Raw genomic sequence first — 57,671 nt, 5'->3', positions numbered from 1 at the left:
CCCGCCGGCTCGGAAGAGTGGATGGCCTTCATCGAGGACAGTGAGGGCAACACCGTGGGCCTGGTGAGTCGGATACGCGTGTCGGGGGACTGACTAGCAGTGACCGCTCCATCACCACGGCACCTGGTGCCGGGCCAGCAAAAGCCCTTTCCGCCGTCGGGCGTTGTGTGGGCGATCGCACGGTACTAACCTCTGACGGGGGACAGGCTGTTCCCGACGCGTCCCTGGAGGAGCCGCAGATGCAGAAGATTTCCACTTGTTTATGGTTCGACGGGCAAGCGGCTGAAGCTGCCCGGTTTTACACATCGACTTTCGATCATTCATCCATGGGACAAACCATGCAGGGGCCCGATGGAGAGGCGCTCACTGTTGAGTTCGAGATCGAGGGCAGACAGTTCATGGGCCTCAACGGGGGACCGGCATTCTCGTTCAATGAGGCTGTGTCGCTGGTGGTCAATTGCGATTCTCAAGAAGAGGTGGACAAATACTGGGACGCCCTGCTTGTCGGCGGTCAGGAGAGTCAATGCGGATGGCTAAAGGACAAGTTCGGCCTGTCGTGGCAGATCGTTCCCACGGCCATGAACGGACTGTTGGCAGGCCCCGATCCCGAAGGTTCACAGCGTGCCCTCGAGGCCATGATGAAGATGCGAAAGCTTGACATCAATGTTCTGCAAAGGGCGTACGACGGCGACTAAACGCTGTGGGGGACAGGCGCCGCCTGGCGCTGTTAGCATTGCCGCACTATGACGTGTGACTATCACAACAATGAGGAGAACTGACCAATGACGACCCGCCTCAACCCGTACATTTCATTTCGGGATAACGCACGCGATGCAATTACTTTCTACGAGTTCGTCTTTGGCGGCGAACTAAACATCAGCACCTTCGGCGACTACCAGGCCAGCGAGGATCCAGCAGAAGCCAACAAGGTCATGCATGCCATGCTGGAGACTCCAAGCGGATTGACATTGATGGCTGCCGACACGCCCACCGGAATGGAGTACAACCCTGGTGACAACATTTCGGTCTCCTTGAGTGGAGACTCGGCGGATGAAGCGGAGCTCCGCGGGTACTGGGACAAGCTGATCGACGGCGGAACCGTGACAGTCCCGCTGGAGATGGCGCCTTGGGGTGACACCTTCGGAATGTGCGTAGACAAGTTCGGCATCGGCTGGCTGGTCAACATTGCAGGAGCACAGCAGGCCCAATAACGCTGCTCGTGGCCGGCCGGAAGTCCGGCGGCCTAGGACAACAACAGGGATGCCTATCCGGATTGCCGGATGGGCATCCTTTTTGGTTCCCGGCCCGATTGAGCACACGGCTGCAGCTCGCCTGCTTGTCACAGAGTCTGTTGATGTTGTCACAAATACTGTCTGAGAAATGAAGTAAGTGAGATAGTTGTGTCAAGTAAACGGCTGGTTAAGGATTTGTAATCGTTTAATCCTGCCTTGTCGCAGTAGCGTCTGCGTGATAACGTTTCGCTTGCTATTGCATATGGGGGTTCCACAAGTTATTTACGTAGCGGTTAGGCCGTCATTTACGTAGATTTACTAATTGATCTCAAGGGAAACAAATGAAAAAGACCATCACAACTCTTATGGTTGCGGGAACCGTCATGTTCGCTGGTATTGCACCAGCCGTAGCCAGCACCTACCCGGCACCAGGCAATGAGCAAGGAACCGTCTCCGACGGCACGATTGACCGCGGTGAAACCATCACCTTCTCCGCCAGCGGATACATCCCAGGCGAAACAGTCGACATAACTTTCGAGAAGAGGGGCGGACCACAGGGGAGCGCTCCAGCGAACTTCGGCGTTATCGCCAACGGTGATGGCGCCATCACTACGAGCGTCACTTTCGAAGATGCGGGTAGCTACATGATCACAGCGGTTGGTTCAGAGTCCGGAGTTACTCGGTCTGCACGGGTGGCTGTAAACAACGGCAACCACGGACGCGGAAACAACGGCAACGGTAAGGGAGGTGGCAACCATGATTCCGATTTCGTTGCTGTCTCCAGCGTCACAGACGCTCGTGCAGCAGCAGGGCCGGAGAAGTTGGCTACTGATCCCGGCCTCATTGTTTGGGGGCTGGCTGGAGCAGGCGTCCTGGCGGCGGGCGCCGCATCGGTAGTGATTGCACGCCGACGCTCTGGCGCCACGCCGTCCGATTAGACATTATCCATAAAGGCAGGGTGGGTGTCTCTTTGGGGGAACACCCGCCCTGTTTTGCTGCAACCCGCGAATTTTGCTGACTACTCGAAAGCGGCAGGGTAGCCATCGATTTTTGGTTTTGAAAATTTCGTTGAATTACCTGAATAAATCGAGTTGAATTGGTGGTCGTCTACCATAATGCGCGCGTGGACGTTTAGCGCACGCAAATGGCAAGTGCCGTCAACTGCCGTCAACGTCGGTTATGGCCCAGAGTCGCGCCGGGTTCGTTTTGCACTGGGGAGTGCCAATCACAGCTTTACTTTACATAATGTAGATTATCGGCGTTTTGGGAGTGTCCCTGGGAAGCGGGTGGGGCTGGTTGGTGTGGTCGCTATGAATGCCTTCCGAGCGACCACACCAATGGACGCGTTACACCGAGACGTAAGCAGCCAGGTGCTTGCCCGTTAGCGTTGGCTTATCCGCCACGAGCTCAGCCGGCGTTCCTGCGAAAACGATCTTGCCGCCGTCGTGTCCGGCGCCTGGTCCAAGATCAATGATCCAGTCAGCATGTGCCATGACAGCTTGGTGGTGTTCGATGACAATCACCGATTTTCCGGACTCAACAAGACGATCCAGCATGCCCAGCAGGTTTTGGACATCAGCCAGGTGCAGGCCGGTGGTCGGTTCGTCCAGGATGTAAATGTCTCCCTTTTCGGACATCTGCGTTGCCAGCTTGAGCCTCTGGCGCTCACCACCGGACAATGTGGTGAGTGGCTGCCCCAGCGTTAGGTAGCCAAGGCCAACATCGGCAAGGCGATCGAGAACCTTGTGGGCAGCCGGGGTCCGGGCTTCGCCCTCGCTGAAGAACACTTCAGCCTCATCCACAGACATTGCAAGCACCTCTGCAATATTGCGTCCACCCAGCCGGTACTCCAGCACAGACGCCTGAAAGCGCTTTCCTTCACACTCTTCACAGGGTGACTCAACCGTGGCCATCACACCCAGGTCCGTGTAAATCACACCCGCTCCGTTACACGTTGGGCACGCGCCCTCGGAGTTCGAACTAAACAGTGCCGGCTTGACACCGTTGGCCTTCGCAAAAGCCTTACGGATGGGTTCCAGCAGGCCTGTATACGTGGCGGGGTTGCTTCTGCGGGATCCGCGGATGGCGCCCTGATCAATCACCAGGACACCGTCTCGCTTGGCTACGGAGCCGTGAATCAGCGAACTCTTGCCGGACCCAGCCACCCCGGTGAGGACGCAGAGAACGCCAAGGGGGATGTCGACGTCGACGTTCTTAAGGTTGTTTGTTGAGGCGCCCCGGATTTCCAAATGACCTGAGGCGGAACGCACACTGTCCTTAATGGACGCCCGATCATCCAAGTGGCGCCCGGTGATGGTGTCGCTCCCCCGCAATCCCTCAAGGTCGCCCTCGAAGCAAACCGTGCCGCCTCCGGTCCCGGCGCCAGGACCCAGGTCAACCACGTGATCAGCGATCGCGATGGTTTCCGGCTTGTGTTCCACCACCAGCACCGTGTTGCCCTTATCGCGAAGCTGCAGCAGCAACTGGTTCATTCGCTCGATGTCGTGTGGGTGCAGGCCAATGGTTGGTTCGTCAAAGACGTAAGTAATATCCGTGAGGGACGACCCCAAGTGCCGGATCATCTTTGTCCGCTGCGCCTCTCCCCCGGACAACGTTCCCGCGGGCCGGTCAAGGGATAGGTAACCCAATCCGATTCCGGCGAAAGAATCAAGGAGGTGCTGGAGACCCTTGAGCAGAGGAGCTACGGAGGGCTCATCAAGTTCGCGAACCCAGTCTGCGAGGTCGCTGATTTGCATGGTGCACACGTCAGCGATGCTCTTGCCCTTGATTTTGGAGGACCTTGCCTCGGGGCTCAACCTTGTGCCTTCGCATTCGGGACATGTGGTGAAGGTTATGGCTCGCTCCACGAAGGCGCGAATGTGCGGCTGCAAGGCGTCTACATCCTTGCTGAGCATCGACTTCTGGATCTTGGGAATCACGCCTTCGTAGGTGAGGTTTATCCCCTCCACTTTGATTTTGGTGGGCTCACGGTAGAGGAGGTCGTGAAGTTCCTTCTTGGTGAACTTTGCGATGGGCTTGTCCATGTTGAAGAACCCTGAGCCGCTGAAGATGCGTCCATACCAGCCATCCATGGTGTAGCCGGGGATGGTGAGGGCGCCTTCGCTCAAGGATTTGGTGTCGTCGTAGAGAGCCGTGAGATCAAAGTCGTTGACCGACCCCATCCCCTCACAGCGGGAACACATGCCGCCCAAGCGATTGAACGTGGCCTTCTCGGTCTTGGTCTTGCCTTCTCCGCGTTCCACTGTGATGGCGCCGCTGGCCTTTACCGTGGGCACGTTGAATGAGTAGGCGTTGGGCGAACCAATGTGGGGCTGGCCAAGGCGGCTGAACAAAATCCGCAGCATGGCATTGGCGTCCGTGGCGGTACCCACGGTCGAGCGCGGGTTGGAGCCCATTCGCTCCTGGTCCACGATGATCGCCGTCGTCAAGCCTTCAAGTACATCGACATCGGGCCGCGCCAACGACGGCATGAAGCCCTGTACAAAGGCACTGTAGGTTTCGTTGATCATGCGCTGCGACTCTGCGGCGATGGTCGCGAAGACCAGTGAACTCTTCCCGGAGCCGGAGACGCCCGTGAACACCGTGAGCCGGCGCTTCGGGATCTCGATGCTGATGTCTTTCAGGTTGTTTTCACGTGCACCCTGGACCCGGATCAAATCGTGGGTGTCCGCAACATGGGACCCGGGAGATTGCGTGTCCGTGCTCGTGGCAGTAGTCATGATTTCTCCATCTGTTAGGCGGCGCTGCCCAACAGTCCCCCGTCGGCGTCGCCTGGCTCTCACTGACCGGCAACGGTCAGTACGTTTGATTCTGCCATTGTCTTCCTCGGTTTACTCGCTAAGAATGAAGCATGCCGGTATACATGAGGTCCCTTGAAACCGCCGTTCCGCAAACCATCCTCGTCCAGCAGCAAGCCCGTGACGTTTTCGCATCCCAACCCGGTCTTACAAGGCTGGGAACGCGCCTCGTCAGCACCTGTTTCGACTCAGCAGCCATAGACACCCGCTACACCGCTGTAGCTGAGCTCAGCCTTGATGCACATCCTGAGAATCCGCAGTTTTTCGACCCCGAGACCAATCGGGTCCTGAGCCCCAGCACGAAAGTCCGGAACGAGATCTTTGCAACTGAAGCCACCAAGCTGTTCGTGGAGGCAGGCAAAGCCGCAGTGGCTCAAGCGCCCGGGATAGACCTGGATGACATCACGCACGTCATCACCGTGTCCTGCACAGGATTCTTCAATCCCGGTCCGGACTACAAGGTGGTCAGGGCTCTGGGGCTCAACCCTGCCGTCCAGCGCTACCACCTTGGATTCATGGGCTGCTATGCAGCTTTCCCCGCGCTCAAGGCAGCCAAACAGTTTTGCCTTGCCGACCCCACTGCGGTTGTCCTGGTGATTTGTGTTGAACTCTGCTCCTTGCATGTGCGGACCTCAAACGACCCGGACACGATCATGGGGTCCGCGATATTCGGCGACGGCGCGGCGGCCGCCGTCGTAACTGCGCGGGAACTGCAGGGACCCGAGCCGGCCATCCGGCTGGACCACTTTGAGACGGTCCTGACGCCTGTGGGCGAGGAAGCGATGGCCTGGAACATCGGCGACGAAGGATTTGAAATGGTCCTGGGCTCGTACGTCCCCCACATTATCGAGGAACACATCACCGGTGCCCTGGCGCCGTTGCTCGCCAAGGATCCTTCAGTGGCGGGCCTCCCCTACCGCGACATTACCCACTGGGCCATCCATCCCGGCGGCCGCAGCATCCTGGACAAGGTTGAGTCGAAGTTGGAACTCACCCAGGAGCAGTTGGTTCCGGCGCGGGAAACACTGAGGGAATACGGGAATATGAGCAGCGCTACTGTGTTGTTCGTCCTGAAGTACATGCTGGAGCAGCCGGTCAGTGAACGTGAGGAGCGTATCTGTTCAATGGCGTTCGGCCCCGGCCTGACGGTGGAGACGGGACTTTTTACGCTGGTCTCCCCTGCCCTGTGAGGCCTTGGGGATCCCTCCAGGAGAGGGACCTGTACGCCGTCGAGGAGATGGACAAAGCTGATTGCGATCCCAGGCGCCTTAACAGGACTTACGCTCGTTTCCCTGTGGTGAACAGGTTGTTGTCGGGGTGGCACGGGACGTATCGTCGACGACTCCGTCCGCTGTTGGTAGCCAACGGTTCGGCGTCCGTGCTGGACATCGGAGGTGGCAGCGGTGATGTGGCCCGGAGCCTTGCACGGTGGGCCCGGCGGGATGGCTTCAGGCTCACAGTCACAGCGATTGACCCGGATGAGAGAGCCTTTGCCTTCGCCTCCAAAGCGCCTCGCGTGGAAGGTGTCAGCTACCGTAAGGCACACAGCTCCCAGCTGGTCGCTGAAGGGCGGAAATTCGACGTCGTCATCTCCAACCACATCCTTCACCACCTGGATCCGGGGCAGCTTGCGGCGGTCCTCCACGATTCGGAGTTGCTAAGCCGGGGGCTTTGCCTCCATAACGACCTCAATCGCAGCAACATCGCGTACCTGTTGTTCCTGGCCGGCTTTTGGCCGTTGGGCGTCGGCTCCTATATTTGCGGGGATGGTTTGACGTCCATCAGGCGCAGTTACACCGCGGCGGAACTGAAAGCCGTTGTTCCATCCTCATGGTCAGTGGAACGAAACGGGCCGTGGCACCATCTCCTCTTTCTTGAAGGTCCGGTTCGTGAATTTCCCCAAGCTGATGCCGGGCACCCATTGGAGGACCGTGCCTGACGTCGTGATTGTCGGTGCGGGGCCAGTAGGGCTGTTCATGGGCGTTCTGTTGCTCCAGCGGGGGCACCAGGTCCGCATACTGGAGCGCCGGAGCAACAGGAGTAACAGTTCGAGGGCCATCGGAATCCACCCTCCGGCATTGGCGGAGCTGGCACGCGCGGGAGTCGCCGACCCTTTGGTAACTGCCGGGATCCACATTAGGCGGGGTGTGGCGTACAGCCGGCGACGGCGGGTGGCCGAGCTCGCGTTCGACGGCGACGCTGCCTTTCCCTTCATCCTTGCCGTTCCGCAGATGATCACCGAGGAAGTCCTGGAGTTGGCGGTAAAGGAACTGGATGCCGATGCGCTCGTCCGGGGTGCCGACGTCCAGGAGATCGACGCCACCGGGAGTACCTTGCGAGTCCGCGCAGATTCGCCTTCCGGCAGCTTGGAGGTGGGAGCCCGTTTGGTGATAGCCGCCGACGGAGCGCATTCAACCATCCGTCGACGCTACCTGCCGGGTGTGCCCGCCCGCAGCTATCCGGACTGTTACATCATGGGCGACTTCCCGGATGAAACCGGGCATGGCTCCGATGCCGTCTTGTACCTGGAACCCGAAGGAATCGTGGAGTCTTTTCCCCTGCCGGGGGGTGTCCGCAGATGGGTTGTCAGGCTGGGCGCACCGCACAGGAATCCGACGCCGGTGGGGCTCGCTGAGCTGATCACAGCCAGGACCGGTGAGGTGCTGGACATAGCCGGCAACTCGATGCTGAGTGCTTTTGAAGTACGGTCGCGGCTGACTCAGCGCATGGTTCACGGCAGGGTGGTGCTTCTTGGGGATGCGGCGCACGAAATCAGCCCCATCGGAGGGCAGGGAATGAACCTTGGCTGGTTGGATGCTGCAGCTCTGGCCCCCATCATGGATGCATCCCTGCGGGGCGCCAACGTAGGACGCGATGTGGTGAATTTCGAGAAGCTACGCAGGAAAGCGGCGCTTCGCGCTTCACGTCAGGCAGGGCTGAACATGGCACTGGGCAGACCGCTGCCGCCTCCCGCCATGGCAGCAAGGAACATGCTCTTCGCAAGCGCCCTGGCTGTACCGGCAATTTCAGAACTGGTGGAGCGTCGCTTCACCATGCGTTAGGTATTTCCGGGGCGCGGGCTATTCCGGCGTCGTGTAGTAGCAGTCGTACGTGTCCTGGCTGATGATCAGGCCATCCCGCAACTCGAAGACCGCAGTGGTCCTTGCCCGGATGGTATCGCCGCGGTCCCAGTGCGGCAGGTCAAGAAGCAGCGTGGCTGACCAGTTCATCTCCAGCACCACCCGGTTGTCCTGGCTTGTTGTGCGGACCACCTCAAAACGCTGATCGGAGACGATGTCCTTGCTATGGTCGGCGCCAGCCAACGTTTCTGCCAAGTTCCGCGTGGAGCCCGTTTTGGACAGGGCGTGCGGCCACTCCGTGAGCTTGAAATCGTCGGCCAGGAAAGGCCGCAGTTCAGCAGCCCCGCCACCGGCTTCAACCGTTCGAACAAACCCGAGTACACAATCCAAAGGGGTGGAATCGATCATTCGTCGAGCCTAGCCCACACTCGCGAATGCCTTCATCGCGTTAGGCTCACTGTATGACGCACCAACCTCATCCTGAGGCCACGAGCCCCGCCACGGACTACAACCCCACCCGGATACGTGACGCTGTCCGACGGTTGCTTGATGCAGACGGGCTCCCGACCATTGTGCAGGCCGGGCACCCCGTACTGCGGCAGTTGGCGGCCCCGTATGACGGCCAGGTTGATGATGCCGAGTTGGCCGCTTTCATCGAACGAATGAGGGACGTCATGCATGACGCCCCGGGCGTTGGACTGGCCGCCCCACAGCTGGGCATCCCCCTGCAGCTGGCCGTCCTTGAAGACAAATATGAGGTGGACCCGGAGTCTGCGGCAGTGCGTCACAGGGAACAGCTGGAATTTTTCGCGGTCATCAACCCGGAGTACCGTCCACTCGGTACTGAGACGGCCTCGTTTTATGAAGGGTGCCTCTCCGTCGGCGGGTATCAGGCTGTTGTGACACGACACCGGAACGTCGAGTTGCGCTACACAAGTCCCGCGGGCGAACCCGTGGAAGAGTGGTTTTCGGGGTGGCAGGCCCGCATTGTGCAACACGAAACGGACCATCTCCACGGCATCCTGTATCTGGACCGGGCCGAACTGCGCTCCCTGTCCAGCAATGCTGAACACTCGGCCCGGTGGTTCGCGCCGGAGATTGACGAGGCCCGCCGGGCTCTCGGATTCCTTCGCTGACGTAGAACCCGGCCAGTACGGTTACGGCTGGTCCTCCAGTCGATTGGCATCCGTTGGAAGGTACTGCGCCCACCAACGGAGAATGTGGTCAAAGCGCTGCCTCCGGTGATGTGGCGTCCCGGACCGTGATAACTCGTGGTCTTCCCCAGGAAAGATCAGCAGGGAAGTGTCCACGCCCTGGGCCTTCAAATGTGCGTAGTACCGCTGCCCCTGTTCGATGGGGCACCGTAGATCGTTCTCGCTGTGAATCACCAAGGTAGGTGTATCGACACGCGAAACTACGGCCATGGGACTTTGGGCCGTCATCTGTTCCACTGTTCCTCCGGTGTATTCGGCCCCGAAGAACCAACCGATGTCAGCGGAACCCGAAAAGCTGACCGGGTCCAGGAAGCCGCGCTCCACAATCGCACCCTTGAACCTGTGATCGTGGGCGATGGTCCAGGCGGTCAGGTAGCCACCATAGGAACCCCCCATGATCCCCACCCGGTCTTTATCCAAGACGTCAAAGGAGGACAACGCTGAGTCGAGGAACGCAAGCACGTCCTGCATATCCAGCGTCCCCATACGTTCCTTGATGGCGCGCCCATGGGCTTGGCCGTAGCCGGCGGACCCTCGTGGATTGCACATGACAACTGCGTACCCTGCAGCGGCGTAAACCTGCGCTTCATCGAAGAATGCACCTGTGTACTGGGAGAAGGGGCCGCCATGGATGGTGAGTAGGACCGGGTGTGGGCCTGGGCCATCAGGCAGCACGACCCAACCATGAAGGGGGTGTCCGTCGGTGGATTCGGCGTCGAAGTCCAGAGGTTCCGTTACACGGGAGTTGTTGCGCAGGATGGCGGAGAAGTCCGTGAGGAGGCGGATCTCTCCCCGTTCAAGTGACGCGACATCTCCCACGGTTGAGGAATCGGAGAAACTTACGGCAATTTCCCCGTTGGCAGCCACCGTCGCCCCGACAACTACCCGGGCACCGTGGACCAGGGGTGTGATCCCACCTTCCGCCGTGACGTCGAGCAGTTCGACACTTCCCAACGCTGTGTTCAGCACCAGCACACTGGCTGGTCCGCTGGGTTCCAGCGGACCAGACACGTCCAAATGTTCCTCGTCGGTCAGCGCCGCAGCCTCTCCCCCTGCGATGGGCATGACGTACAGGACAGAATTCCGAGCCACAAAGTCCTTGCCGGTGTGTCCTAAGTTCTGGGCCACGTAAAACAGCCAACGGCCGTCCGTGGAGGCACGGACAGCCGTGACAGTCTGCAACGTCTTGTTGGAAGGTTCGACGACGGTCGGCTGGCCGCCGCCGGCGCCGATCCGGTAGACGGAGGTGACCAGGTCGTCGTCGTGCCCTTCATGGAGGGCGGCAACGAAGTACAGGTGGGAGCCGTCAGCTGAAAAGCACGGCGACTCGTGGTCCGAGTCGCCGAACGTGACCTGCTGTGCAGCAGGAACCCCCGTAACCGTCCGCGTTGGCTGTTCATGGGCGGCCCTCCCGCGCGGAACAACCACCGGTTCGCCGCCCAGCTCCGGGACTTCAACCACAAACAGCTGCTGACGCTGGTCTGCCGTATATCCGAGGCCATTCATCCTGTATTGGTTGGTGGTGATCAGGCGGGCATCTTCACCGCCGGATGGGACTCCATCCACCGTTCCGTAACGGCCTTGCTCGGGCACGCGGGCCTCGAACGCGATGCGGTGGGAATCCGGCGCCCACACGAACCCACCCACGCCGGCCTGCTGGTCCGTGATCCGTTGTGGCTCGCCGCCCGCGGCCTCTACGACGAATAGCTGCGGCTTGCCGTCCGGGTCGCTCCTGAGGAACGCCAATACCAGGCCGTCGGGAGAGAAAGCCGGGGAACTGTCCCGGAAGCCGCGCGTGATGCGTCGCGGATACTTGGTGGTGTCCAAAGGAATGCTCCACAGCTGGCCGACATAGCTGTCAGCATCAAAGTCCGGCCTCACGACGGAAACCACCGCCTTGCTGCCGTCGGGGTGGATTGCCGGGGCGGACACGGTGTTCAGCAGGTGCAATTGCTCGGGTTTCACGTTGGTGAGCCTAGCCCGGCGGTTCCACGCCCGGCACCAGACACTCCGTCCGCCGTAGGATTGAAGCCATGTTGTCCCACGCTGTTGCTGCCCTCCGCTGTCCTGTTTGCCAAGGGACGTTCCAGCTCAGGGAAGGCCAGCAGCGGACTCTCGCTTGTGAGGCCGGACACCTGTTCGACGCCGCTAAACAGGGCTACTTCAACCTGCTGACAGGCAAAGGCACGGTCTTCGAAGCCGATTCTGCGGACATGGTGGCAGCCCGTCACAGGTTCCTGGAGGCCGGACACTACTCCGGACTTGCCCGAGCCCTTGCTCAAGCCGCCGCCGGACCACTTCAACGTCCCGACGCGCTGGTTCTGGACGCCGGTACCGGGACCGGGCACTACCTGGCCGCGGTCCTTCAGATGTCAGGGGCGACGGGAATCGGTGTGGACATTTCCAAGTTCGCACTGAGGCGCGCCGCCCGGCTCAATCCGCAGGCTGCCAACCTTGTTTGGGACGTTTGGCGTCCGCTGCCCATGGCGGATAACACTGCGGATGTGGTCACGGTGGTCTTTGCCCCGCGAAACCCCGCCGAGTTTGCCCGTGTGCTGCGCTCCGGGGGCTCGTTGATTGTTGTGACACCCAGGCCGGGCCACCTCGCTGAGATCGCAGCCCGGACAGGGATGCTTGGCATTGAAGAGGGCAAGGATGAGCGGCTGGCAGAATCCATGAAGGGCTATTTTGACGCTGGCACCAGCCAAAGCCTGGACCTTCCCTTGCTGCTGAGTGGCCAGGAGGTAGCTGACCTGGCCTATATGGGTCCGGCCGGGCACCATCTGCAGCGTGGAGAGTTGGCCGAATTGGCAACCTTGGAAGGTTCCGTGGCAACCACAGCGAAGTTCCGGATCAGCGAATTCGTCGTCTCCTGACGTGGGACGGCACGTCGGGCTAGGATGGAGGAACAGTGACTGTGATCCCGCTCGCGGGATCCGGGACCAAGGGGGAAATGATGTTTGAATGGCTCGGCGAGAATTGGTGGGCCCTCTGGCTCACGGTCTTCCTCGCGTTCGCAGTGGTGGAGATGCTTACCCTCGACCTCTTCTTCATCATGCTGGGCGGCGGTGCCCTTGCCGGGCTGATCGCAGACTTCGCGGGGGCCGACTTCTGGCTCCAAATCGTGATCTTCTCAGTGGTCTCCCTCCTGATGATTGTCTTTGTCCGGCCCGTAGCAATGAAGCACCTTCACAAGGGACCGGCGGAACAGCGCAGCAATATCGACCGGCTCATCGGTCAGTCCGCTCTGGTCATTGAAGCCGTGAGCGGAACCAGCGGACTCGTGAAGATCGGCGGAGACGTGTGGAGCGCCCGCAGCACGGCCGGTGTTCTCGACGCCGGTTCGACGGTCCAGGTCACCAGGATCGACGGCGCGACGGCGGTAGTAGCCTCGCCTGCCGAGAACAGCCCGCGCTAGGCGCGCCTTTGAATTTCAGCGGTTGCCGATCCGGGCAGCCTGCCCGGGTCCAGTCGCATCAAACCACGCAATTGGGGAATGAAGGAGATGTATGGACGGCTTAGGAGGAACAGCAGCGGCAATTGTGCTGATTGTTCTCGTCATTTTTGTCATCATCGTGTTGGTCCGTTCGGTAAGGATCATCCCGCAGGCACGTGCCGGCGTCGTTGAACGCCTCGGCAAGTATCAGCGGACGCTCAACCCGGGACTAACCATCCTGATCCCGTTCGTCGACCGGCTGCTGCCGTTGCTTGACCTGCGTGAACAGGTGGTGTCGTTCCCGCCTCAGCCGGTCATTACCGAGGACAACCTGGTGGTCTCGATCGACACCGTTGTCTACTTCCAAGTCACTGATCCCCGGGCGGCAACCTACGAGATCGCCAACTACATCCAGGCCGTGGAGCAGTTGACCACCACCACGCTTCGTAACGTGGTGGGCGGGCTCAACCTCGAAGAAGCCTTGACCTCCCGCGACCAGATCAATGGCCAGCTGCGTGGTGTCTTGGACGAAGCTACGGGCCGCTGGGGAATCCGCGTGTCCCGAGTCGAGCTTAAGGCGATTGATCCGCCCCACTCCATTCAGGACTCGATGGAGAAGCAGATGCGCGCGGAGCGGGACCGCCGTGCTGCGATCCTGACGGCTGAAGGCACCAAGCAGTCGCAGATTCTCACCGCCGAAGGGCAACGGCAGGCAGCCATCCTCGCGGCTGAAGGTGACGCGAAGGCGGCCATCCTCAGGGCAGACGGTGAAGCCCAAGCCATCCAGAAAGTCTTCGACGCCATTCACAAGGGCAACCCGGACCAGAAGCTCCTTGCGTACCAGTACTTGCAGACACTCCCCAAGATCGCCGAGGGAAGCTCGAACAAGCTCTGGATCATCCCGAGTGAAGTCGGTGAGGCGCTCAAGGGTATCGGCGGCGCCCTTGGAGGCAACAACGGTGACTCCCCCGTTGGTCTCTTTGGAAACAATGAACAGTCCGGGACTTCAGACCCGGCAGCAGCAGCTCCGCAGCCCCGGCCAGCTGAATAATCCACTGTCGCAGGGTCAACGAGCGGTCAGCCATTCAGGCTGACCGCTCGTTGTCTGTTGGTTCCTTTTGAGTAGTGGGCGCTCATCCGCGTATAATTGGATATTTGTCCGGCTGGTTCAGCGTGGATGGAACATTAAAGCTTGGCCAGGCGTTGCAATTAGTGATGCAAGGTGTGCAGAAGTAGTCCGTAAGGATCGTGAAAACGGCTTACGGCTAGCGCGGAGTTCCTGCTCCGCGAACAGACAGAGGGAGTAATCATGAGCGATCGCAGCCTGCGGGGTATGCGTCTTGGCGCCCAAAGCATGGAAACAGAATCCGGCGTTGAACCGGCACCGCGCCAGCGGGTCGAGTACCGTTGCGAGGATGGCGAGCAGGTCTTCGTGACCTTCTCCTCCGAAGCCGAAATTCCCCCCGTATGGGTTTCCAAGACCGGCAAGGAAGCGCTGCTGGTTGATGGCGAGCGACCTGTGGACGCCAACGAGAAAGCCGTCCGCACCCACTGGGACATGCTCCTGGAACGCCGCAGCCTTCCCGAGCTCGAGCAGATCCTCGAGGACCGTCTGAACATCCTGCGTGAGCGCCGTGGAGAGCGCCGCTCCGCATAAGATCGGTTGCTGATTTAAAGACAAAGGCCGGGTCCGGTTCCCCTTGGGAACCGGACCCGGCCTTTCTGCTTGGAAAGGTACGAGCTACTTTGCCACTGCGGGCGACTTGCGCGTGAGTTTTTCCCAACGTGCTGCCAGTCCCCATTTGGTGACGTTGATCATGGCTTCCACGACGATGTTGCCGCTCATCTTCGATGCCCCGAGCTCACGTTCGACGAAAGTGATGGGACGCTCCTCGATGCGCAGGCCAAGCTTGGCCACGCGCCATGCGAGGTCAACCTGGAAGCCGTAGCCAACCGACTCCACTTCGTCCAGGTTGAGCGCCTCCAGCGTGCTGCGGCGGAATGCCCGGTAGCCTCCTGTGACGTCCTTGATCTTGACGCCGAGCATGATGCGGGCGTAGGTGCTGCCGATGCGGGAGATTGCCTGGCGGTAGAGCGGCCAGTTAACCACGCTGCCACCGGGAACCCACCGGGACCCCATGGCGAGGTCTGCACCCTCCTTGACGGCGTCGAGCAGAAGCGGCAGTTGTTCCGGCTTATGCGAACCGTCGGCGTCCATTTCAACCAGGACGTCATAGCCTGCAGCCAGTCCCCACTTGAAGCCGGCGATGTAGGCGGCCCCAAGGCCTTCCTTGCCCTTGCGATGCAGGACATGCACCTGGCTGTCCTCTGCCGCGAAGCCGTCGGCAAGCTTTCCCGTGCCGTCAGGGCTGTTGTCGTCGACCACCAGGACATCGGAGTCGGGTACTGCTGCGCGCAGCCGTCCCAATGTCACGGGGAGCGATTCCAGCTCGTTGTAGGTGGGAATGATCGTCAGGACACGCAAGAAGAGGCCTTTCCTTGATGGAGCGGTCAGTGTGCCGGAGCAGCCTGGCGGCTGGCGTTCTGGCGCAACTCTCCATTATAGGACGACGGCAAGGATTCATTTGGCGGTTGTGGTCCCGGACACATGGTCCGGGTACTGGCAGAACATTGATGGGCAGACCTGGCTTCTTTCATTGCCCCAGTTCAGGCACCGCACGGAAGCGGCAAAATACTGCCTCACACCCTCAGCGACTCGTGGGCGAACAACTCTCGACCCTCGCGCACTGTCTGAAGGCAACGGGGGTCGGTGCCGGTGTCCAGGGCCGGCAAAAGGGGCGTCCGTGCCCGTGGATCAGTGCTCCAGGACTGAACGCGGCTATCAGCCACCTGGACCATCAGTTCGTCCACTTCCCACACAGCGAAACTGGCCGGCGCGCCCGGGACCAATTGGCCCATCAGCGGGTTCCGGTGTTTGGTAGCCCGCCACCCCGCCCGTGTATGGCCTAAGAATGCGGCACGAGCCGAGATCCTTTGCTCCGGGTTGCTGTGCTCCAGGCAGGCTCGTACGCTCGACCACGGGCGGAGAGGGGTGACAGGGCTGTCACTGCCGAAAGCGATAGGGACGCCGCTTGCGTAGAAGGAAGCAAAGGGGTTCATCGTTTGGCTGCGGCCACCCAGGCGCTGTTCGTAGAGCCCGCCCGGGTGACCCCACGCAGCATCGAAGCCGGGCTGCACGCTGACCGACACTGAGTACTTGGCCAGCCGGTCGATGGCGGACTGGTCAGCCATCTCCACGTGTTCCAGCCGATGGCCGGCTGCCCGGAGGCGCTGTTCGCCCACCTCGTCAGCCGCTGCGTCCAATGCTTCCAGCACTGCTCCCAGCCCGGCGTCACCTATGACATGAAACCCAGCCTGAACTCCCAGGAGGGACGTGGCCACAAGGTGTTTGGTGGCATCGGCCACTGACAGGTACAAACTGCCGCGCTGGCCCGGTGCATCGGAATAGTCATCCACGAGGGCCGCTGTGCGGGAGCCGATTGAACCGTCAATATTGAGGTCGCCGGCAAGACCCAGGACCCTCGCGCCTAAACCGTCAAGAATAGCTTGGGCGTGCTCCTCCGAGGTAGCCAACTCGCCCCAATAGGCAAGCACCTCCGGCCGGTTCCCGTGTTCGTTCCAGGACATGGCCATCCTGAGGTCCTCGGCCCCGCAAATATGCGGTGCGGACATCTCGGCCAAGGCGACATATCCGTGCGAAGCGGCCTCCTGCAGGGCTGACTCCTGGTATCCGCGCCGTTCGTGTTCCGGGAACTTCCGTGCAGTCAGCCGGGCGGCCGTATGTGCCGCACGAACAACGCGGGCGGTGCCGGAGAAACCATCGAGGCCATCCAGCCCTGCGGCCGCGGCCAATGACGACGAAACCAGGGCGGAGTGGACGTCGATGCGTGACAGGTAGACAGCCCGCCCGGCAGACGCCCTGTCAATTTCCTCCAAGGTGGGGAGCGTGGAGTCGTGCCACGTCGTTTCATCCCAACCGTGGCCCAGGACTGTGCCCGAGCCGCTGGCGGAGGCAACGGCGTCGAGTAGTTCCTTGGCCGAACCTACGCCGGTGAGCTGCAGTCCGGACAGGGCAAGGCCTGACTCCGTCAGATGTGCATGGGAGTCCACGAATCCCGGCGCCAGGAGGGCTCCGCGGAGGTCGATGACCTCCATGGATGAGTCAACTATTGAAGTGGCAGCCTGTTCGGAGCCGACCCAGGCAACGGTGTCCCCGTCCACCACCAGCGCGGTGGCAAAAGGATCTGCGGCGGTATAGATCGAACCGTTGCGGTACATCGTGACCTTGCGGTCCTTCGCGGTGCGGTCCTGGCCGGCGGGCACGCCTGGCTGATTCATGCGTTGTGCTCCTCGAGCGTTGAAAACATTCAATGAGAGTAGGGGCGCTAAGCCACTGTTGAGTAGGCAACGACGCCGCGTCGCACCAAGTCGATGGACTCGCGGCAAATGCGGGCCAAGCGTGGGTCGAGTTGAGGGATCTTGGCCAGCTGGTCGAGGAGGTCTACCACTTGCTTGGCCCAGCGCACAAAGTCGCCGGCGGCGAGGTCGGTTCCGCTGAGCACGTCCTGAAGATGGCGTCCCTTGGCCCATTTGTACATGGGCCACATCAGGCCGAGTTCCGGTTCGCCGGTCAATGGCAGCCTGTTGCGTTCCTCGGTATCCTCCAGCTGGGACCATTCGCGGATGACGATGTCTATGGCTGATTCCAGGGCAACGCTGGGCATCCTGGGCCGAAGGCCGCGGTCTTCTCGTTTGGCTTGGTAAACCAAGGTGCTGGCAAGCGAGGCCAGTTCGGCGGCGTCGAGGTCGTTGATGGCACCGCGCCGCACAGTCTGGGATATGAGCAGGTCCTTCTCACCGTAGATCCGCCGAAGCCGCTGCCCGTCGAGGCTGATGGTGACGTGTCCGGCGTCGTTGGTTTCCAGGTAACCGTAGACAGACAGGACATCGCAGACGCGGTCGAAAGTCTTGGCGATGGTATTCGTCCTGCCTTGGATCTGCCTGACCAACCCATCGGTCTCCCTGCGCAACTTCCACCAACGCTCCGACCACCGTGCATGGTCTTCGCGTTCGCTGCAGCCATGGCACGGATGAGCCCGCAGGGCCCGCCGAAGGTCCGCGATCTTCTTCTCCTGATCCGGCAGGCGCGCCCCGAGGCCAAAGTCTTCGTGCCTGCTGTTGCGACGGCTGTGGGGTGCGTCCTCACTGATGGCATGCCGCATCGACGAAGCGAGGTCCCGGCGGGATTTGGGGACCTTGGCATTGAAGGACTTGGGAATCCGGATACGCGTCACCGGCGATACCGGACCGTCGAGGTCGTGGACACCGATGCGCCGCAGCTGGTTATCAGAGGTAAGAACGGAGGGCCTTGGTTCCCTGGCGTTGCGGTCCACCTCCAGCACAACGGCATGTCCTGCCAGCCGGCCGCTGTAGATGCTGATGACGTCACCGGGGATCAGGCGCGCGAGGGAATCCGCTACATGGGATTTACGGGCCCGCTGATGGTCGCGGGCGGCGAAATTTTCGGCGTCGCTGAGTTCGCGCCGGAGCTTTGAGTACTCGGTGAAGTCACCCAGGTGGCACTGCATGGACTTGGCATAGCCCGCCAGCGATTCTTCGCGCCCCCGCACCTGCCGGGCAAGGCCTACCACGGAGCGGTCAGCTTGGAACTGGGCAAACGAGGATTCCAGGATTTCGCGGGCCCGGACGCGTCCGAACTGGGCAATCAGATTGATGCTCATGTTGTACGTAGGCCTGAAACTGGAGTTCAGGGGGTAGGTGCGTCGGGAGGCAAGGCCGGCTACGGCAGCCGGATCAGTTCCCGGCTGCCACAGCACAACGGCATGGCCTTCGACGTCGATGCCACGACGTCCGGCGCGACCAGTGAGTTGGGTGTACTCCCCCGCCGTAATGTTGACGTGCGCTTCGCCGTTGAACTTTTCCAGTTTTTCAAGCACGACGCAGCGTGCGGGCATATTGACGCCAAGAGCCAGCGTTTCGGTGGCGAAGACTGCCTTGACAAGGCCGTCGGCAAAGAGCTTCTCCACCACTTCCTTGAACGTGGGAAGCATGCCTGCGTGGTGGGCAGCAAAGCCCCTGATGAGACCGTCGCGCCAACCCCAGAATCCGAGGACGTCGAGGTCGTCCGCCGGAATTTCGTGGCTCGCCTCGTCCACCCGCTGGGCAATGATCTGCTGTTCGCGTTCGGTGGTCAGCCAAAGTCCCGATGCTGCGCACTGAGCGACGGCAGCGTCACAGCCGGCCCTGGAGAAGATGAAGGTGATGGCAGGCAGGAGATCCTGACGCCTGAGGCTCTCAATGACTTGGGGACGGCTGGCTTTCCGCACGGGACTGCGCTGCTCGGATTGTTGCCGCTCATCGCGATAACGGTCCTGACGACGCCGACTCCGGCCACCGTGGCCGAACCGGCCGTTCATGTTCATCCGGCTCTCGGAGCGGGCCATGGCCAACAGGTCCGGATTGACCTCGAACTCGGGGCCGGTGACTGCTTGGCGGACTGTGTCTGCAGACGAGCGCTTGGCTGAGGCGCGCCGGTGGTCAGCGGTGACAGGCTCGGCCACCACCTCATGGGCCTCGGAAAGGTCCGGTGCTTCGGTTTCCTGCATTCCCGGGGCTTGGGGCGCAATTTCGTCGAACGTTGTGTCACCGGCAAAGAGATCCACTATTTCACGGCCCACCATGACGTGCTGCCAAAGCGGTACGGGACGGTGTTCGGAGACAATGACGTCGGTATCGCCCCTCACGGTATCCAGCCAGGCGCCGAACTCTTCCGCGTTGGAAACCGTGGCACTCAGCGAGGCAACCTGCACTTCGCTGGGCAAGTGGATGATGACTTCTTCCCACACGGCACCACGGAAGCGGTCGGCCAGGTAATGAACTTCGTCCATCACCACAAACCCAAGATCGCCAAGGGTTTCGGAGTCGGCGTAAAGCATGTTCCTAAGAACTTCGGTGGTCATTACCACTACGGGAGCTTCGCCGTTAATAGTGGTGTCACCCGTCAGCAAGCCGACGTTGGCCGACCCGTATTTTGCCGCCAGTTCAGAGTATTTCTGGTTGCTCAAGGCCTTGATGGGAGTGGTGTAAAAAGCCTTGAGTCCGCGTTCCAAAGCCAGGTAGATGGCGAACTCGCCAACGATCGTCTTGCCAGCACCGGTGGGGGCCGCCACGAGAACGCCGCGACGCTCCTGGAGGGACCTGCACGCCTCACGTTGGAAGTCGTCCAGTTCAAAGTCCAGGGAACGTGCGAAGGCGCCCAGATAAGTTTTCGACTCAGCCGCACGCTGGGCTGCCGCCTGGTAACGGTCTGATGGAGATGAAGACCCGGAAATGGAGGACATGCATCAAGCCTAGTGGCCCAAGGTCTAGAGATTCTCCAGATCCGTGGCCGGGGTTGCGATGTTTGCAGTGGCTTCAGTCTCAGCCGCCCGCTTGATGGCACGGCGCTCACGGCGGCGGTCATTCAGGACGCAGACACCGATCGCCGCGAAGAACAGGAGCAGCATGGGCGCTGCGAGGTAGAACATGCTCATGGCGTCAGCGCCGGGAGCGGCCATCGCAGCGAACAGGCACACCAGGAAAATGGTGATTCGCCAACTCTTGATGAGCTGCTTGCCCTTTATGAGTCCGGCCAGGTTCAATCCCACCAGCACAACGGGGACGAGGAAGGCGATTCCGAAGGCCAAGAGGAGCCGAAGGACGAAGGCCAGATAGATTTCGGCGCTGATGAAGTTTGAGCCGCCCACCGGAGTGAAGTCGGTCAGGACGCGAACAGCGTTGGGCAACACCAGCCAGGCAAGCAGGACACCGCCGATGAAGAGCGGTACGGCTGCTGCCACGAAGGACAATGCCAAGCGCCGTTCCTTCTTGTGGAGGCCCGGAACGATGAAGGCCCACAGCTGGTAAATCCAGACCGGGCTTGACAGGATCACGCCAAGAAAGACCGACACTTGGACCATGAGGTCGAACGAACTGGCGACGCCATCAAAGTTCAGCGTGGCAGCGCGTCCCTCTTTTTCGTTGAGGTCCTTGATCGGCTTGATCAGCGCCTCCAGGAGAGGCTGGTAGACGATGAAGCCCACCACTGTTCCCAGAATGACGCCGATTGCAGCCTTGAAGAGCCGGTTTCGCAGCTCCTTGAGGTGATCCAGGAGCGCCATCCGGGCTTCGGGGTTGGCCTTGCGCCCCTTCGTCTCTACCACTTCTCTTTAGACGCGGTTGGAGGGCGGTACGTCAGTCTCGCCGTTGTTCTTGGCCTTGACGTCCGGGTGGCCCACTACTTTGCCTTCCACGGCGTCGGAAGCGTCCTGGGAGTCCTTGGCTTCGGAAGAACCATCCTTCTTCATTTCGCGGACCTCAGACTTGAAAATGCGCATCGACTGCCCAATGCTGCGCGCCATGGACGGCAGCTTCGGCGCTGCAAAGAGCACCAGAGCCAGGACGATGATGATGATGAGATGCCAGCCTTCGAGCCTCATGTGGGGAGGTCCTTTCCTTTTGGATACATCCTACGTCTATCTGAATTCAATGTCGTGCAGGGATTGGGGTTGACCCCGCTCGGCTTTGCGCTTGACGCGTCGTTGACGACGAACTTCCTGACGGAAGGCTTTGGCCGTCAGGTAATCATGACGCATCTGTTCCGGTGAGGCAAAAATTGCGGACCCCGGCGCGGGCCGTGGTTCGGCGGTTTCAACGTCGGAGGTTTCCTGGGAAGGAGCAAGGTTGCTGAAACGTTTACCCGCGGCACCTAAATCATGAACAGTTGACATGAATTTCTTGTACAGGCGATAGCCCAAAGTCAGGTGAAAGAGCAACGACAGGGCTATAAGCGCGATCCACAACAGGATCCAGAACCACCAAGGCATCTGAGTAGTCTAGCCAGCCTTCGTGGTGGAAGGTGAGTTGTATTGCGCGAGGGCCGCGTCGACCCACGCGCGGCTTTCCTGCTGAAGGTGCCCGGGTTCGAGGATCCGAACGCTGCCTCCATGCTGCGAAACGAACATCGGAAGCCACTCGGCGTTGCCGAACCGAACTTCGGCGACCAGACCGCCGTCGGGCAGTTGAGCGGTGCGTTCGGCGTAGTAGTCGTCAGCCAATCCGGCTCCCTGACGGGTCAGTTGGAGGACCACCAGCACGTCATCGTCGCTGGGCGTGAACAGCCGGGCCGGAAAATCCTGCCCTGCCGTTGCCGGCATGGACACGGCGCGGCCGTTGGCCTCCAACGCTTCTACCCGGTCCAGCCGGAAGTTCCTGATTCCGGCCTTGCTGTGGCAGTACGCCTCGAAGTACCACGTATTGTCCAGCGAGTAGAGCCGCAGCGGGTCCACGTCACGTTCGGTCACTTCGTCGCGTTGCAGTGAGAAGTACCTGAGTCGCAGTTGCTGCCCCTCACGGATTGCGCGGGTTATTGCGGCGAAAGCTTGCGACTGTTCCGGCGCCACCGACTGTCCGGAGACTGAGCCGGCCAATCGTGCGGCCTGCCCGGCAGCGCCTGTCAGCTTGATGGTCACGGATTCCAGGGCGCTCCCCGACTCATCCTCAAGCATTCCTGCCAGTGCCGGCAGATCGCCTAGCATGGCCAGGCCGGTCAGCAACGCAGCCGCTTCGTCTTCACTGAAACGCACTGGACGGTTCAAATCGAGGTGCTCGGAGATGTAGACGTGATCGTTTTCCCATTGGATGTCGAGGAGGTCGTCAGGGTATCCCTCGGGCAGCCCCGAACAGATCAGGATCTTCAGGTCATCGATCAGTGCCTTGCGGCTGATGTCAAAGTGATCGGCCACCTGCTGGATATGCAGGCCTTGGTGGTGAACCAGGAAAGGAACCAGTTGCAGCATCCTGGCGAGTTGGTCTTCAGAGGTGCGTTTGCGCGCCCGCGGAGCACGGCCCGCTTCGGGAAATTCAATGAGTATTGGCGGAGAGTCATCAAAGTCAGCGGCAGCCTTGAGGCGGCGTACGACGGCGGTGCGCAGCTCTGTGGGTCCAGCCACCTTGATATGGGGGCCGTAGGAGGCCAGCTCTTCGGCCAGCTGCTCAGGATCCCGGAAATCCACGGTGATGCGGTCACGACTGCTGGCATCCGGGGCTGCCTCGACGGACACGGCCCTTTTGCGCAAGGCAAGCAGCCTGTCCTTATCGACGTCCAGAATGGCTTGTTGGACGGGCAGTTCATTGAGTGCGTCCAACTCGGCCCGGGCGCTGAAGCCCTCCGGTGGTTGGAAACTGCTCGTGGTTACAACGGTCACTGCGGTAGTCATCCGTGAGAGCCTGAAGAGCCTTTTGGCCCCTCTCCCCCGATCCCAGCCAGCGAGGTACCACTGACCAAAGCGGCTGCCCAACCCCCATGGCTCGACTTCGCGGACTTCTTCCCGGCCGGTACTGACCGTGAGGTAGCCGAAGCGGACAGGATGCTTGCCGTGCATGGCCGCAACGACGTCGTCGAAGGCTTGTCCGGCAGGTTTGATCCTGGGTTGGACGCCGGCAGGCAGGTCAACGTCCGTGAAGCCTCCTGCGGCCTGCAGCTTGCGAACGGCGTTGGCAGCCGCTGTTCCCAGGGCAGCGCGTTCCCACAGCTGAGCCGCCAGCAGAAGCACAGTGCTCTCCGCAGCCGTCAGGCTCACATCAGGAAGCCGGTTGGAGTCCTTGCCGATCCGGTAGCGTGTCGAGGCGGGGTCGTCCGCACCGAAGTTGCGCGGGTCCATCAGGGTCTCGATCTCGAAGCCAAACTGCTTCAGATCCACTTTGTCGCGCTCGAACATCCGTCCAAAAGCGACATCATTGTCCGCTGAATCGTGGTAGACCTTTTCGCGCAGCACGGCACGTGGAAGGCCCACTTTGGTATTGAGCAAAGCCAGGAGAAGGTTCAGGAGACGTTCAGTGCGGGATGCGGACACGGTTGCTACGTTACTAAAAACCAGCGGGAAAGCAGCAAGGCGCGTCACCGACCGGCAAAACCGGAGGGTAACGCGCCTTGCGAACGCCAGAGTCCTAGCGGACAGCCACGAGGTCGACCACGAAGATCAAGGCCTCGTTGGGCTTGATTGCTCCACCAGCGCCACGTGAGCCGTAGGCGAGCTCCGACGGGATCTCCAGGCGACGACGGCCGCCCACCTTCATGCCCAGAAGGCCCTGGTCCCATCCCTGGATGACCTGGCCGACGCCCACACGGAAGTCCAGCGGAGCGCCACGGCCCCAGGAAGCGTCGAATTCTTCGCCGGTGGACCAGGCGACGCCGACGTAGTGGGTGGACACAGTATCGCCGGCCTTGGCCTCGGGGCCGGTGCCCTCAATGAGGTCCGTGATAACGAGGTCCGTGGGGACGTCGCCTTCAGGGAAGTCGATTTCGGGCTTGGTGCGGTCGAAGTCACGCTGACCAAATGACATGGTTGCTCCTAAGTGAAAGGGACGGAGAAGTTTTCAGGAACCAGCTTAGCCAGAACCTGGTTGGGATCTACTTTTTGCCGGTGATCTCTACGACGAAGACCAGCGGGCCGGCAGGTTTGCCCTGGGCAGCGGCGTTCGGACCATACGCGAGATCCGTCGGGATCGTCAGAAGAACCTTGGAACCCACCTTTTGGCCTGTGAGGCCAAGCGTCCAGCCCTTGATGACCTGGTTCAGGCCAAAGGTAGCGGCCTCCCCGCGGTCATAGCTGGAATCGAACTTGGTGCTGTCTTCCCAGCGCCAGCCACTGTAGTTGGCATCGATCGTGTCAGAGCTTGTCAACTCCTCGCCGGTGCCCTCGGACAGGACCTTGACTGAAAGACCGGCAGGCACATCAGTCTTGGGGATGTCCACGGAAGGTACGCCCTTGTCATCAAAGGTCACCTTGGGAAGCTTGCCGTCTTTGTCCAGCTGCTCAGTTTCTTCCTTGCTCAACAGGCCGGGGGCGTCCTTGGCGGAGGCGATCTTGAATACCACCAGTTGCGTGGACGCAGGTGCCGTGGCAGAGGAGTTGCCAGGAGCGGCAATAGCTACATGGCTGCCAACTTTGGCGCCGATGATGGCGTCGAAGATCAGCTCATTGCCGGTTTTCATCTGCTCGGAGAGCTCGATCGGCTGGGGTCCTTTGGTGTAACCGTCCTCCAGCGTCTTGCCATCAGTGCCGTCCACGGCGACGAACACCAGTTCGGCGATTTGACCCATCTTGACGGGCTCTCCGTCACCTTCGCTGACGACCTTGACGGTGGGTCCCGTCACCGCCAGCGGCTTGGAGAAATCAAGGGCGGGCGCTTTGTCATTGCCGTTGTCCGTCACCTTCAGGGAGTCAAGCTTGGAGACGTCCCCAACAGACTTGCTGGTGGGCTCAGCGGCCGGAGTGCTTTCCCCACCGCAGGCGGTAATGAGCAGGAGGGCGGGAAGAAGTATTGCTAGGAGTCGGCGCACAAAAAGACACTTTCGTCGGGGCAAAGGGACACTCGGAAAGGCGCGTAGCGCATCCAAGCAAGGTGTATCTCGGGAAGAGACCACTATCCAGAATAGCCCGTGAAGCTGGGAGCCAGCTTAAAGAGCGCGTCAGCCCATTGAGTCCAGGAGTGCATCCACTCGTTCGTCCACGCTCCGGAAAGGATCCTTGCACAGGATCGTTTGGTGGGCGCGATCGTTGAGTTTCAGGTGTACCCAGTCCACTGTGTAATCGCGGCCAAGCTCCTGCGCCCTCCGCACAAAGTCTCCGCGGAGCTTTGCGCGAGTCGTCTGGGGCGGTGCGTCCACGGCATCCTTGACGTCGGTTTCCGTAACCAGCCTGCGTGCCGCGCCGCGCGCCTGCAGGAGGAAAAAGATGCCGCGTTGCCGCGAAATGTCATGGTACGTGAGGTCCAATTGGGCAATACGGGGTGAATCCAGGCTGAGGTCATGGCGGCGCATGTAGCCGTCCATGAGCTTTTTCTTGATAGCCCAATCCACTTCGGTGTCGATGGTGCTGGTGTCACCGCTCTCGATGGCATTCAAGGTCCGCTCCCACAAGTCCAGGATGAGCGGTACGTGGGCGTTGTGCGCGCCGTTGGTGGCCACGAAGTCTGTCACCTTGTTGAGGTACTCCCGCTGAATATCAAGGGCAGTGAGTTGCCGTCCATTGGCCAACCGAACCAGTGCGCGACCCGTAAGGTCGTGGGAAATTTCGCGGATGCTGCGGATCGGGTTCTCCATGCGCATGTCCCGCATGATGACGCCCGCCTCAATCATGCGGAGGATGAGGTCCACAGTGCCTACCTTGAGCAGCGCGGACGTCTCAGACATGTTGGAGTCGCCCACGATCACGTGGAGGCGGCGGTAGAACTCCGCGTCCGCATGCGGCTCATCGCGTGTGTTGATAATGGGCCTGGACCGGGTGGTGGCCGAAGACACGCCTTCCCAGATGTGGTCAGCGCGCTGGGAAAAAGCGAACGTGGCGCCATGCGGGGTCTTCAATACCTTGCCGGCCCCGGCGATCAACTGCCGGGTAACCAGGAAGGGAATCAGGATCTCGGCCAGGCGGGAGAATTCCCCGCGCCTCGGTATGAGGTAGTTCTCGTGGCTGCCGTAGGAGTTCCCGGCCGAATCAGTGTTGTTCTTGAAGAGGTAGACCGTGCCATTGAAACCCTCTGCCGCGAGCCTGGCCTGGGCCTCATCCACGAGGTCGTCCAGGATAAGTTCGCCCGCCCGGTCATGGGCGATGAGCTGGGCAAGGTCGTCGCACTCGGCCGTGGCGTACTCAGGGTGCGAGCCCACATCAAGGTAAAGACGGGAACCGTTGGTGAGGAATACGTTGGAGGACCTCCCCCAACTGACCACCTTGCGGAACAGGTACCGTGCAACTTCCTCGGGAGCCAGCGGGCGTGAATCCGGGCTGGAATAAGAGATTCCAAATTCCGTTTCGATGCCAAAAATCCGTTTATCCATCTCAGCTCTCCTCTGTGAGCAACCGGGTCATGTCATCCGGCAACAACCGCCGGAACGCCCTGCGGGATCCGCGGTTGCTTTCCGAAGCACGGTAGAGCACGGCGGCTTCGACGGCAGTGGCGGGCAGTTCTTCAACTTCCTTGTTCGTGGCCAAGGCGCGCAGGGCCAATTGCATGGCCCCCGCCAAGCTGAGCTCCGGCTCCCAAGCCCCGTTGACGACGTCGGAAATTTGGTCGGCAAGCCCGCCCATGACAACGAAGCCGTTCTCATCGGCGATTGATCCATCGAAGGTGAGCCGGTACAGGTGGTCCTGTTCCTGGGTAGCGCCAACCTCGGCTACCGCCAACTCCACTTCGAACGGCTTCTGCTCTGCCGTGAACACAGCTCCAAGGCTTTGTGCATAAACGCTGGCAAGGCCGCGCGCGGTAACGTCCTCGCGATCATAGGAATAGCCACGGACATCGGCGTAGCGGACGCCGGCTTGCCTGAGGCTTTCAAATTCGTTGTACTTGCCGACCGCAGCGAAGGCAATTTTGTCGTAAATTTCACCGATTTTGTGCAACGAGGGTGAAGGGTTTTCCGCGATCAGCGCGATGCCGTCGGCGCAGCTGATGACCACTACAGAACGTCCGCGGGCGATGCCCTTCCGTGCGAAGTCAGCACGGTCCTTCATCAGCTGTTCGGGAGAAACATAGAACTGCTGTGTCATGTCAAGCCTCCCTTCCTGCTGCGGCCCGCGATTCGACAATGGCGCCGGCTATCGCGGCCAGGTCCCGTTCAGGGACGCGCCGGTTGCCGGAACGGTCGACGGTGTACACCACCGGCCATAGTTGCCGGACAGGGTCAGGACCGCCGGTGGCGGAGTCGTCATCGGCGGCATCGTAGAGGGCCTCAACAGCCACTGCCACGGCGTTCTCTTCTGACAAGTTAGGTTTCCACAGTTTCTTCAGGGCTCCCCGCGCGAATACGGAACCGGAACCAACGGAGTGATGCTCCTGTTCTTCGTAGCGGCCGCCTGTGACGTCGTAGGAGAACAAGCGGCCCACGCCGGAGACGTGGTCGAAGCCGGCAAACAGTGGAACGACTGCCATGCCCTGCATTGCCATGGGCAGGTTTCCGCGGATCATGGCGCCCAATCGGTTGGCCTTGCCGACGAGGCTGAGGAGCGTGCCCTCGATCTTTTCGTAGTGCTCCAGTTCCACTTGGAAAAGCCGTGTGATGTCGATGGCCAAGCCGGCAGTTCCGGCAATGCCGAGGACTGAATACTGGTCCGCCGGAAATACCTTCTCGATGTGCCGGCTGGCGATGATATTGCCCATGGTGGCGCGGCGATCCCCGGCCATCAGCACACCACCGGCGTACGTCAAGGCCACGATCGTGGTGGCGTGCGGCGAGGCCGGGACCATACCGGCGGGTAACGATTGAGTGAAGGGAAGGAGTTCGGGACGCGAGCGTTGAAGATGCTCCGTGAAAGAAGACGTTGCCTGGGTGGCCAGGGGGCCGGTTGATGGGTCCTGCATTGCTGCACTCCTTCGACTCTGCATTCCGATGCCCGGCGGCCTCACGCAGGCCGGGCAGTACATCCTCTGGCGGGTCCGCCTACTGGCCGCCCTTTTGGACAAACGCCCTCACGAACTCTTCAGCGTTCGACTCGAGAACGCCGTCGATTTCGTCGAGGAGGTCATCCACACCCTGCGTCGCTTCCGAAGCCTGTGCCTCGGGTGCTGCCGGTGGTGCCTCCGGTACGTCGACTTCGGTCTCGGTGTCCCGTGACTGCGGTTGTTGCTGCTCCTGTGCTGCCATTTTCTTTCTCCCTACTGTCAGTCTCCTGAAGACGGAGACTTCCTAATGCAATATTGCCACGCGGACCGGTGCTGCGGACGGCTTTGACCCGGCACGAATAGTCCTGTGGCGTTCATCCGTCAACTCCTCGCTGGCGGTGGTTTTTGACCCAGCAATTCGGCCAGGAATGAAGCAGCATCCGTGTGGCGGTCAAAGAGCGCGCCGGTCAAAGCCTGTGTGCCCCTCAAAGGCTCACGGGTGGGTACCCGTTGCAGTTTTCCCAGCCCTGGAACATCGAAGATCACCGAGTCCCAGCTGGCGCCGACAACGTCCTTGCCGAAGCTGGAAACGCACCGGCCGCGGAAGTAGGCCCGGGTGTCCGACGGCGGTTCGGTGACCGCCCGGGTGATGTCGCCGTCGTCGACAATACGCCTCATCCTGTCCCTGGAAAGCAACCTGTAGTAGAGGCCTTTCTCGGGCCGGATATCGGACCATTGAAGATCCACCAAGCCCAGGCGGGCATCGTCCCACGCCAGTCCGTCTCGGTTTCGGTAACCTTCAAGCAGCGATTTTTTGGCCACCCACTCAACCGACGAGGCAGCAGCATCAGGATCTGTACCGAGAGTTGTCAACGTGGACTCCCAATGGGACAAAACCTGATGCGTATGGCCGTCTCCAGTGACTGAATCCGCTACCCCTGTCTCCTGGGCCAGTTTGGCGGCGGCCTCGAAATACATCCACTGGAGATCGAGAGCTGTCACGCGTCTCCCGTCGAGGAGCCTTACTGTGACAGCCAAGGTGGTGTCGTGGCTGACGGCTTGGAGGGCCTGGACAGGCTCATGAACTTCGATCCTCGGAGCCTGTCCCGCCTCAATGAGGCTCAGGACCATGGCAGTGGTTCCGAACTTCAGGAAATTTGAGGCCTGGCTGAGGTTGGCGTCACCAATGATTACGTGGAGGCGGCGGTACTTGTCCGCAGTGGCGTGTGGCTCGTCCCTCGTGTTGATGATGGGGCGCCGGATGGTGGTCTCCAGCCCCACCTCTGCCTCAAAGAAGTCAGCCCGTTGGCTGATCTGGTAGCCGGGCGTTGAGCTGTCCTGTCCCATCCCCACCCGGCCCGCACCGCAGACGACTTGGCGCGAGACGAAGAAGGGAGTCAATCCACGGATGATGTCCCCGAAGGGCACCGAACGGGGCATGAGGTAGTTCTCATGCGAGCCATAGGACACGGACTTGTTGTCGGTGTTGTTCTTGTAGAGGTTGATCGGAGGAAGCCCTGTATCGGACGCGACCTTCCTGACGGTAGCCAACGCCACCAGGTCACCGGCGGCATCCCAGGCCACGGCATCCCGTGGGTTGGTGACCTCCGGACTGGAGTACTCAGGGTGCGCATGATCGACGTAAAGGCGGGCACCATTGCCGAGGACCATGTTCATCAGGAGGGAACCGGACTCGTCAGCGCCGTCCAGTTCCAACTCCTGTCGGCCATAGGCCAAGGCGACCGCTTCGGCGTCGAGCACTGGCGGCTGGTCCGTCAGCTGGCTGGGATCCGCCGTTGACCTATCCACTGTCCAACCGCGGGCGTCGTGCAGCGGTTCCTCGTCCGTATAGTCCCACCGTGTCTCCGCGCCGCCGGCCGCACGTTGCCGGGTAACAGTTGCATACGCCTGGATGATCCTGGCGGACATCATGGTCGCGTTAGCTCCCGGCGCTGACGGTGCATGGATCCCATATTCAGTTTCCGAGCCCATGACGCGCATGGCGCCGCCTGCGGGAAGCTTCTCTCCGGGTGAACCCTCGGGCCTTGCTGTCACAGGTACTGACCTGTGTTGGCGGTGGTTTCGATGGACTTGCCAGGCTCCTGGCCTGCCTTGCCCTGAACGATGGTCCGGATGTAGGTGATCCTTTCGCCCTTCTTGCCCGAAATCCGTGCCCAGTCATCGGGGTTTGTGGTGTTGGGCATGTCCTCATGCTCACGGAACTCATCCACCACGGCCCGAAGCAGGTGATCGATCCGAAGACCTTTTTGGTGGCTTGTCAGCAAATCCTTGATGGCGTACTTCTTGGCCCGATCCACCACATTCTGGACCACGGCGCCGGAGTTGAAGTCCTTGAAGTACAGCATTTCGGTGTCGCCGTTGGCGTAGGTGACCTCGAGGTACTCGTTGGACTTCTCCGTGGAGTACATGGCCTCCACTGTGCGCTGGACCATGGCGTCCACGGTGGCCTGCACGTCGCCGCCATATTCAGCCAAATCCTGAGGGTGGAAGGGCAGGTCAGTGGTGATGTACTTTGCGAAGATGTCGGCTGCGGCCTCGGCGTCGGGTCGTTGAATCTTGACCTTCACGTCAAGGCGACCGGGACGAAGGATTGCGGGATCGATCATGTCCTCACGGTTTGAGGCTCCAATCACGATCACGTTGTCCAGGCGCTCCACACCGTCGATCTCACTGAGAAGCTGCGGCACGATGGTGGTTTCGACGTCGGACGATACCCCGGTACCGCGGGTGCGGAACAAGGAATCCATTTCGTCGAAGAAGACCACCACAGGGCTGCCATCTGAAGCCTTTTCACGGGCGCGCGAGAAGATCAGCCGGATGTGTCGCTCGGTCTCACCCACGTACTTGTCAAGGAGCTCCGGACCCTTGATGTTCAGGAAGTAGCTCTTGAGATCGGTGTTGCCCGCACGTTCCGCAGCCCGGGCAGCGAGGGAATTCGCTACTGCCTTGGCAATCAGGGTTTTACCGCAGCCCGGAGGGCCGTAGAGCAAGATGCCCTTGGGGGCCTTCAGGCCATGCTCACGGTAGAGGTCCGGATGGAGGAACGGCAGCTCCACGGCGTCGCGGATCTGCTCGATCTGCGGGCCAAGCCCACCGATGTCCTGGTAGGTGATGTCCGGAACTTCTTCGAGGACGAGGTTCTCCACCTCGGCGCGCGGGACCTTCTCCAGCGCGTAGCCGGTCCTTGAATCGAGCGACAACGCGTCGCCCACTTTCAAATGAACACTTTGGAGTGCCCCGGACAGCCTGACTACACGCTCTTCGTCGGCGCGGCCCACCACCAGTGCCCGGTCCTTGCCCAGCATTTCCTTAAGGGTGACCAGTTCGCCGGCACGTTCGTAACCGAGCCCGGCCACTACCAGGAGTGCCTCGTTCAGCAGGACTTCCTGTCCTACAGCGAGCTGGTTGAGGTTGACGAGCGGGCTGACTCCCACGCGCATCTTGCGGCCGGAGTTGAAGATATCCACGGACTCTTCGGTGGCTGCCTGCCCTGAACTGCCGGCTGACGGCTGCTTCCGTGGGTTGATCTGCACCACGGTACCGAAGCTGTAAGGAGGCTGGCCCTCCTGCTCCAGGGCGCCCTTCAAACGAAGAATCTCAGCCTTCGCCGTTTCCAGCATGCTGACCAGTTTGCCGTTGTTCTGGGTCGCGGCTGCCAACTGGCGGTCGATGTGGCGAAGCTTGTCCCGGAGGATGTTGATTTGCCGTTCGGCAACAGTCAGCTCACTCGAGGTCTCCGGCGGTTGAACAACGCCAAGCCCCCGGCTTGCCGTATTCTCCGCTGCGTCGTTTGCTTCTTCCGGCGTCGGCCGTCCAAGGTCGTTGTTTGACGTATCCACGATTCATCAGCCCCTTCCTGCGCTTAACAAGACCTTAGTCCCGAAAAGCTCAGGGTGCTGGGTGACATCCGGAATGCGAACCCTATTGTGACCTTTGTCAGTTTGTGACTGAGGGATCATCCTGAACGTTGGTCCCGGCGATGGCATCACGTGCTGCACGGCGCAGCTTTTTGTCCGAGACGGAACGCTCCCCCACTGCTGCAGGGGTCCAGGCGTTGAGGTCCTCTTCGCTGAATTCGGTCTTGGAAGGGCGGCGCTTCACGGAAATTCCCGTGACGCCCTCAGCAAGACGGCGGGTGACCAGCAGGAATCCGGTGTGGGCGACCATCCGGTGGTCCGGACGGACAGCAAGGCCCTCGAGGTGCCAGCCACGAACCATCGATTCCCAAGCGTCCGGCTCGGTGAAGCGGCCGTCAGCGCGGATGGCTTCGGCAGTGCGGGACAACTGGGTGACTGTTGCTACGTAGTTGATCCAGACACCGCCTGGAGCCAGGACAGTAGCAACCGCGTCCAAGCACTCCCACGGCGCGAGCATGTCCAGCACCACCCGGTCCACGGACCCCGGGGCCTCGGCCTTGACTACCTCTTCCTGGAAATCTCCCAGGGAGATCTGCCACGCGGGGTGCGGTCCACCGAAGATGGTCTCAACGTTTCCCCTGGCGATGTCCGCGAACTCTTCGCGACGCTCGAAGGAGTGGAGGTAGCCGCCGTCGCCGACTGCGCGCAGCAGGGAGATGGAGAGTGCGCCGGAGCCAACGCCGGCTTCCACAACCCGCGCGCCCGGGAAGATATCGGCCATGGTGACGATCTGGCCTGCATCTTTGGGATAAACCACAGCGGCACCACGGGGCATGGACAGAACGAAGTCAGAGAGCAGCGGCCGCAAGGTCTGATACTGCTGGCCGACGTTGTTGCTAACCACCGAGCCATCCACCTTGCCGATGATTTCATCGTGGTTCAAGAAGCCGCGGTGCGTATGGAAGGCGCCGCCCACTTCCAAGGTGATGGTGTTCATGCGCCCACGCTCGTCCGTGAGCTGGACCCGCTCGCCCACACGGAAAGGCCCGCGGCGTCGTGCAGCGCCCGTCGGCTGGACTGTTGAGCCGGTACCGGGCTCGTCAGTGCCTGTGGTTGCTGCGGGGGCGGCGGTTTCGCTGCTCATGTGGTGTTCCTCGCTCCTGTACGGCTGGGCCGCGGTGTGTAACCGGCTGGTGGGCGCCAAAAATTCAATGGGTCTGTTTTGTATAACCGCCGGCATGTAACTCTACCGGCAAGGCAGTCAGGCCCGCCCGCTCTTGCGTGCTTCCTTACCTGTTATGGCCGTCACTACGGCCTGCTGGCGGAGCAGCCCGGTGACGATTCCGTTGTGATCAACCACAGCGTATTCGCCGCCCTCCAGGCGCGCCAAGTACTGGATCAGTTCCTGCCCCTTGGACCATTCGGGGACGTACGCCCCGGCGGCCAGGGCATGCGCCACTGCGGTGACAGGCGTCGTCGTGGCAGCTGCGGCTGGAACAGCGAGCGTTGCGCCGAAATCCACAACTCCCTGCGGTTTGCCGTCGGGACCGCAAATCACGACGGCGGGACTTCCGGCGGGTGAAATGTCCAGGACGTCTGCCACTGAGGCCGAGTTCGGCACGCCCACTGCGGGCTCAGCCAACCCCGCGGCACTTACCAGGTACAGACGACTGCGGAGCTTTGCATGGTGGATGGAGCTCGAGGCGCCCATCCAGAGGAAGCCGCACACCAACACGGTGATCACAATGAAGGTGAGGTCCGGCCAAGCGCCGCTGATCAAGGGCAGGCCAATAAACCAAATGACCAGCACCACAACGATGATGCGCCCGGACCACCCTGCGGCAATGGTGCCCTTGTCCTGGCTACCGGTCGCTTTCCATACAGCAGACTCCACCAAACGCCCGCCATCCAGTGGCATCCCGGGAAGTATGTTGAAGATGCCGATCAAGAGGTTTGCCCTCATCAGGATGTCACCCAGGGTCGCCGACACTCCGCTGAGCAAGTCGGCGGACATTACTGCCCACATGACCCCGGCGACGACGAAGTTGGAAACAGGCCCAGCCAGGGCGACGATGACGGACTTCCCCGGCGAAGCCGTGAAGTTCTCGAATTGAGTGTGTCCACCCCAAAGATTCAGAACGATCTTCTCGGTTGGCCATTTGAAGGCCTTTGCGCTGAGCGCATGTGCAAGTTCATGGATCAGGACGGAAATGGCGAGCAGCAGGGCAATGCACAGCGCCACAAAGTAGGCCCAGTTATTCAGATAGGGCATGTAGTCCATCAACACCGGCCCGTAAACGAACACCGTAAAGGCCGCGATGACAAACCACGAATACGCAAGGTAGACGGGAATGCCGGCGATTCGTCCGAGGGGAATGCCGTCCCTCTTTTTGGTTTGCGGGTGTTGCTGTGTGGAGGGGCTGCTCACCTAGTTGGCCCCTTCAAACAGGTTGGCTGCGGCGAAACGGTCCGCCACGAGCTGCTGTAGATCGATTGCGGTACGGCCCACCAACGTGGGCCACGTGATCATCCGGGGGTCTTCCGGGAGGGGAACCTGATGGGGAATTCCCACTGTGACCACACCCGAAGCGATAGCGGCAGTGGCACCTGGGATGGAATCCTCCAAGGCGACGCAGTGGTCGATGGTCACGGACGGGTCGTTCAACCTGAGGCGTTCCACGGCGGTGAGGTAGGCCTCCGGGTGCGGCTTCCCGTTGGTGACGGTGTCACCTGTCACCATGAACTCGAAGTAGGGCTTGGGAAGGCTCTCCACCACCACTCCGGCCAAAGGACCCTCCGACATGGTCACCAGGGCGCAGCGGATGCCCGCCAAGTGGAGTTCATCCAGCAGTTCGCGTGCCCCGGGCCGCCATGGGACTTCTTTACGGACCTGCTCGATGACTTGTGCGCTCAGCGTGTCCACGATGTCACGGGCTTCGAGCCTGACGCCCGCGGCCTGCAGAACGGCTGCCGAGTGAAGCAGGGACTGTCCCACCAATTGCATTGCCTGCTGGTGGGACCATGTGCCGCCGTGGGATTCCACCAGCGCGCGCTCCGCAGCGATCCAGTAAGGTTCCGTGTCCACGAGTGTGCCATCCATATCCCAGAGCACGGCTTTGAGGAGGGGCTGGCTGGGTAACGAATGCATGGTTTCCAGTCTACGTGGAACCTGGCGGGCGGCCGTTCGTCCGTTGCGCTGTGGGCGAATCCCTGACACGCTTCGGCGTGAAATGCCATGCATCCATGAGGGTCTTGGACGTAGGGTGAGTGGATGAACAGTGTGGACGGGACCCCCGAAGGACAGGACATCACCGCGGAGCCCGAGCGTTTCCTTAAGGAACCCGCGGACGGCCAACGTGTCACGGTAATGCTCGCCGCGTTTGAGGGCTGGAATGACGCCGGAGAGGCCGCTAGCGATGCCCTGCACTACTTGAACAAGCTCTGGGATGGCAAGAAGGTTGCCACTGTGGATGCCGAGGAGTACTACGACTTCCAGTTCACGCGGCCCACCGTGCGTCGCACGTCCTCAGGTGCCCGGAAGGTGAAATGGCCGTCGACCCGGATTTACAAGGCTGAAGTTCCGGACAGCAACGTTGACGTGGTCCTCGTGCTCGGTACCGAACCTTCCTACCGCTGGCGCGCCTACACCACCGAATTACTGGTCCATGCCGAAGCGCTCAAGGTGGACTCCGTGATTTTGGTGGGCGCGCTGCTGGCCGACGTGCCCCACAGCCGTCCAATTCCGGTTAGCACCACCACCGAGGACAGTTCCCTGCGGGAGCGCCTCAACCTGGAGGCTTCCCAGTACGAGGGGCCAGTGGGCATAGTGGGCGTGCTCGCAGAGTTCGCAATGCTGGCAGGGCTGCCCACGGTCTCCCTGTGGGCAGCAGTTCCGCATTACGTCGCCCAGCCGCCCTCCCCCAAGGCACAGCTCGCGATCCTGCACAGGATCGAGGATCTGCTGCAGGTTCCTTTGGACAGCCAGGCGTTGGCTGAAGAATCGGAGGCTTGGGAGCGTGGAGTGGACGAGCTCGCCACGGAGGACCCTGAAATTGCTGCCTATGTGCGGCAACTGGAAGAAGCGAAGGACACCGCCGATCTTCCGGAGGCGTCCGGTGAGTCAATCGCCCGCGAGTTTGAGCGGTACCTGAAGCGACGCGGTAAAGAGCGCCCCTAAGGGATCAGTACCGGCAAAAACCAACAACGGCCCTGACATCTTGTCAGGGCCGTTGTTTGTTTTCTTGGGTAGCTTAGAGCTCAACGCCGAGCAAAGCATCAATGGCGTCGGTAACAAGGGCGGTATCCTGCTCCGACTTCTCAGCGGCAGTGCGAATCGCTTCCTTCGCCCAAGAGTCGACGGCGGCGATTGCGCCAGGAGCGTTGAGGTCGTTTGCAAGTTCATCGCGCATGGCAGATATCAGTCCTGCAGCGGATCCGGCCGGCGCGCAGTCCAAGGCAGCACGCCACTGTATGAGCCGGTCCTTGGCTTCGGCGAACTCCGCATCGGTCCAGGACCAGTCCGAGCGGTAGTGGTGGGCAAGGATGGCAAGGCGGATGGCCGCCGGCTCCTCCCCTGCAGCGCGCAGCTTTGAGACAAGTACCAGGTTGCCCTTGGACTTGCTCATCTTCTCGCCGTCCAAACCCACCATGCCGGCGTGTGAATAGTGACGCGCCAGCGGAACGCCGGACAAAGAGTAGGCATGGCCGGCGCCCATCTCATGGTGCGGGAAGACCAGATCAGAGCCGCCGCCCTGAACAGTGAAGGGGGCGGGAAGGTACTTTTGCGCGATCACCGTACATTCGATGTGCCAACCCGGCCGGCCATCGCCCAAGGTAGCTCCGGGCCAGCTCGGTTCGCCGTCCCGTGCAACGCGCCAGAGCAAGGGATCAAGGGCGTGGCGCTTACCCGCCCTGGCGGGGTCGCCACCGCGCTCTGCGAACAGCTCCAGCATTTCCTTTTCGCCGAGGCCGGAGACATCGCCCAGTGTCCAGGCGTCTGTGGCGTCGGAGCGCTTGCCCGCCGTCTCGACGTCGTAGTAGACATCGCCGTCGGGCTCTCCTTCAGAACCGGCGACGCGATAAGCAACGCCGTCGGCAATAAGCTGCTCGATGGCGGGCACGATGTCCGGGATCGCCTCGACTGCGCCGATGTAGTGGTTCGGCGCGAGGACATTCAGGGCGTCCATGTCTGTCTGGAAAAGGTCGATCTGGCTCTGGGCCAAGTCACGCCAGTCCACGCCTGTTGCCGTGGCGCGCTCCAGGAGCGGATCATCGATGTCCGTGACGTTCTGGACGTAGGACACCCGGACGCCGGCATCGCGCCAGGCACGGTTCAGGAGGTCGAATGCCACATAACTGGCCGCGTGTCCCATGTGGGTAGCGTCATACGGCGTGATGCCACAGACATACATTGACTGTTCCGGCTGTCTCTCGACGTCCACCACTCGGCCGAGGGCTGTGTCGTACAGCCGTAGTTGCGGCATGCTGCCGGGCAGCTCAGGAACAGGGCGGGAGGTCCACGATTTCACGACTCAACCTTAGTGCTAGGCACTGATGACATTGAAACCGAGCAGGACATACAAAGCCAGGCCCAGGAGGATGCGGTACCAAACGAAGAGCCTGTAACTGCGGGTGGAGACAAACTTCAGGAACCAGCCAATGATGATGTAACCCACCACGAAAGCGATCACCGTGGCCAAGGCAGTCTCCGGGAGACCGTAGGGGCCAGCAAGGCCCTCGTTCGTCACCGTCTTATAAAGCTGGTAAAGGCCGCTGCCGAACACCGCGGGTATGGCCAGGAGGAAGGAGTACCGGGCAGCTGCTTCACGGGTGTAACCCATGAGGAGGCCGGCTGTGATGGTGCCGCCGGAGCGGGAAACGCCCGGGATCAACGCCATGGCTTGCGCGAAGCCGTAGAGGATGCCGTGCTTATAGCTCAGTTGCGTGAGATCCCTCTCTTGCCGGCCGATGGCATCGGCGACAGCGAGAATCATGCCGAAGACGATCAGCATGGTGGCAACGATCCACATACTGCGTAACACTGACTCAATCTGGTCCTGGAACAGCAGGCCCAGGATGATGATGGGCAAGCTGCCCAGGATGACCAGCCAACCCATGCGGGCATCCGGATTGTTGCGCTCGACTTTGCCCGTGAGGGAGCCGAACCAAGCCCCGACGATCCGGACGATGTCCCGCCAGAAGTAGACGATTACAGCGGTTTCAGTTCCCAGCTGCGTAATGGCCGTGAAGGCTGCACCCGGATCTGCGGCATTCGGAAGGAACGAGCCGACAATGCGCAGGTGTGCGCTCGAGGAAATCGGGAGGAATTCGGTGAGGCCCTGCACCAGGCCCAGCAAGGCTGCTTCTATCCAGTTCACGTGAATAGACCCTACGTCATGAAGTCCGCAAACTCCCCGTAAGCTAACTGCTATGCAGCAGCGTTATGTCGGAAACAGCGGGTTCCGCGTGTCCTCTTTATCCCTTGGCACCATGTCCTGGGCCCAGGAAACCGACGAGCAGGACGCGGCTGAACTGCTCCATGAATTCGTTGCCGCTGGCGGCACTGTTGTAGACACGGCAGCGTCCTACGCACAAGGGCGGGCAGAAGCCTTGTTGGGATCCATGCTGGGCGACGTCGTGGCCCGTTCCGAAATTGTGATTTCCACTAAAGCCGGCGTGTCGTCCTCGGATTCCAGGCGCAGCGTCAACGCTTCCCGCGGCGCAATGCTTTCCGCACTTGATGCCAGCCTCGCCAGGCTTGGCACCGACTACATTGACATTTGGTTCGCCCACGAGTGGGATCCGAATGTTCCCTTGGACGAGACTCTTTCGGCTTTGGAACTTGCCCAGCGGAGCGGACGTGCCCGCTATGTGGGTATCTCCAATTACAACGGTTGGCAGACGGCCAAGGCAGCGGCCGTGGCCGGCTTCACCCTCGTGGCCAACCAGTCCGAATACTCCCTCGTCCACCGTAAAGCCGAGGAAGAACTCATCCCTGCGGTGGAAGACGCGGGCCTGGGGCTGATGGCATGGGCGCCTCTGGGCCGTGGAGTACTCAGCGGCAAATACCGTGGCCAGATTCCTGCCGATTCCCGTGCCGCACAGAGTCGGTTGGCCGGTTATGTCGAGGCGTATCTCGAGTCGCGGCCATCCCGTGTGGTGGAGGCCGTGGCCATGGCCGCCCGCGGACTTGGCCGGACACCGATGGACGTGTCCCTCAGCTGGTTGCTCTCCCGGCCTGGCGTTGCCACAGCAATCGTCGGCCCCAGGAACGCCGTTCAGCTGAAGGAAGTACTGGACGCCCAATTGACGGCGCTGCCGGCTGAAATTTCGCGCGCTCTCGAGGACGTTTCAGCAGCGTGATTTCGGCCTATTGGCGGTCCAGAATGTCCAAAAGGTAACTGCCGTAGCCGCTCTTGGCGAGCTTGGCAGCCTGCTGGCGGAGCTCGTCATCCGTCAGGTAGCCCATCCGCCAAGCCACCTCCTCCGGAGCGCCAATCTTCAATCCCTGTCGGTTTTCCGTGGTTCGGACATAGTTCGAGGCGTCATTCAGGTCGCTGAAGGTACCGGTGTCCAGCCAAGCGGTTCCCCGCGGAAATTTCTGCACATGCAACCGGCCAAGCTCCATATATTTCCTGTTGATATCTGTGATCTCCAGTTCCCCCCGCGGAGACGGTTGCAGCTCCTTGGCCATGGCAACCACGTTGTTGTCATAAAAGTAAAGTCCAGGAACGGCATAATTGCTTTTGGGTGCTGCGGGCTTTTCTTCGATGGAAACGGCCATGCCTTGGTCGTCGAACTCCACCACACCGTAGGCGGACGGGTCCTTGACCCAGTACCCGAAGATGGCTCCACCGTCCACATCGGCATAATGTCGGAGCTGGTTGCCCATGCCGGGGCCGTTGAAAATGTTGTCGCCCAGGATCAGCGCCACTTTGCCGCTACCGATATGCTGCTCCCCCAGAATGAATGCCTGGGCAAGCCCGTCCGGGGTCGGCTGCCGGGCATAGTCCAAATTAATGCCGAATTGGGAACCATTGCCCAACAGGTTTTCGAATTGAGGGCCATCCGTTGGTGTCGTGACGATAAGGATGTCGCGGATGCCGGCAAGCATCAAGGTGCACAGTGGGTAGTAGATCATTGGCTTGTCGAAGACGGGTACCAATTGCTTGCTTATTCCGAGCGTAATGGGATGGAGCCGGGATCCTGTTCCGCCGGCCAGAATAATTCCGCGCATCTAACTGTCCTCTCCCGCTGCACATCGCCGTATTCGACGGTTACGCTATGGCCATGCAGAGAATCCTTGTCACCGGCGGGGCCGGATTCATCGGATGCAATTTCGTTCACTTCATCATGGAGCACACCCGTCTCCATGTCACTGTCCTGGACAAACTGACTTATGCGGGCAGCATTGAATCGCTGTCGGGACTACCCACAGACCGTTTTGAATTTTTCGAGGGTGACATTTGCGATGCTGCCGTGGTGGACGTATTGACATCCTCGGTGGATGCGGTTGTCCACTTTGCTGCCGAGTCGCACAACGACAACTCGCTGGAGGAGCCCCGGCCTTTCCTGGACACTAACCTGCTCGGTACATTCACCCTCATCGAAGCGGCGCGAAAGCACGGTACCCGGTTCCATCACATCTCCACGGACGAGGTGTACGGAGATCTGGCCTTGGACGATCCTCAGCGGTTCACGGAAGACTCCACATACCGTCCCACAAGTCCGTATTCGGCAACGAAAGCGGGCTCGGACATGTTGGTGCGCGCCTGGGTTCGCTCGTTCGGCCTCAAGGCCACCATCAGTAATTGTTCCAACAACTACGGTCCTTACCAGCATGTGGAGAAGTTCATTCCACGGCAGATCACCAACATCCTTGACGGTTTCCGGCCCCGCCTCTACGGCAACGGGCGGAACGTCCGGGACTGGATCCACGTTGAGGACCACTCGTCCGCAATCCTGGCGATATTGGAAGGTGGCCGCTTGGGCGAAACCTACTTAATCGGCGCCGACGGCGAACGTTCCAACCGCGAGGTAGTGGAGATGTTGCTTGAACTCGTGGGGCAGCCCCGCGATGCTTATGACCTGGTGACCGACCGGCCCGGTCACGATCTCCGTTACGCCATCGATTCAAGCAAAATTCGACGCGAGCTCGGTTGGTCGCCCCGTTATTCGGACTTCGACGCCGGGCTGGCTGACACAGTGCAGTGGTATAGGGACAACGAACACTGGTGGCGGCCGCAGAAGGCATCCACGGAGTCCAAATACGCTGGACAGGGGCACTAAGGCGTGGATCCGGGACGGCAGCTACGTTCGAGGACCACGCCCATCCCTGGCCTGCTGCTGTTTGAGCTGCCTGTTCACGGGGATGACAGGGGGTGGTTCAAAGAGAACTGGCACAGGACCAAGATGCTGGATGCCGGGCTGCCTGACTTCGGTCCGGTGCAGAACAACATTTCCTTCAACGCAGCGCGCGGTACGGTTCGGGGCATTCATGCTGAACCCTGGGACAAGTTCGTTTCCTTGGCCTCCGGTCGGATCTTCGGCGCGTGGGTTGACCTTCGTGACGGCCCGACTTTCGGGACACTGTTTACCGCAGAGCTGACTCCTCAGGACGCCGTTTTTGTTCCCCGTGGCGTGGGCAACGCCTTCCAAACGCTGGATGACGACACGGCGTACACGTACCTGGTTAACGATCACTGGAGCGCGGAGGCACAGAAGGAGTACACGTTCCTCAACCTTGCCGATGAGGAAGTAGCCGTGCGGTGGCCAATCCCCTTGGAGAAGTCCATTGTGTCTGCACAGGACAGGAAGCATCCGCGGTTGGGTGACGTTGTTCCCATGCAGGGGCGGCGGACGCTGGTCCTTGGAGCGGACGGCCAGTTGGGTACAGCCCTCCGGCATGCTTTCTCGGGCGACGCCACGGCGGAGTTCGCCAGTCGGGCGCAGTTCGACATCACCGTAGAGGACTCCTATGAGGCACTCAACTGGCGCAATTACTCCACGATCATCAACGCAGCCGCTTTCACCGCCGTCGATGCCGCCGAGACTCCGGAAGGCCGCGCAGCTGCCTGGAGCATCAACTCCGCTGCCGTTTCCCGCTTGGCGCGGACCGCCGTCGAGCATTCACTCACGCTGGTCCATGTATCCAGCGACTACGTTTTCGGTGGCACAACAGAGGTGCATCACGAAGATGAGGTTCCCACTCCCCTGAGTGTCTATGGCCAAAGCAAGGCCGCCGGTGATCTTGCTGTGAGCACACTACCGAGGCACTACATCGTGAGGACAAGCTGGGTGGTGGGCGACGGAAAGAACTTTGTTAGAACCATGGCTTCGTTGGCCGTCAAGGGGGCCTCGCCATTGGTGGTGGATGACCAACGGGGACGGTTGAGCTTCGCAGCTGACATCGCGGAGGGCATTCATTACCTGCTTCGAAGCAAGGCGCCCTACGGGACGTACAACCTCAGCAACAGCGGTGAAGCCAAGTCCTGGTATGAGGTGGCCCGCGACATCTACGGCTTGCAGGGCGTCGATCCAGATCTTGTGCAACCCATCAGTACATCGGACTACGCGAAGCCCAACACTGCACCGAGGCCAGCAAGCAGCGTCCTGGACCTGAGCAGAATCCGCGCTACCGGATTTGATCCGCCCGATGCGAGGGAGCGTCTGGCTGAGTACCTCAGTGGCTTGCAGCTCTAGCGGAGACCGGTCAAACGTCCTAAAGTAGGCCTACGGCAGTCTCTTGCAGGAGGCCGGGAGACAACTCAAATGAACATGTTGACATGGCGGCACAGGTCCGTCACCGACGATCCAGGCAGTGCAGCAGCCTCGGATCGTCGGCCACATGGTGATGCCTTGAGTTGGAGCCGAGAATGCTGCTACCGAAAATCATGCCCACCGGAGATCTCCTCCACCGGGTAGTCCCATACCTTTACCCGCGGCGCGGTGTCGCTGCCGTCAATCTCCATCCTGAACCGCACGCACGTGTGGTTGAAACCGGAATGCGCGCTTCCGACTCGCCTTGGGTGAGTCTTGGCGGGGTTCCGGTAAGGCTCATGGAAGCCGCCGGCGCGCTTGGGGAGATTTTGGACCGTGCAAGCTGCCTCGAAGCGCCTCCCCTGGGTGTTTGTTCTGCAAATTTGGACCACATCCGGCATTTTGGAGCGGGAAGCCGTTGGATTGGTACTTTGGACCCACCCGGTCCTGTTGAATGGTTAACCTTGATCGATGGCGCACCCTTGGCCACGGAGGCCCGGCGCCTGACTTCGCGGATGTGGCCCCGCCTTGCGGGCAGCGACCTCATTCATCCCCTGTTGGATGGAGCAACTTCACGGGGATTGCGCGTTGGTTTCCTGGGAGGTTCAGAAGAGACCCAGGAACTGATCGCGGGAAAGTTCGCAGCGGAGCGGCCTGATTTGAGGGTGGTGGGGTGGTGGGCTCCCACCAGGTCCGTGCTGGGTGATGCGGCCGCATCCTGCAAGCTCGCCGATGAGATACGGCAGGCGGCCCCCGATGTCTTGGTGGTTGGTTTGGGAAAACCCCGCCAGGAACTGTGGATTGCCGAGTACGGCCACCTGACCGGCGCCAAAGTCCTGCTCGCATTCGGTGCCGTGGTGGACTTCCTGGCCGGGCATGTCCGGCGGGCTCCCTTATGGGCCAGCTCGCATGGACTCGAATGGGCATGGCGCCTCATGCTGGAGCCGCGCCGCCTGGCTCGCCGTTACCTGGTGGAGGGGCCGGAGGCCTACGCGAAATTACGTACGGCGAGCAGCCGTGACACGGCCGCGGGTGGTGCGGTGGAAAGCTCTGCAGCCATCGGGATCGACGTCGTCCCTGAGCCCGAGCCCAGCCGGGCTCAGGGATCGTTCTTACCGGCAACGGACTGGGCCGACGTCGCCGTCGTTGTTGTCACTTACAACAACGCCGACGACGTCGGGCCACTGGTCGCCAGCCTACGGAAAGAAGCGGCGGATGTTCGGATCAAAGTGGTGGTGGCCGACAACTCTCCCGATGAAAGCACCTTTCTTGAACTGTCCCACCACCCCGATGTCACGGCGGTTCGAACGGGAGGGAACCTCGGCTATGCCGGCGGGATCAATGCAGCGTTGTCTGTGGCCGGAGAGGCAGGAAGCTATCTCATCCTTAACCCGGACCTGCGCGTGGAACCCGGTGCGTTGGCCGCCATGCTCAAGCGCATGAACACGCAGGGGGCCGGCATGGTGGTACCGGTCCTGTTGGACAATGACGCAAGCATCTACCCTTCCTTGCGCCGTGAGCCGGGCGTTCTGCGAGCGCTGGGTGACGCGGCGCTGGGCAGCCATGTGAAGGCCAGGCCGGGTTGGTTGTCGGAGATGGACTTTGATCCGGAAAGTTACCTGCATGGGCATCGGGTTGATTGGGCGACGGGTGCTGCTCTGCTGATTAGTGCTGATGCAGCGAAGGTGGTGGGTGCATGGGACGAGCAGTTCTTTCTGTATTCGGAAGAAACCGATTATTGCCATCGTGTCAGGGATGCGGGTTTTTCCATCTGGTTTGAGCCGGCGGCCCGGATGTGGCATGAGCGTGGGGGCTCGGGGGCGTCGCCGGAGTTGACTGCTTTGATGTCGGTCAACCGGGTGCGCTACGCGGCCAAATATCTTGGGCGTGGCCGGGCCATGGCTTTTAGGGGTGCTGTGCTTGCCGCAGAGGTTGCCCGATTCAATAAGCCCGGGCATCGGGATGCGGCGTTGGCGGTCCTGAGTCAACGGCGTTGGGCGGCGCTCCCCCACGCTACGCGTACCTCGACTGTAACCTTGCGATGACCGGGTCCTTTCCCTCCGGTGCTGTCATCATTCCGGCGCATAACGAGGCCGGGGTGATCAGCAGGACGCTGGAGGCGTTGAGGGAGGTCATCGAGTGGGGCACGGTTGATGTGGTGGTGGCCTGTAACGGGTGCAGGGACGCTACTGCAGCGATTGCGTCCCGGTGCAAAGGTGTTCATGTGGTTCACGTGCGCGAGGCGTCCAAGACTGCGGCGTTGAACGCTGCCGACGAGGCCACGGAGCGTTGGCCACGGCTTTACCTGGATGCTGATATTGAGGTTAGCGCCCCTGCGCTTCGTGCGGTCTTTGTTGCCTTGGAGGACAACAGCTTGCTGGCCGCCCGTCCTGCTTTTCGATATGACACCGAGGGCGCGTCCGTGTTGGTCAGGGCTTATTACCGTGCCCGTTCCCGCATACCGGGTAATGCTCAGGGGCTTTGGGGTGCAGGCGCGTATGCCCTGAGCTTTTCAGGGCACGAGAGGCTGGGCAGGTTCCCTGCCTTTACCGGTGATGACTACTATGTGGACCGGTTGTTTTCCGACGAGGAGAAGGCTGTACTGCCTACGGAGCCGGTGGTTGTCCGGACGCCGCGGACGTGCTCGGCTCTGTTGGCTGTCCTCAGGCGTACGTATCGGGGGAACGCGGAACAAGATCGGGTATCCGGCGGTGCTTCCGGTGCGCGGACTATACGGGAGTTGCTGGCATCTGTCCGGGGGCCGCTGAGTTTGTTCGATGCCGCCGTCTATGTCGCGTTCGCCGGTGCGGGCCGTCGTCGTCCGCTGTCAGCACGCAAGTCGGTGGCCGTTTGGGAGCGGGACGACAGCAGCCGTTAGTCAGTAGCCGCAGCTGCCGCCGCCTTCGATGCTGTACAGGTGGATTGCGTTGCCGTCGGCGAAGGCGTCTGTGAAGGTTCCGTTGACTATGGGGATGGTGCGGTTTTCATCGATGACGACGGCGGTGCTGCCGCCGCAGTTCACTGTGAAGGTTGCGGTTCCACCGGTGCCCTTGTTTGCTCCCGCGAAGACGTAGACCTTGCCGTTGTGGAGTTTGGTGGCGAGGTCCACTGGTCCGGTGGCTCTGGTGGCGCCGTCGAGGAAGGGGGCGTTAAGGACGGGGGCGAGGTTTTGGATTTGCTGGTTGACGGCGGTAACTGTGGGCCGTGCTTCGCCTGGGCAATCACGCAACACATGTTGGGTCACGCAGTCTCCGCCGAAACTATGGTTGAAGTAGATGATCCCGCGGGCACCGTGGATGAGGCTGTTCCAGACCGCTGCGCGAATTTCCGGTCCGCTGATTGTGCTCGCCCGTGGCGAGTCCTCAAAGGGGTGACCTACTTCCACAAAAGCCCAGACTGGTGCGTTGCCTTCCGTGAGTTTACGGATGCGCTCAACTGTCCACCCATAGTTGGCTGCCAATCGGCATTCGGAGTCTGTCAGGTCCCTTGCGTAGCCGGTGATTGCCCCGCCCTCTGTTTGGGCGCAGATGTTGGGATCTGTGAACCAGTAGTTGTCGGCTGATACAAGGTCCTGGGTTCCGTTGATGAAAGCCCGGGATTGTTCATCGGACAGCCAGAATGTTACCCCTTTGCCATAGTTCGCGTAGGTCATGATTCCCGGTGGTGCGGAGGTGCGTAACTGCTTTTGGACTGTGTAGCCGCATTTGGACTCTTCAGGCGAGCATATAGGGCCTTCGCCCGGGAACTTGCCGGTCCATTGGGCGTCTCCTGCCCCACCCCACATGTCTACTTCGTCGCCCAGGGCATAGCCGGATGCCTGGGCTGCAGCGAACGTGGGAATCGCGTACATCCCCGAAGCCCTGACGAGGTCGAGGTCGGAATCCGGGGTCAGGACCACGTACGTGTTTAGTCCCGCGGCGTGATCCTTCGCGACGTAGTCCTTTTCCAAGGCACTTTCGAACCAAACGCCGACAGGAAAGAAGTGGGGTTCGATGGGTAAACCGTTTGTGAATCGAGAATAGAAGTCGAGGCCGCCGTCGACGTCGCGGAGTTCTATTCCAGGCGGGTGCGTCGTTGTGCTTCGCGGCGTTTGGATACTGGGTTCTGGTTCGGCAACGGGGCGTGGGGCTTGTGCGACACCCAGGACCGCTGTTACGGCCAAGAGACAGAACAAGGCAAGAGCGCCTAACATTGCGGTTGTTTTCCGCTTCATGGCTACCGCTTTCCTGGCTTGCCTTCGACACGGTACGTCGGTCCGGCATCGACGTCATCGGTTTGTCGTGCCAGGCGCCATAGCGCACCAGCGATTCCAAGCATGAAGAAGAAGAGGCTGGCTGCCATGGCGAACGACAATCCGTCAAAGAACGCGAAGGTCACGGCGATCGCGGTTATCGAGGCCAAAGCGGCCTGACTGACCTGGCGCATTTGGTCATCGGATGCCAACTTACGGGCCCGCCAAGAGCAGATAATGGCGCAAAGTATCAACGCTACGAATGCCGCCAATCCGACGAATCCCAGTTCCACCAGGATCCCGAGGAATTGATTGTCCACTATGACATAGTCCGGAAGGAACGTTCCGAACCCGCGCCCAACTACGGGGTTGTTGGCCAGCATCCCAAAAGCGGTCGTGTATGCACTGGTCCTCGAACTGATGCTGGGGTCTGCTGTCCCCACGGTGAAAAGCCCCCGGAGCGTCCCAAGCATCCCGGGAGTCAACAGGTACATTCCTGCGGCCAGCACGAGGCCGAGCAGCAGTGCACCACGCCGAACCTTCTTGGGCCAGGACGGCACCAAGGCAAGCAGAGCGACGCCGAAGGCCATCAATGCCGAGCGGGAGACCGATAGGACGGCGGCCGAAGAGATGGCCGCCACGGGCAGCCATCGCAGGAGCCAGCCTCTGGCCCGGTCAGTAACGGCGAGCGCGATGGCGATGGGGAGTGAAGCGGCTAGCACCACTCCGTACTCCAATGGGTGGCTGGCCATTCCGGCGGCACGAATGAACCCTCCCCTGGACTGCACGCCCGTCAGTTCTGAGGCGGCGCTGAAGCCGGGAATGCTGATCCAGTCCACAAGGGATGATCCTGTGGCAAATTGCATCAATCCCAAGACAGCCGTCGCCGTCCCTAGAACGACAAAGCTTCGCAGCACTTTGATCAGAGTTTGGCGGCTGGCCAGTCCGTCATTGATGAGCAGGAAGATTCCGGCCCAGCTGGCCAGCCTGATGAGCCCGCTGTCTGCGGGGCTGGCCTCCGAATCGGGGACGCCGTGCAGCATTGCCAACGAATAGCTGGTCAGGGCGGCGGCCAGGAAAACCACCATGGCAATTCGGACAGCTTGGGAGCCTGTGCGCGTTGGCGTAGTGCGTTGCAACTGATACAGCAGCCACCAGGCGAAGGCCAAGAGGCCGCAGATTGTGCTTGGTCGTCCAACGGAGCCTAAAGCAGTTATCGTCAGATTTGAGGGAATAAGGCACGTAGCGAACAAGTAAACGATGACAAACCATGAAACGTCTTTGCGCTCCGGCGCGTCCAGAGCACTGGCTCTGCCTGGGGCGGTGGTGCTTTCATAGGAGGGATGCATTGAGGGTCCCCTCCACTTGGTTGTTGCGGTTTAGCTTGCGGCGCACCAGGACGCGATCAGCGTAGAGGGTTGCTACTGAAGTGAGGGCCAAGGACAGGCCAGCCCACACCACGGATCCCTTCATGCGGGTCACCGGGGTGCCGCCGCCGAAGATGACTTCTGCTTCTGATGGGGTGGTCTGCGTGGAAATACGGTCCGCTTTTACGGTTGCTTCGTTCTGCAATTGGATCGTGGCGTCGTTTATTCGGTCGAGTACGTCGGCGAGGACCTGGTTCACTCTTTCGGCGCTGGTATCCACTACCTGTATCTTGAGCACCGGTTGGCTGAATGTCTTGTTCCATTGACCGCCGTTGGCGGGTAACGTCACCGAGAACCCCTTTTGAACGCCAGCACCGTAGAGGGTTCCCCGTGTCAGGCCCAGATCTACAGACGGAGCTTCCTGATTGACGCGTCGCTTGACCATGTCGGCGAATTCCGTCAAGGTCATGGCGCTGCCACCGGAGATCCAGTAGGCCGGTTCGCGTTCAGGGGCCACGAAGGTAACGTCGGCTTCAGTCCAAAAGACGGGCTCCGATGACCGGATGGCGCCAAGGGCAGCCAGACCTAGTGCCAGTCCGAAGGCCACCATGTACCATCGGCGCAGCAGGATCCCCAGGAAAGTTGACGCAGTCATGGCTAACTTGACCCTGAGGACAGCGGCAGGACTCCATGAATCTCTTCATCCGTTTCCTTGGCGTCATGGGCTGCGCGCCTATGAGGGGGCTGCTCAGGCCGCAGGGTATCTTTCCTCGAAGCTTCCTTCCGGCGTTTCCTGGTCATCAACAAGCCATCCACCAAGACAGACAGGACCAGAGTCAGTAACACTCCCCCAGCCCCGGCAATGAGGACCAACTGTGTGCGGGCCTTCACTTCGGGTACGGCCTGCCGGTCCACGAGAAGACTCATGGTGGTGATCCTTGCCGGCACAGCGACGTCGAGGGCAGCCTGCATGTCGTTGAGGGAGCGCGGAGTCTCGTCCATCACTGCCTTCAGGACTGCCATGGTCTCTTCGGGGTTGTCTGCAGTGGCAGTTATGACCAGGATCGCACCACTGGTGCCGCGGTCGGGTTCTGCGACGTAGGTTGCGGATCCGAAGTTCGCCAGGAGCCGTTCCTTCACAGGCTGTGACGTAATTTTGCGGATCAGGATGTCAAGGGCCTCGCTCATACCGCCCAGATACAGATATGGATTTCCGGCGTCGCCAATGCTCTGGCTTGAGGGCATGAGGACCAGGCTTGCTTGGGATTTGTACTTTTCCGGCGCGCTCGTTTGGATTGACATGCACAGCAGCCCGGTAACGAGCATGCCCGCAACCACCAAGTACCACCGGCGTGCAACGCTCGCCAGAACAGTTCGCAACTGCATCATTTGCTCCCAATGTGACGGGGAGCGCGTTTACCGACCGGCTCCGTGGTTTGTTGCTCACCCAAAAGGGAAAGCAGTTTCTCTGCCCTTACGTCCCAGGTGTGCTGCTGCGCTGAGGATTGGATCCTTCGTCGCTGTTCGCACGTCAATTCCGTCTCCAAGCCTGATCGCACCAGATCAACAAAGTCCCGTGGAGTCGTGGCTATCTTCACGAAATCGGAGCTGATCCATCGCGTAGCCGGAAGGTCTGCCGCAACCACGGGCAGCCCGGAGGCGAGGTATTCGAGTGTTTTGAGGGGAAAGCTTGAACGGTTGAATTCCGAATCCGTGTAAGGGGTCAGACCTATGGCTGCCGTAGCCAGTACCCTGGCAACTTCCAGAGCGGACACCTCGCCGCGCCAATCAACATTGGGCCGGGACAAGAATTCGTCGAGGCTTCTTCGGGCGTGCTGTTCCCGTTCCGTCCTAGGACCCAGCACGATGACGGGAAGCTCCGTCCTGCCCAGCTCGCTGAGTGTGGCAAAGTCAAGACGTTCATTGAGTTGGCCCACCAATACGGCGACCGGTTGACGGACTGTTCCGTATTCGGCCGGAACAGGTGTCCTGCAACCATTTGGTACGAACTCGACCTTACGGCCGGAGAATTCAGAGAACTTCTGAGCCAGTGCGGGCGACACTGCTGTGACGACGTCGGCCACAGCGATGTTGGACATGAGGACCCGCTCCAAATGTGTGCGCGATAAGCCCATGAGCTCCGCGGAGGCAAGCCAATCGTCGGTCAGATGTAGAAGACGTGGCACGGATAGTTCCCGGGGGAAATGAACCAATGGGGATGCATTGACCACCCCTGCCAGGCCGTCCCCCACCCTCCTCGCTGCCGACCGCATGGTCCATCGGGCGATCGCCTCGGTGGAACGTCGTACTACGGGGCGGCTGAAGCCGGGTAGGGAAGGCACGCGCAACCTGCTCACCGTGGGCGCCACGGTCTCAGGCACCCCACGGAAGCTGCTTACGGTGTGGCGACGTACGTTGCCATCCCTGGCGACAGAGACTGGTTGGTCAACCCAGAGAACCCTTGCGCGGACGCTCAAAGCCTCCGCCAAAAGCCTGTCTGTGCCAGGCACACCATCCCATTGGCCACCAGAGATGTACATGATGGTGCCGTTCATGCCTTCACCGCCGCGGGTGTGTTCGAAGCGGCCGTCATGGCAACAGGACGGGCATTGAAGTCCTCCCTTGGCAGCCGGCGCAGCACGCGCTGAGCACGTCGTTTCCCTACATAGCCGCAGTACCGGCCCATGGCTGCCACTTCCGACGCCAAGGTCGCTGCCAGACCGGGGCGGGCAGCGGCAAAACCCTGGTAAAGGCGTACCTGACGTTGAGCCGCGGAGTCCAATGAGTACCTCTCCTCGACGAGCTGCCGACCAAAGCCACCCAAGTCCCGGCGAAGTTGCTCATCTTCCATGAGCGCTCGCAGGATGGCGAGCAAAGCTGTTTGTCCTTCACCGCCTGTACCCGGACCGGATCCGTACCATCCTTGCCACAGGAAGGTAGGTAGGGAATCGGGGGTGAGAAGTTCCCAGAACCCGCGCTCACCTTGGACCACAAGGGGCTTTCCGAAGGAGAGCCCGCGCAACGCTGAACCGCCCATCCCCAGCACCACATCAGCGGCAGCATAGACTGGCCGCGGGTCCGCGAGTTCACCCGTGAGGGTCACCGTCTCCCGCCCGGTGGCTGCGTTGATAAGCGCAGCCCGGCTAGCGACTGCATCCAAGGCCGGACCTGTTCCCGTAATGATCAGCGTCACCGGATGTTCAAGGGACAACAGGCGGACGGCGTCCATGGCGCTCAGAAGGCCCTCAAGTTTCAGTTCCTGCGCCAGGCGTGAAACACAGACAACGGTGAGGGAACGGTCACTCAGTGCAAACTTGCGCCTAAATGCGTCCAAGCCCGTCGTCGCGGAAACCTGGTTGGCGTGCGTATCCACCGGCGGCTCCATGACGTGCACTTCTCCCCTGCCCCGGGAAGACTCCCATTGATGGATCTGCTCAGTACCCACCATGAGCGGCATGGACTTTGGAATGAACGGAGCGACAGCCATGGACATGACGGTGGCGACCGCGGTGGTGCCACCGACCACTTTGGAAGCAGCCAGGCACTCCAAGGCCGGTGGCCACTCGTATCCGTGAAGAACATCCACACCGCGCTCGCGGACAGTGCGTACCAGGGCGCTGATGACATTTGGCGAAGGACGCTTTCCTGGAAGTGGTGCAGGAACGTACTCCAATCCCAACTTAACAGCCGTTTGCGCCAGCGGACCCGGTTGCCCAAAGAGCAGAACGTCGTGCCCCAGTCGCTGTACGGCTGCGCCCAATTCAATTGCATTCAGCTGGCTGCCGCCCAGGCGGAGGTCGTGTGGATAAACGAGGATCTTCATGTCCAGGCCTCCTCAGGGGCACGGCCACGGCCCCAACGCCGGACATCGGCAATGTCCCGCCTCCCGAAAGCAAGAGTGAGGCCCATCGCCAGGACGCCCACACCAGCAGACAAGAGAACGGCCTCCATCGGTGACCGCACAGATTGGCTCAGGAGCGCGCAACCAACGCCGGCAGCAACAGCAACCATGAAGGGCCGGACGAGTCGAACGGCCAACGCCCGCAGTGAAACGTTCGCCCGCTTCAAGGTTCTGAGGTACATCGGTGACGTCACCACAACGGCAACGGCCACCGGCGCTGCAGCCAGTCCGGACATCCCGCCATAAATCGCCCCAACAATCAGGGCGGGGACCAAAGCTGCGAGCGCCATCAGTTGGACCGTGAAAATCGGACCGGACAAACCGAGAATGACCAGGTAGTCGTAGAACAGCTCGTGGAGGACCCGCACTGCGGTCAGCGGAGCCAACCAAAAAAGGGCGAGGCCGGCCGGAGCCCAGGCGTCGCCATAAACCAGCATGACCAGTGGGACGGCACATCCCATCATTACCGCGCAGACCGGCAAAAGAACCGCCGCCAGCGCCCCCGTCAGGGACAACAGGGCCGACTGCATATCCCCCGGCCTGTCCTGCAACCTGGCAAAGGTTGCCGGTGCCACGCTCCGAAGGGGCGGGGACAACAAACTGGAAGGCCAGCCAGCCATGTTGAACGCCATGACATACAGGCCCAACGCGACTGGCCCCAGCATCTTGCCCGCAACGAGTTGATCAACGTAGCCAACGGCAAAAACCACCGTGCTGGCACCGGCAAGTGGCAGCCCGAACGCCAGCAATTGCCTGGCAAGTTTCGGCGAGAATCCGAAGCGATAGGGCAAAGGCGAATAGATCAGGAACAGGACGCCGGCTACCAGGCTGGCCAAGACCCGCCCAACGGCAAGGCTCATGGCGCCCATCCCGGCGATCACCATGATCAGTGAGGCACCTGCCCCCAGCCATACATTGACTTGGTCAATGACCATGCGCTGGCCCTGACGGAAATTCCGTTGAAGCAGGGCTGCAGGGGTGGCTACCAAGCCGTTCAGCACGATGCAGACCGCCATCACCCGGACCACATCCGTGGCTGCTTCATTTCCCATAGCGGCCGTGAAGTATGGGGCCGCTGCATAGGACACGCCGTACAGCAGGACGCTGCATGTTGCCGAAATAGTGGTGACGGTTGCCGCTATGGCCTTTGGGTCACCCGGCCAGCGAACGATCGCGAGGCTGACTCCCAACTCGTTGAAGCTCAAGACCGCAACCAAAGCTACAAACGCTACGGCGTAGGTTCCGAATTCTTCGGGTCCCAGCAGACGTGCAAGGGCGATGCCGATTCCGATCGTGCCCAGCTTCGTGATGAAAGCGTTGACCACGCTGATCACGAATGCCCTGGTGGGCGTTGGTGTCCGCCGGGGAGTCACCGGGTTCCGAAGTGTCACAGGACGCCCTCCAGCTCCGGGGTATTTCCCCGCCGGATCACCCTTGCCGGCACGCCGGCCCACGTTTCGTCTTCGGGAACATCGGCCAGGACAGCGGCGCCCATGCCGATCATCGCTTTCGCGCCGATGGTCAGGCGCTCGCGGACACTGGCATTCATGCCGATGTAGGCGGCCCGGCCAACGTGGACGTTGCCGCCCAGGGACACCCCGGAGGCCAAGGTGGCGTAATCGCCGATGACGTCGTCATGTGTGAACGTGACCCCTGGCATTGCGACCACGTGTTCGCCGATGGTCACCGAAGCTGTCATGCTCACGTGGGCGAGGAGGATACTTCCCCGGCCAATCATGCAGCCCTCTGGAACGCGCACGGAAGGATCGATCGCTGTAGCGTAGCGGTCTTCGGCCAGCCCCAAGGCGCGGAGCCGCATCACCACGCTTTCGCGGCCGCTGCCGGATCCAATGCAGATCAGCAGCAGGGCGTGGGGGTAGTTCATAGCTTCCCGGACGGGACCGAGGACATGTGCCCCGTCCACCACGCGGCCCAGTTTGTCTTCGTCGTCGTCGAGGATCCCAATGACGTCGAAAGGCCCGCTGCTGCGGACCATGGCAAGGACCTCCCGGGCGAGGCCGCTTGCCGCGATGAGGAGTAGCTCGCTCATGGCTGACCCGCGGCTCGTAATACCGAGTCGATGACGCGGACTTGGTCGCCCAGCGCCAGTTGGTGGAAGAGGGGAAGTATGAGTGTGTGATCCGTCAACCACTCCGTTGCGTCCAGCCCGGCTGTGCCTGTGTCCGTGCCTGCGTACGCAGGCTGCCGGTGCGCTGCCATGATCCCGCGGCGGGCAGAGATGCCATCCGCGGCCAACCGTGCCATGAGGGCGTCCCGGCCCAGCGGGAACGCCGGGCCGACCTCCAACCAGCATGACTGGAAGTTGCTGATGCCATACTCCGGATCGTTTACCAGGCGTAGGCCTTCCACTCCGGCGAAGGCGTTTGCGTAGGTAGCGGCCAGTTCGCGCCGTCGCTGGACAGCGGCATTAAGGCGGCCAAGTTGGACAATTCCGACGGCGGCCTGAAGGTCGGTCATGCGGTAGTTGAAACCGACCTCGAGGTACTCCTCCGCGGGGGCGAGCAGGCTGGCGTGGCGATCAGCGGCTGAAACGCTCATGGCATGTTCGCGGAGGCGCCGTGCCCTGTCGCCGTAGTCCTGACGCGGAGTGGTGATCATGCCGCCCTCACCCGTCGTGAGGATCTTGCGCGGGTGGAATGACCAAGCAGCCAACTCGGCGTTTGAACCTACGGGCTGTCCCCGGTATCTGGAGCCAATAGCACACGCGGCGTCTTCCACCACGATGATTCCCAAGGGATCACACAGCGCGCGGATAGGTTCCAGGTCAACCGGGACTCCACCTTGGTCGACGGCGATGACCGCTGTAGTAGCGGGAGTCAGGGCAGCCTTAACGGTTTCTGCAGTAACGCAGCCAGTGAGCATGTCGACGTCGGCGAAAACCGGCCGCGCACCCACGTACGTTGCGGCGTTGGCAGTAGCAATAAAGGAGAACGATGGCACCACCACGTCATCCCCGGCGGCGACGCCGGCAACGACGAGGGCTAGATGGAGCGCGGAGGTGCAGCTCGACGTTGCCACCGCGAATCCAGCATGTTGCTCGGCGGCGAAGGCGTCCTCGAATTGCCGCACCTTGGGACCCTGGGCCACCCAACCGGAAGCGATGACCTCTGCGACAGCCTGGGCTTCTTCTTCGCCGAGCCACGGCTTCATGACGTCGATGCGGCCCAACCGGGTTTCGGAGATGGTCATCGCGCACCGACTGTCGGTGCGGGGCGGCTCATAGTGCGGGCGGCAGCAATCTCCGCACGAAGCGGGCGCCACCACGAGACCAGCGAGCGCAAGCCGTCTTCCAGGCCCACGGCTGCCTCGAAGCCCAGGTCTTCGCGTGCTGCCGTGACGTCGGCAAGGCGTCGGGCAACTCCGTTGACGGCACGTTCCGGACCATGTTCCAGGTGGAGAGGTGAAGCCATGACCTTGAGCAGTGTTTGCGCCAGCTCCGCCAGACTGGTCTCCGTACCGCTGGCCACGTTATAGACGCCCTCGCGTACATTGCTGACGGCGGCAAGGACGTTGGCCCTGGCGACGTCCGCGGTGTGGATGAAGTCCATGGTTTGCTGCCCGCTGCCGAAAATCAGTGGGGGCTGGCCATCCACTATGCGCTCCATCCAACGAACCAGGACTTCGGTGTAGAGCCCGTGCACGTCCATGCGGGGTCCATAAACGTTGAAGTACCTCAGGAGGACGTAGTCCAGGCCTGACATTGCGCGAAAGCTCCTCGCCATTCCTTCGTTGAAGGACTTCGCCGCACCGTAGAAGGTGTCGTTGTTGTGGTGGTGGTGGCTTTCCTTCGTGGGAAATTCCTCGGCCATGCCATAAACGGAGGCACTTGAGGCTGATATGAGTCGGTCTATTTTGTGCGCCGCAGCAGCCTCGTAAACGTTGAACGTTCCATCCACCAATACCTCGAGGGCCAACCGTGGTTCTTCCGCGCACTGGGTGATGCGGATGGCGGCTTGATGGAAAACCAGGTCCTTGCCATGGGTGAGGTCGTGGACGAGGTCGCGGTCACGGAGGTCGCCTTCGACCAGCCGTACCCTTTCGGTGGAGAGAGCTTCGTCGAGGTTTGCGCGGCGGCCGCGGACGAGGTTGTCCAGTACGTCTACGTGCGCCGCACCGGCGTCGAGCAGTTGGTCCACCAGCGTCGAACCAATGGTGCCGGCCCCTCCGGTGACCAGGACACTGGCCCCTAGAAGCTTTTTCACCGTGCAACCTGGAGAGAGACTTCATTCCCGGCGACGATTGTTGATTGACCGTCAGTGCTGAGGCTTTGCGTGACGGCTTCGAGAACGGACAAGACGCGGAGCCCGGATTCCCCGCTGGTCCGTGGCATGGTCCGGTTGCGGATGGAGGAGGCAAGTTCGCACACCACCTGGCCAAGGGGTTCGCGTTCCTGCAATGCCGGAGACCAAGTGTCGCCCAAGCGGTAGGAGATGGCGGAGGTCCGTTTGTCAGCGGCAGATCTGGGCTGATGCTCCAGGCTGACCCCGCGGTCGTACACGCTGAGGCGCTGCTGGGGATTGAGGTCGTCCCACACCAGGGTCCTCTTTGACCCTCCGATGATCATTTGCCGGATCTTTGTGGGGCTGAGCCAATTCACGTGGATATGGACCATGGCATCGTTGGGCAGGCCGAAAGTGAGGTGTCCGACGCAGTCCCTGCCAGTTCCCAGGGGATCCGCGCCGTGAGCGGATATTTCCGTGGGATGCAAGCCACCCGGCAGGACGAAGTCCAGGATGGAAAGGTCGTGGGGCGCCAGGTCCCAGAAAACGTTGACGTCCGGTTGGACGAGTCCAAGATTGATGCGGACGGAATCCACATACAAAATGTCGCCCAGGGCACCGCTGGCTACCAGTTCCTGGATCTTGAGGACCGCTGGTGTGAAGCAGTAGGTGTGGTCTGCCATGAGGACCAATCCCCTGGCCTTCGCTTCCTCCACCATCTCCAGGCCCTTCGCACGGCTGTCAGCCAACGGCTTCTCCACCAGGACGTGTTTGCCGGCGCGCAGGGCAGTCATCACCACTCCGTGGTGGGTATGCGCCGGCGTAGCTACTGCAACGGCGTCCAGGTTGTACGTGTCAAGCAGTTCGTCCAAGGATTCGACGACGGCCACTCCGCCAACCGTCTCCGCGAGCCTTAGCCCTCGTTCGACGTCGAGGTCGCAGATGGCAACGAGATCCCAGTCAGGGCTGGCTTTGAGGTTCCGGGCAAGATTGGGGCCCCAGTATCCTGCCCCGACTACCGCAATGCGGAGCCTGGGCTGTGGGCCGTGGCCGTTG

General features: G+C 61.1%; 53 protein-coding genes (2 of these 53 cut by a window edge). 18 read left to right on the top strand and 35 right to left on the bottom strand.

Annotation, left to right across the window (positions count from 1 at the left end; translation table 11 throughout):
- From AC6CH8_RS09145 to AC6CH8_RS09130, 4 genes are all read left to right on the top strand, one after another.
- Window positions 1-93, top strand: partial view of a VOC family protein gene (locus tag AC6CH8_RS09145; RefSeq protein WP_420178143.1) — the 3' portion only. 285 nt of this gene lie to the left of the window's left edge; only the last 93 of its 378 coding nucleotides appear in the window; its start codon lies off the left edge, out of view; its stop codon occupies window positions 91-93.
- 146 nt (window positions 94-239) lie between these two features.
- On the top strand, window positions 240-695 hold the full coding sequence (locus tag AC6CH8_RS09140) for a VOC family protein (protein ID WP_498190077.1): 456 nt from the start codon (window positions 240-242) through the stop codon (window positions 693-695).
- An 87-nt stretch (window positions 696-782) separates the two neighbouring features.
- Entirely contained in the window at window positions 783-1,211 is a 429-nt protein-coding gene (locus AC6CH8_RS09135; protein ID WP_420178141.1) for a VOC family protein, read from the top strand.
- 362 nt (window positions 1,212-1,573) lie between these two features.
- Window positions 1,574-2,170 carry a hypothetical protein gene (locus AC6CH8_RS09130; RefSeq protein ID WP_498190074.1) on the top strand — a complete coding sequence of 199 codons (597 nt, stop codon included), beginning with the start codon at window positions 1,574-1,576 and terminating at the stop codon, window positions 2,168-2,170.
- A gap of 408 nt (window positions 2,171-2,578) precedes the next feature.
- Here the strand turns inward: AC6CH8_RS09130 and AC6CH8_RS09125 are convergent, their stop codons facing one another.
- Window positions 2,579-4,972: an ATP-binding cassette domain-containing protein gene (locus tag AC6CH8_RS09125; protein ID WP_498190072.1), complete on the bottom strand. Its 2,394-nt coding sequence runs from the start codon at window positions 4,970-4,972 to the stop codon at window positions 2,579-2,581.
- Window positions 4,973-5,103: 131 nt separating this feature from the next.
- On the opposite strand from AC6CH8_RS09125, the gene AC6CH8_RS09120 reads away from it, so the two are divergent.
- Genes AC6CH8_RS09120 through AC6CH8_RS09110 form a run of 3 tightly spaced genes read left to right on the top strand, consistent with a single transcriptional unit; the run spans window position 5,104 to window position 8,112 of the window.
- Window positions 5,104-6,240, top strand: a complete 1,137-nt coding sequence (locus tag AC6CH8_RS09120) for a type III polyketide synthase (protein ID WP_420178137.1) — start codon at window positions 5,104-5,106, stop codon at window positions 6,238-6,240.
- The gene (locus AC6CH8_RS09115) at window positions 6,237-6,989 is read left to right on the top strand and encodes a class I SAM-dependent methyltransferase (RefSeq protein ID WP_498190070.1); all 753 of its coding nucleotides are present in this window, start codon (window positions 6,237-6,239) and stop codon (window positions 6,987-6,989) included. The genes AC6CH8_RS09120 and AC6CH8_RS09115 overlap by 4 nt, the downstream gene beginning before the upstream one ends.
- Window positions 6,982-8,112 (top strand): FAD-dependent oxidoreductase, encoded by a 1,131-nt coding sequence (locus AC6CH8_RS09110; protein WP_498190220.1) that lies wholly within the window; start codon window positions 6,982-6,984, stop codon window positions 8,110-8,112. Before AC6CH8_RS09115 ends, AC6CH8_RS09110 begins: the two co-directional genes overlap by 8 nt.
- 18 nt (window positions 8,113-8,130) lie before the next feature.
- Here AC6CH8_RS09110 and AC6CH8_RS09105 read toward each other — a convergent pair whose 3' ends face one another.
- The gene (locus tag AC6CH8_RS09105) at window positions 8,131-8,538 is read right to left on the bottom strand and encodes a nuclear transport factor 2 family protein (protein ID WP_498190068.1); all 408 of its coding nucleotides are present in this window, start codon (window positions 8,536-8,538) and stop codon (window positions 8,131-8,133) included.
- A gap of 53 nt (window positions 8,539-8,591) precedes the next feature.
- On the opposite strand from AC6CH8_RS09105, the gene AC6CH8_RS09100 reads away from it, so the two are divergent.
- Window positions 8,592-9,266, top strand: coding sequence for a peptide deformylase (locus AC6CH8_RS09100; RefSeq protein ID WP_364305210.1), 675 nt, complete (start codon window positions 8,592-8,594; stop codon window positions 9,264-9,266).
- Window positions 9,267-9,287: 21 nt separating this feature from the next.
- On the opposite strand, the gene AC6CH8_RS09095 is transcribed toward AC6CH8_RS09100, so the two are convergent.
- Entirely contained in the window at window positions 9,288-11,309 is a 2,022-nt protein-coding gene (locus tag AC6CH8_RS09095; RefSeq protein WP_498190066.1) for a S9 family peptidase, read from the bottom strand.
- 68 nt (window positions 11,310-11,377) lie between these two features.
- Here AC6CH8_RS09095 and AC6CH8_RS09090 point away from each other — a divergent pair, with 68 nt between their 5' ends.
- From AC6CH8_RS09090 to AC6CH8_RS09075, 4 genes are all read left to right on the top strand, one after another.
- Window positions 11,378-12,220 carry a putative RNA methyltransferase gene (locus tag AC6CH8_RS09090; RefSeq protein WP_498190064.1) on the top strand — a complete coding sequence of 281 codons (843 nt, stop codon included), beginning with the start codon at window positions 11,378-11,380 and terminating at the stop codon, window positions 12,218-12,220.
- An 80-nt stretch (window positions 12,221-12,300) separates the two neighbouring features.
- Window positions 12,301-12,762: an NfeD family protein gene (locus AC6CH8_RS09085; RefSeq protein WP_043471323.1), complete on the top strand. Its 462-nt coding sequence runs from the start codon at window positions 12,301-12,303 to the stop codon at window positions 12,760-12,762.
- A gap of 91 nt (window positions 12,763-12,853) precedes the next feature.
- On the top strand, window positions 12,854-13,831 hold the full coding sequence (locus AC6CH8_RS09080; RefSeq protein ID WP_178992740.1) for an SPFH domain-containing protein: 978 nt from the start codon (window positions 12,854-12,856) through the stop codon (window positions 13,829-13,831).
- A gap of 258 nt (window positions 13,832-14,089) precedes the next feature.
- Window positions 14,090-14,437 carry an RNA polymerase-binding protein RbpA gene (locus AC6CH8_RS09075; RefSeq protein WP_011774875.1) on the top strand — a complete coding sequence of 116 codons (348 nt, stop codon included), beginning with the start codon at window positions 14,090-14,092 and terminating at the stop codon, window positions 14,435-14,437.
- A gap of 84 nt (window positions 14,438-14,521) precedes the next feature.
- Here the strand turns inward: AC6CH8_RS09075 and AC6CH8_RS09070 are convergent, their stop codons facing one another.
- From AC6CH8_RS09070 to AC6CH8_RS08985, 18 genes are all read right to left on the bottom strand, one after another.
- Entirely contained in the window at window positions 14,522-15,265 is a 744-nt protein-coding gene (locus AC6CH8_RS09070) for a polyprenol monophosphomannose synthase (RefSeq protein WP_091470758.1), read from the bottom strand.
- 215 nt (window positions 15,266-15,480) lie between these two features.
- On the bottom strand, window positions 15,481-17,139 hold the full coding sequence (locus AC6CH8_RS09065; protein WP_498190062.1) for an amidohydrolase: 1,659 nt from the start codon (window positions 17,137-17,139) through the stop codon (window positions 15,481-15,483).
- A 47-nt stretch (window positions 17,140-17,186) separates the two neighbouring features.
- Window positions 17,187-20,162 (bottom strand): DEAD/DEAH box helicase, encoded by a 2,976-nt coding sequence (locus AC6CH8_RS09060; RefSeq protein ID WP_498190060.1) that lies wholly within the window; start codon window positions 20,160-20,162, stop codon window positions 17,187-17,189.
- 24 nt (window positions 20,163-20,186) lie between these two features.
- Window positions 20,187-21,023, bottom strand: a complete 837-nt coding sequence (tatC, locus tag AC6CH8_RS09055; protein ID WP_498190058.1) for a twin-arginine translocase subunit TatC — start codon at window positions 21,021-21,023, stop codon at window positions 20,187-20,189.
- 6 nt (window positions 21,024-21,029) lie between these two features.
- Window positions 21,030-21,299 carry a Sec-independent protein translocase subunit TatA gene (gene tatA / locus AC6CH8_RS09050; RefSeq protein WP_017200960.1) on the bottom strand — a complete coding sequence of 90 codons (270 nt, stop codon included), beginning with the start codon at window positions 21,297-21,299 and terminating at the stop codon, window positions 21,030-21,032.
- 36 nt (window positions 21,300-21,335) lie between these two features.
- Window positions 21,336-21,686, bottom strand: coding sequence for a hypothetical protein (locus tag AC6CH8_RS09045; RefSeq protein WP_091470752.1), 351 nt, complete (start codon window positions 21,684-21,686; stop codon window positions 21,336-21,338).
- Window positions 21,687-21,695: 9 nt separating this feature from the next.
- Window positions 21,696-23,714: a helix-turn-helix transcriptional regulator gene (locus tag AC6CH8_RS09040; RefSeq protein WP_498190055.1), complete on the bottom strand. Its 2,019-nt coding sequence runs from the start codon at window positions 23,712-23,714 to the stop codon at window positions 21,696-21,698.
- A 94-nt stretch (window positions 23,715-23,808) separates the two neighbouring features.
- Window positions 23,809-24,204 carry an FKBP-type peptidyl-prolyl cis-trans isomerase gene (locus AC6CH8_RS09035; protein WP_017200957.1) on the bottom strand — a complete coding sequence of 132 codons (396 nt, stop codon included), beginning with the start codon at window positions 24,202-24,204 and terminating at the stop codon, window positions 23,809-23,811.
- Window positions 24,205-24,271: 67 nt separating this feature from the next.
- On the bottom strand, window positions 24,272-25,204 hold the full coding sequence (locus tag AC6CH8_RS09030) for an FKBP-type peptidyl-prolyl cis-trans isomerase (RefSeq protein ID WP_243836894.1): 933 nt from the start codon (window positions 25,202-25,204) through the stop codon (window positions 24,272-24,274).
- Between the two features lie 129 nt (window positions 25,205-25,333).
- On the bottom strand, window positions 25,334-26,698 hold the full coding sequence (gene pafA, locus AC6CH8_RS09025) for a Pup--protein ligase (RefSeq protein ID WP_091470747.1): 1,365 nt from the start codon (window positions 26,696-26,698) through the stop codon (window positions 25,334-25,336).
- A gap of 1 nt (window position 26,699) precedes the next feature.
- Complete coding sequence (prcA, locus tag AC6CH8_RS09020; RefSeq protein ID WP_498190053.1) at window positions 26,700-27,407, bottom strand: proteasome subunit alpha; 708 nt, start codon at window positions 27,405-27,407, stop codon at window positions 26,700-26,702.
- Between the two features lies 1 nt (window position 27,408).
- Complete coding sequence (prcB, locus tag AC6CH8_RS09015; protein ID WP_091470744.1) at window positions 27,409-28,218, bottom strand: proteasome subunit beta; 810 nt, start codon at window positions 28,216-28,218, stop codon at window positions 27,409-27,411.
- 79 nt (window positions 28,219-28,297) lie between these two features.
- A complete protein-coding gene (locus AC6CH8_RS09010; protein WP_017200952.1) occupies window positions 28,298-28,501 on the bottom strand; it encodes a ubiquitin-like protein Pup in 204 nt (67 codons plus the stop codon).
- Between the two features lie 119 nt (window positions 28,502-28,620).
- Window positions 28,621-30,240, bottom strand: a complete 1,620-nt coding sequence (gene dop / locus AC6CH8_RS09005) for a depupylase/deamidase Dop (protein WP_498190217.1) — start codon at window positions 30,238-30,240, stop codon at window positions 28,621-28,623.
- Window positions 30,241-30,290: 50 nt separating this feature from the next.
- Complete coding sequence (gene arc / locus AC6CH8_RS09000) at window positions 30,291-32,099, bottom strand: proteasome ATPase (RefSeq protein WP_091470741.1); 1,809 nt, start codon at window positions 32,097-32,099, stop codon at window positions 30,291-30,293.
- Between the two features lie 97 nt (window positions 32,100-32,196).
- Window positions 32,197-33,261: a tRNA (adenine-N1)-methyltransferase gene (locus tag AC6CH8_RS08995; RefSeq protein ID WP_420178126.1), complete on the bottom strand. Its 1,065-nt coding sequence runs from the start codon at window positions 33,259-33,261 to the stop codon at window positions 32,197-32,199.
- A gap of 117 nt (window positions 33,262-33,378) precedes the next feature.
- Complete coding sequence (locus AC6CH8_RS08990) at window positions 33,379-34,545, bottom strand: site-2 protease family protein (RefSeq protein ID WP_498190052.1); 1,167 nt, start codon at window positions 34,543-34,545, stop codon at window positions 33,379-33,381.
- Entirely contained in the window at window positions 34,546-35,358 is an 813-nt protein-coding gene (locus AC6CH8_RS08985) for an HAD family hydrolase (protein ID WP_364305186.1), read from the bottom strand.
- A 30-nt stretch (window positions 35,359-35,388) separates the two neighbouring features.
- Between AC6CH8_RS08985 and AC6CH8_RS08980 the strand changes: the two genes are divergently transcribed.
- A complete protein-coding gene (locus AC6CH8_RS08980) occupies window positions 35,389-36,294 on the top strand; it encodes a PAC2 family protein (protein ID WP_054808090.1) in 906 nt (301 codons plus the stop codon).
- A 73-nt stretch (window positions 36,295-36,367) separates the two neighbouring features.
- Here AC6CH8_RS08980 and mshC read toward each other — a convergent pair whose 3' ends face one another.
- On the bottom strand, window positions 36,368-37,645 hold the full coding sequence (mshC, locus tag AC6CH8_RS08975; RefSeq protein WP_498190050.1) for a cysteine--1-D-myo-inosityl 2-amino-2-deoxy-alpha-D-glucopyranoside ligase: 1,278 nt from the start codon (window positions 37,643-37,645) through the stop codon (window positions 36,368-36,370).
- Window positions 37,646-37,660: 15 nt separating this feature from the next.
- Window positions 37,661-38,494, bottom strand: a complete 834-nt coding sequence (locus AC6CH8_RS08970; protein WP_091470731.1) for an undecaprenyl-diphosphate phosphatase — start codon at window positions 38,492-38,494, stop codon at window positions 37,661-37,663.
- Window positions 38,495-38,546: 52 nt separating this feature from the next.
- Here AC6CH8_RS08970 and AC6CH8_RS08965 point away from each other — a divergent pair, with 52 nt between their 5' ends.
- The gene (locus tag AC6CH8_RS08965) at window positions 38,547-39,479 is read left to right on the top strand and encodes an aldo/keto reductase (RefSeq protein WP_498190048.1); all 933 of its coding nucleotides are present in this window, start codon (window positions 38,547-38,549) and stop codon (window positions 39,477-39,479) included.
- Between the two features lie 7 nt (window positions 39,480-39,486).
- Here AC6CH8_RS08965 and rfbA read toward each other — a convergent pair whose 3' ends face one another.
- A complete protein-coding gene (gene rfbA, locus AC6CH8_RS08960; RefSeq protein ID WP_498190046.1) occupies window positions 39,487-40,353 on the bottom strand; it encodes a glucose-1-phosphate thymidylyltransferase RfbA in 867 nt (288 codons plus the stop codon).
- 53 nt (window positions 40,354-40,406) lie between these two features.
- Between rfbA and rfbB the strand changes: the two genes are divergently transcribed.
- The 4 genes from rfbB to AC6CH8_RS08940 all read left to right on the top strand — a co-directional run bounded on the left by rfbB (window position 40,407) and on the right by AC6CH8_RS08940 (window position 45,753).
- The gene (gene rfbB, locus AC6CH8_RS08955) at window positions 40,407-41,405 is read left to right on the top strand and encodes a dTDP-glucose 4,6-dehydratase (protein WP_498190044.1); all 999 of its coding nucleotides are present in this window, start codon (window positions 40,407-40,409) and stop codon (window positions 41,403-41,405) included.
- A 3-nt stretch (window positions 41,406-41,408) separates the two neighbouring features.
- Entirely contained in the window at window positions 41,409-42,818 is a 1,410-nt protein-coding gene (locus AC6CH8_RS08950) for a sugar nucleotide-binding protein (protein ID WP_498190042.1), read from the top strand.
- 173 nt (window positions 42,819-42,991) lie between these two features.
- The gene (locus AC6CH8_RS08945; protein ID WP_498190041.1) at window positions 42,992-44,920 is read left to right on the top strand and encodes a WecB/TagA/CpsF family glycosyltransferase; all 1,929 of its coding nucleotides are present in this window, start codon (window positions 42,992-42,994) and stop codon (window positions 44,918-44,920) included.
- Window positions 44,917-45,753 (top strand): glycosyltransferase, encoded by an 837-nt coding sequence (locus AC6CH8_RS08940; RefSeq protein ID WP_498190039.1) that lies wholly within the window; start codon window positions 44,917-44,919, stop codon window positions 45,751-45,753. Before AC6CH8_RS08945 ends, AC6CH8_RS08940 begins: the two co-directional genes overlap by 4 nt.
- On the opposite strand, the gene AC6CH8_RS08935 is transcribed toward AC6CH8_RS08940, so the two are convergent.
- The 11 genes from AC6CH8_RS08935 to AC6CH8_RS08885 all read right to left on the bottom strand — a co-directional run.
- Complete coding sequence (locus tag AC6CH8_RS08935) at window positions 45,754-47,088, bottom strand: hypothetical protein (RefSeq protein ID WP_498190037.1); 1,335 nt, start codon at window positions 47,086-47,088, stop codon at window positions 45,754-45,756.
- A gap of 2 nt (window positions 47,089-47,090) precedes the next feature.
- Window positions 47,091-48,275 (bottom strand): O-antigen ligase family protein, encoded by a 1,185-nt coding sequence (locus AC6CH8_RS08930; protein WP_498190035.1) that lies wholly within the window; start codon window positions 48,273-48,275, stop codon window positions 47,091-47,093.
- A gap of 163 nt (window positions 48,276-48,438) precedes the next feature.
- Window positions 48,439-49,128, bottom strand: coding sequence for a hypothetical protein (locus AC6CH8_RS08925; protein WP_420178116.1), 690 nt, complete (start codon window positions 49,126-49,128; stop codon window positions 48,439-48,441).
- Between the two features lie 2 nt (window positions 49,129-49,130).
- Complete coding sequence (locus tag AC6CH8_RS08920) at window positions 49,131-49,859, bottom strand: GumC domain-containing protein (RefSeq protein ID WP_091470720.1); 729 nt, start codon at window positions 49,857-49,859, stop codon at window positions 49,131-49,133.
- Window positions 49,859-51,028 (bottom strand): glycosyltransferase, encoded by a 1,170-nt coding sequence (locus AC6CH8_RS08915; protein WP_498190034.1) that lies wholly within the window; start codon window positions 51,026-51,028, stop codon window positions 49,859-49,861. The genes AC6CH8_RS08920 and AC6CH8_RS08915 overlap by 1 nt, the downstream gene beginning before the upstream one ends.
- Complete coding sequence (locus AC6CH8_RS08910) at window positions 51,025-52,296, bottom strand: glycosyltransferase family 4 protein (protein WP_498190032.1); 1,272 nt, start codon at window positions 52,294-52,296, stop codon at window positions 51,025-51,027. The genes AC6CH8_RS08915 and AC6CH8_RS08910 overlap by 4 nt, the downstream gene beginning before the upstream one ends.
- Window positions 52,293-53,765, bottom strand: coding sequence for an oligosaccharide flippase family protein (locus AC6CH8_RS08905; RefSeq protein ID WP_498190030.1), 1,473 nt, complete (start codon window positions 53,763-53,765; stop codon window positions 52,293-52,295). Before AC6CH8_RS08905 ends, AC6CH8_RS08910 begins: the two co-directional genes overlap by 4 nt.
- Window positions 53,762-54,424 (bottom strand): acetyltransferase, encoded by a 663-nt coding sequence (locus AC6CH8_RS08900; RefSeq protein WP_420178111.1) that lies wholly within the window; start codon window positions 54,422-54,424, stop codon window positions 53,762-53,764. Before AC6CH8_RS08900 ends, AC6CH8_RS08905 begins: the two co-directional genes overlap by 4 nt.
- Complete coding sequence (locus AC6CH8_RS08895; protein WP_498190029.1) at window positions 54,421-55,584, bottom strand: DegT/DnrJ/EryC1/StrS family aminotransferase; 1,164 nt, start codon at window positions 55,582-55,584, stop codon at window positions 54,421-54,423. The genes AC6CH8_RS08900 and AC6CH8_RS08895 overlap by 4 nt, the downstream gene beginning before the upstream one ends.
- Window positions 55,581-56,597: an NAD-dependent epimerase/dehydratase family protein gene (locus tag AC6CH8_RS08890; RefSeq protein WP_420178109.1), complete on the bottom strand. Its 1,017-nt coding sequence runs from the start codon at window positions 56,595-56,597 to the stop codon at window positions 55,581-55,583. Before AC6CH8_RS08890 ends, AC6CH8_RS08895 begins: the two co-directional genes overlap by 4 nt.
- On the bottom strand, window positions 56,594-57,671 hold the 3' portion of the coding sequence (locus tag AC6CH8_RS08885) for a Gfo/Idh/MocA family protein (RefSeq protein WP_091470710.1). 32 nt of this gene lie beyond the right edge of the window; 1,078 of the gene's 1,110 nt are visible here — the last part of the coding sequence; its start codon lies off the right edge, out of view — the gene reads right to left on this strand; the stop codon is at window positions 56,594-56,596. Before AC6CH8_RS08885 ends, AC6CH8_RS08890 begins: the two co-directional genes overlap by 4 nt.

This window comes from Paenarthrobacter sp. GQ52, assembly GCF_059759005.1.
Note: the sequence above shows the minus strand (reverse complement) of the source record. Positions and strands in the feature narration are given on the sequence as shown.

Excerpts from the sequence above, each read along its gene's own strand:
- AC6CH8_RS09140 (WP_498190077.1), top strand. The coding sequence starts at position 240 with ATGCAGAAGATTTCCACTTGTTTATGGTTCGACGGGCAAGCGGCTGAA.
- AC6CH8_RS09135 (WP_420178141.1), top strand. The coding sequence starts at position 783 with ATGACGACCCGCCTCAACCCGTACATTTCATTTCGGGATAACGCACGC.
- AC6CH8_RS09130 (WP_498190074.1), top strand. The coding sequence starts at position 1,574 with ATGAAAAAGACCATCACAACTCTTATGGTTGCGGGAACCGTCATGTTC.
- AC6CH8_RS09125 (WP_498190072.1), bottom strand. The coding sequence starts at position 4,972 with ATGACTACTGCCACGAGCACGGACACGCAATCTCCCGGGTCCCATGTT.
- AC6CH8_RS09120 (WP_420178137.1), top strand. The coding sequence starts at position 5,104 with ATGCCGGTATACATGAGGTCCCTTGAAACCGCCGTTCCGCAAACCATC.
- AC6CH8_RS09105 (WP_498190068.1), bottom strand. The coding sequence starts at position 8,538 with ATGATCGATTCCACCCCTTTGGATTGTGTACTCGGGTTTGTTCGAACG.
- AC6CH8_RS09100 (WP_364305210.1), top strand. The coding sequence starts at position 8,592 with ATGACGCACCAACCTCATCCTGAGGCCACGAGCCCCGCCACGGACTAC.
- AC6CH8_RS09090 (WP_498190064.1), top strand. The coding sequence starts at position 11,378 with ATGTTGTCCCACGCTGTTGCTGCCCTCCGCTGTCCTGTTTGCCAAGGG.
- AC6CH8_RS09085 (WP_043471323.1), top strand. The coding sequence starts at position 12,301 with ATGTTTGAATGGCTCGGCGAGAATTGGTGGGCCCTCTGGCTCACGGTC.
- AC6CH8_RS09080 (WP_178992740.1), top strand. The coding sequence starts at position 12,854 with ATGGACGGCTTAGGAGGAACAGCAGCGGCAATTGTGCTGATTGTTCTC.
- AC6CH8_RS09075 (WP_011774875.1), top strand. The coding sequence starts at position 14,090 with ATGAGCGATCGCAGCCTGCGGGGTATGCGTCTTGGCGCCCAAAGCATG.
- AC6CH8_RS09065 (WP_498190062.1), bottom strand. The coding sequence starts at position 17,139 with ATGAATCAGCCAGGCGTGCCCGCCGGCCAGGACCGCACCGCGAAGGAC.
- AC6CH8_RS09060 (WP_498190060.1), bottom strand. The coding sequence starts at position 20,162 with ATGTCCTCCATTTCCGGGTCTTCATCTCCATCAGACCGTTACCAGGCG.
- tatA (WP_017200960.1), bottom strand. The coding sequence starts at position 21,299 with ATGAGGCTCGAAGGCTGGCATCTCATCATCATCATCGTCCTGGCTCTG.
- AC6CH8_RS09045 (WP_091470752.1), bottom strand. The coding sequence starts at position 21,686 with ATGCCTTGGTGGTTCTGGATCCTGTTGTGGATCGCGCTTATAGCCCTG.
- AC6CH8_RS09035 (WP_017200957.1), bottom strand. The coding sequence starts at position 24,204 with ATGTCATTTGGTCAGCGTGACTTCGACCGCACCAAGCCCGAAATCGAC.
- pafA (WP_091470747.1), bottom strand. The coding sequence starts at position 26,698 with ATGGATAAACGGATTTTTGGCATCGAAACGGAATTTGGAATCTCTTAT.
- prcA (WP_498190053.1), bottom strand. The coding sequence starts at position 27,407 with ATGACACAGCAGTTCTATGTTTCTCCCGAACAGCTGATGAAGGACCGT.
- prcB (WP_091470744.1), bottom strand. The coding sequence starts at position 28,218 with ATGCAGGACCCATCAACCGGCCCCCTGGCCACCCAGGCAACGTCTTCT.
- AC6CH8_RS09010 (WP_017200952.1), bottom strand. The coding sequence starts at position 28,501 with ATGGCAGCACAGGAGCAGCAACAACCGCAGTCACGGGACACCGAGACC.
- dop (WP_498190217.1), bottom strand. The coding sequence starts at position 30,240 with ATGCGCGTCATGGGCTCGGAAACTGAATATGGGATCCATGCACCGTCA.
- AC6CH8_RS08995 (WP_420178126.1), bottom strand. The coding sequence starts at position 33,261 with ATGAGCAGCGAAACCGCCGCCCCCGCAGCAACCACAGGCACTGACGAG.
- AC6CH8_RS08985 (WP_364305186.1), bottom strand. The coding sequence starts at position 35,358 with ATGCATGGCATTTCACGCCGAAGCGTGTCAGGGATTCGCCCACAGCGC.
- AC6CH8_RS08980 (WP_054808090.1), top strand. The coding sequence starts at position 35,389 with ATGAACAGTGTGGACGGGACCCCCGAAGGACAGGACATCACCGCGGAG.
- AC6CH8_RS08965 (WP_498190048.1), top strand. The coding sequence starts at position 38,547 with ATGCAGCAGCGTTATGTCGGAAACAGCGGGTTCCGCGTGTCCTCTTTA.
- rfbA (WP_498190046.1), bottom strand. The coding sequence starts at position 40,353 with ATGCGCGGAATTATTCTGGCCGGCGGAACAGGATCCCGGCTCCATCCC.
- rfbB (WP_498190044.1), top strand. The coding sequence starts at position 40,407 with ATGCAGAGAATCCTTGTCACCGGCGGGGCCGGATTCATCGGATGCAAT.
- AC6CH8_RS08945 (WP_498190041.1), top strand. The coding sequence starts at position 42,992 with ATGCTGCTACCGAAAATCATGCCCACCGGAGATCTCCTCCACCGGGTA.
- AC6CH8_RS08940 (WP_498190039.1), top strand. The coding sequence starts at position 44,917 with ATGACCGGGTCCTTTCCCTCCGGTGCTGTCATCATTCCGGCGCATAAC.
- AC6CH8_RS08935 (WP_498190037.1), bottom strand. The coding sequence starts at position 47,088 with ATGAAGCGGAAAACAACCGCAATGTTAGGCGCTCTTGCCTTGTTCTGT.
- AC6CH8_RS08925 (WP_420178116.1), bottom strand. The coding sequence starts at position 49,128 with ATGACTGCGTCAACTTTCCTGGGGATCCTGCTGCGCCGATGGTACATG.
- AC6CH8_RS08920 (WP_091470720.1), bottom strand. The coding sequence starts at position 49,859 with ATGCAGTTGCGAACTGTTCTGGCGAGCGTTGCACGCCGGTGGTACTTG.
- AC6CH8_RS08915 (WP_498190034.1), bottom strand. The coding sequence starts at position 51,028 with ATGAACGGCACCATCATGTACATCTCTGGTGGCCAATGGGATGGTGTG.
- AC6CH8_RS08910 (WP_498190032.1), bottom strand. The coding sequence starts at position 52,296 with ATGAAGATCCTCGTTTATCCACACGACCTCCGCCTGGGCGGCAGCCAG.
- AC6CH8_RS08900 (WP_420178111.1), bottom strand. The coding sequence starts at position 54,424 with ATGAGCGAGCTACTCCTCATCGCGGCAAGCGGCCTCGCCCGGGAGGTC.
- AC6CH8_RS08895 (WP_498190029.1), bottom strand. The coding sequence starts at position 55,584 with ATGACCATCTCCGAAACCCGGTTGGGCCGCATCGACGTCATGAAGCCG.